The organism is Paenarthrobacter nitroguajacolicus (genome assembly GCF_031455195.1).
GTDB lineage: Bacteria > Actinomycetota > Actinomycetes > Actinomycetales > Micrococcaceae > Arthrobacter > Arthrobacter nitroguajacolicus_D.
In genome coordinates this window covers 1-57671 of record NZ_JAVDSH010000009.1, presented here as the reverse complement: position 1 = coordinate 57671, position 57671 = coordinate 1, and the positions used below count along the sequence as shown (strand labels likewise).

Annotated in this window: 41 protein-coding genes and 1 pseudogene (1 of these 42 running past the window's edge); 25 read left to right on the top strand and 17 right to left on the bottom strand. The window is 60.5% G+C overall.

What is annotated here, in order from left to right:
* Nucleotides 1-522 carry the 3' portion of a class I SAM-dependent methyltransferase gene (locus J2Y68_RS17330; RefSeq protein ID WP_309995141.1) on the top strand. The gene continues 288 nt to the left of window position 1, outside the view, so only the last 522 of its 810 coding nucleotides appear in the window; the start codon falls outside the window, past its left edge; it ends in the stop codon at nt 520-522.
* Between the two features lie 4 nt (nt 523-526).
* Here J2Y68_RS17330 and J2Y68_RS17325 read toward each other — a convergent pair whose 3' ends face one another.
* The gene (locus J2Y68_RS17325; RefSeq protein WP_309995139.1) at nt 527-2761 is read right to left on the bottom strand and encodes a S9 family peptidase; all 2235 of its coding nucleotides are present in this window, start codon (nt 2759-2761) and stop codon (nt 527-529) included.
* A gap of 283 nt (nt 2762-3044) precedes the next feature.
* On the opposite strand from J2Y68_RS17325, the gene J2Y68_RS17320 reads away from it, so the two are divergent.
* From J2Y68_RS17320 to J2Y68_RS17300, 5 genes are read left to right on the top strand one after another with little or no spacing between them, the layout of a single operon-like run.
* Complete coding sequence (locus tag J2Y68_RS17320) at nt 3045-3752, top strand: glycosyltransferase (protein ID WP_309995138.1); 708 nt, start codon at nt 3045-3047, stop codon at nt 3750-3752.
* Nucleotides 3749-5191 (top strand): glycosyltransferase family 4 protein, encoded by a 1443-nt coding sequence (locus J2Y68_RS17315; RefSeq protein WP_309995136.1) that lies wholly within the window; start codon nt 3749-3751, stop codon nt 5189-5191. Before J2Y68_RS17320 ends, J2Y68_RS17315 begins: the two co-directional genes overlap by 4 nt.
* A gap of 47 nt (nt 5192-5238) precedes the next feature.
* Nucleotides 5239-7716, top strand: a complete 2478-nt coding sequence (locus tag J2Y68_RS17310) for a lipopolysaccharide biosynthesis protein (protein WP_309995134.1) — start codon at nt 5239-5241, stop codon at nt 7714-7716.
* Between the two features lie 35 nt (nt 7717-7751).
* Entirely contained in the window at nt 7752-8861 is a 1110-nt protein-coding gene (locus J2Y68_RS17305; RefSeq protein ID WP_309995132.1) for a glycosyltransferase family 4 protein, read from the top strand.
* A complete protein-coding gene (locus J2Y68_RS17300; RefSeq protein WP_309995130.1) occupies nt 8862-9668 on the top strand; it encodes a PIG-L deacetylase family protein in 807 nt (268 codons plus the stop codon).
* Here the strand turns inward: J2Y68_RS17300 and J2Y68_RS17295 are convergent.
* The 3 genes from J2Y68_RS17295 to J2Y68_RS17285 form a co-directional block, all read right to left on the bottom strand.
* Nucleotides 9655-10581, bottom strand: coding sequence for a GGDEF domain-containing protein (locus J2Y68_RS17295; RefSeq protein ID WP_309995128.1), 927 nt, complete (start codon nt 10579-10581; stop codon nt 9655-9657). The two genes, J2Y68_RS17300 and J2Y68_RS17295, sit on opposite strands and share 14 nt — an antisense overlap.
* Nucleotides 10578-13886 carry a hybrid sensor histidine kinase/response regulator gene (locus tag J2Y68_RS17290; protein WP_309995126.1) on the bottom strand — a complete coding sequence of 1103 codons (3309 nt, stop codon included), beginning with the start codon at nt 13884-13886 and terminating at the stop codon, nt 10578-10580. The genes J2Y68_RS17295 and J2Y68_RS17290 overlap by 4 nt, the downstream gene beginning before the upstream one ends.
* A gap of 234 nt (nt 13887-14120) precedes the next feature.
* Nucleotides 14121-15776, bottom strand: a complete 1656-nt coding sequence (locus J2Y68_RS17285) for an alkaline phosphatase D family protein (RefSeq protein ID WP_309995124.1) — start codon at nt 15774-15776, stop codon at nt 14121-14123.
* Between the two features lie 135 nt (nt 15777-15911).
* On the opposite strand from J2Y68_RS17285, the gene paaA reads away from it, so the two are divergent.
* From paaA to J2Y68_RS17250, 7 genes are all read left to right on the top strand, one after another.
* Nucleotides 15912-16907 (top strand): 1,2-phenylacetyl-CoA epoxidase subunit PaaA, encoded by a 996-nt coding sequence (gene paaA, locus J2Y68_RS17280; RefSeq protein WP_211711931.1) that lies wholly within the window; start codon nt 15912-15914, stop codon nt 16905-16907.
* Nucleotides 16907-17284 carry a 1,2-phenylacetyl-CoA epoxidase subunit PaaB gene (paaB, locus tag J2Y68_RS17275; protein ID WP_144650647.1) on the top strand — a complete coding sequence of 126 codons (378 nt, stop codon included), beginning with the start codon at nt 16907-16909 and terminating at the stop codon, nt 17282-17284. Before paaA ends, paaB begins: the two co-directional genes overlap by 1 nt.
* Nucleotides 17281-18201 carry a 1,2-phenylacetyl-CoA epoxidase subunit PaaC gene (gene paaC / locus J2Y68_RS17270; RefSeq protein WP_309995120.1) on the top strand — a complete coding sequence of 307 codons (921 nt, stop codon included), beginning with the start codon at nt 17281-17283 and terminating at the stop codon, nt 18199-18201. Before paaB ends, paaC begins: the two co-directional genes overlap by 4 nt.
* Nucleotides 18202-18209: 8 nt before the next feature.
* Nucleotides 18210-18764: a 1,2-phenylacetyl-CoA epoxidase subunit PaaD gene (gene paaD / locus J2Y68_RS17265; protein WP_309995376.1), complete on the top strand. Its 555-nt coding sequence runs from the start codon at nt 18210-18212 to the stop codon at nt 18762-18764.
* A 10-nt stretch (nt 18765-18774) separates the two neighbouring features.
* Nucleotides 18775-19980 carry a 1,2-phenylacetyl-CoA epoxidase subunit PaaE gene (gene paaE / locus J2Y68_RS17260; RefSeq protein WP_309995117.1) on the top strand — a complete coding sequence of 402 codons (1206 nt, stop codon included), beginning with the start codon at nt 18775-18777 and terminating at the stop codon, nt 19978-19980.
* Nucleotides 19981-19989: 9 nt separating this feature from the next.
* Nucleotides 19990-20769: an enoyl-CoA hydratase/isomerase family protein gene (locus J2Y68_RS17255; protein ID WP_309995115.1), complete on the top strand. Its 780-nt coding sequence runs from the start codon at nt 19990-19992 to the stop codon at nt 20767-20769.
* 63 nt (nt 20770-20832) lie between these two features.
* Entirely contained in the window at nt 20833-22296 is a 1464-nt protein-coding gene (locus tag J2Y68_RS17250; protein ID WP_309995113.1) for a protein adenylyltransferase SelO, read from the top strand.
* A 393-nt stretch (nt 22297-22689) separates the two neighbouring features.
* Here the strand turns inward: J2Y68_RS17250 and J2Y68_RS17245 are convergent, their stop codons facing one another.
* From J2Y68_RS17245 to J2Y68_RS17230, 4 genes are all read right to left on the bottom strand, one after another.
* Nucleotides 22690-23106 (bottom strand): MarR family winged helix-turn-helix transcriptional regulator, encoded by a 417-nt coding sequence (locus tag J2Y68_RS17245; RefSeq protein WP_309995112.1) that lies wholly within the window; start codon nt 23104-23106, stop codon nt 22690-22692.
* An 80-nt stretch (nt 23107-23186) separates the two neighbouring features.
* On the bottom strand, nt 23187-23699 hold the full coding sequence (locus J2Y68_RS17240) for a hypothetical protein (protein WP_309995110.1): 513 nt from the start codon (nt 23697-23699) through the stop codon (nt 23187-23189).
* A 108-nt stretch (nt 23700-23807) separates the two neighbouring features.
* A complete protein-coding gene (locus J2Y68_RS17235; protein ID WP_309995108.1) occupies nt 23808-24386 on the bottom strand; it encodes a DUF1349 domain-containing protein in 579 nt (192 codons plus the stop codon).
* 81 nt (nt 24387-24467) lie between these two features.
* Nucleotides 24468-25991, bottom strand: a complete 1524-nt coding sequence (locus J2Y68_RS17230; protein ID WP_309995106.1) for an S-layer homology domain-containing protein — start codon at nt 25989-25991, stop codon at nt 24468-24470.
* Nucleotides 25992-26130: 139 nt separating this feature from the next.
* Here J2Y68_RS17230 and J2Y68_RS17225 point away from each other — a divergent pair, with 139 nt between their 5' ends.
* A complete protein-coding gene (locus J2Y68_RS17225; protein WP_309995104.1) occupies nt 26131-26931 on the top strand; it encodes an alpha/beta fold hydrolase in 801 nt (266 codons plus the stop codon).
* An 86-nt stretch (nt 26932-27017) separates the two neighbouring features.
* Here J2Y68_RS17225 and J2Y68_RS17220 read toward each other — a convergent pair whose 3' ends face one another.
* A complete protein-coding gene (locus tag J2Y68_RS17220; protein WP_309995102.1) occupies nt 27018-28094 on the bottom strand; it encodes an LCP family protein in 1077 nt (358 codons plus the stop codon).
* 96 nt (nt 28095-28190) lie between these two features.
* A complete protein-coding gene (locus J2Y68_RS17215) occupies nt 28191-29924 on the bottom strand; it encodes a hypothetical protein (protein WP_309995101.1) in 1734 nt (577 codons plus the stop codon).
* Nucleotides 29925-30802: 878 nt separating this feature from the next.
* Here J2Y68_RS17215 and J2Y68_RS17210 point away from each other — a divergent pair.
* The 6 genes from J2Y68_RS17210 to wecC all read left to right on the top strand — a co-directional run bounded on the left by J2Y68_RS17210 (nt 30803) and on the right by wecC (nt 38810).
* Entirely contained in the window at nt 30803-32083 is a 1281-nt protein-coding gene (locus J2Y68_RS17210) for a glycosyltransferase family 4 protein (RefSeq protein ID WP_309995099.1), read from the top strand.
* 110 nt (nt 32084-32193) lie between these two features.
* On the top strand, nt 32194-33831 hold the full coding sequence (locus tag J2Y68_RS17205; protein ID WP_309995097.1) for a glycosyltransferase: 1638 nt from the start codon (nt 32194-32196) through the stop codon (nt 33829-33831).
* Nucleotides 33831-34718, top strand: a complete 888-nt coding sequence (locus J2Y68_RS17200; protein ID WP_309995095.1) for an ABC transporter permease — start codon at nt 33831-33833, stop codon at nt 34716-34718. Before J2Y68_RS17205 ends, J2Y68_RS17200 begins: the two co-directional genes overlap by 1 nt.
* Nucleotides 34705-35595 carry an ABC transporter ATP-binding protein gene (locus J2Y68_RS17195; RefSeq protein WP_397335274.1) on the top strand — a complete coding sequence of 297 codons (891 nt, stop codon included), beginning with the start codon at nt 34705-34707 and terminating at the stop codon, nt 35593-35595. The genes J2Y68_RS17200 and J2Y68_RS17195 overlap by 14 nt, the downstream gene beginning before the upstream one ends.
* Nucleotides 35592-37508 carry a glycosyltransferase family protein gene (locus J2Y68_RS17190; RefSeq protein ID WP_309995092.1) on the top strand — a complete coding sequence of 639 codons (1917 nt, stop codon included), beginning with the start codon at nt 35592-35594 and terminating at the stop codon, nt 37506-37508. The genes J2Y68_RS17195 and J2Y68_RS17190 overlap by 4 nt, the downstream gene beginning before the upstream one ends.
* A 24-nt stretch (nt 37509-37532) precedes the next feature.
* Nucleotides 37533-38810, top strand: coding sequence for a UDP-N-acetyl-D-mannosamine dehydrogenase (wecC, locus tag J2Y68_RS17185; protein ID WP_397335272.1), 1278 nt, complete (start codon nt 37533-37535; stop codon nt 38808-38810).
* Between the two features lie 625 nt (nt 38811-39435).
* On the opposite strand, the gene J2Y68_RS17180 is transcribed toward wecC, so the two are convergent.
* Genes J2Y68_RS17180 through J2Y68_RS17170 form a run of 3 tightly spaced genes read right to left on the bottom strand, consistent with a single transcriptional unit; the run spans nt 39436 to nt 44232 of the window.
* A complete protein-coding gene (locus tag J2Y68_RS17180; protein ID WP_309995088.1) occupies nt 39436-40296 on the bottom strand; it encodes an acyltransferase in 861 nt (286 codons plus the stop codon).
* Entirely contained in the window at nt 40286-42214 is a 1929-nt protein-coding gene (locus J2Y68_RS17175; RefSeq protein WP_309995086.1) for a hypothetical protein, read from the bottom strand. Before J2Y68_RS17175 ends, J2Y68_RS17180 begins: the two co-directional genes overlap by 11 nt.
* Nucleotides 42214-44232 (bottom strand): CDP-glycerol glycerophosphotransferase family protein, encoded by a 2019-nt coding sequence (locus tag J2Y68_RS17170; RefSeq protein WP_309995084.1) that lies wholly within the window; start codon nt 44230-44232, stop codon nt 42214-42216. Before J2Y68_RS17170 ends, J2Y68_RS17175 begins: the two co-directional genes overlap by 1 nt.
* A gap of 1031 nt (nt 44233-45263) precedes the next feature.
* Between J2Y68_RS17170 and J2Y68_RS17165 the strand changes: the two genes are divergently transcribed.
* On the top strand, nt 45264-47123 hold the full coding sequence (locus J2Y68_RS17165; RefSeq protein WP_309995082.1) for a glycosyltransferase family protein: 1860 nt from the start codon (nt 45264-45266) through the stop codon (nt 47121-47123).
* 139 nt (nt 47124-47262) lie between these two features.
* On the opposite strand, the gene wecB is transcribed toward J2Y68_RS17165, so the two are convergent.
* From wecB to J2Y68_RS17145, 4 genes are all read right to left on the bottom strand, one after another.
* Complete coding sequence (gene wecB / locus J2Y68_RS17160) at nt 47263-48402, bottom strand: non-hydrolyzing UDP-N-acetylglucosamine 2-epimerase (RefSeq protein ID WP_309995080.1); 1140 nt, start codon at nt 48400-48402, stop codon at nt 47263-47265.
* Between the two features lie 603 nt (nt 48403-49005).
* Nucleotides 49006-50052: a hypothetical protein gene (locus tag J2Y68_RS17155; RefSeq protein WP_309995078.1), complete on the bottom strand. Its 1047-nt coding sequence runs from the start codon at nt 50050-50052 to the stop codon at nt 49006-49008.
* Between the two features lie 814 nt (nt 50053-50866).
* Nucleotides 50867-51439: a YdcF family protein gene (locus tag J2Y68_RS17150; RefSeq protein WP_309995076.1), complete on the bottom strand. Its 573-nt coding sequence runs from the start codon at nt 51437-51439 to the stop codon at nt 50867-50869.
* 59 nt (nt 51440-51498) lie between these two features.
* On the bottom strand, nt 51499-51963 hold the full coding sequence (locus J2Y68_RS17145) for an Lrp/AsnC family transcriptional regulator (RefSeq protein ID WP_309995074.1): 465 nt from the start codon (nt 51961-51963) through the stop codon (nt 51499-51501).
* 171 nt (nt 51964-52134) lie between these two features.
* Between J2Y68_RS17145 and pdhA the strand changes: the two genes are divergently transcribed.
* The 4 genes and pseudogenes from pdhA to J2Y68_RS17125 all read left to right on the top strand — a co-directional run.
* Complete coding sequence (gene pdhA / locus J2Y68_RS17140; protein ID WP_309995072.1) at nt 52135-53328, top strand: pyruvate dehydrogenase (acetyl-transferring) E1 component subunit alpha; 1194 nt, start codon at nt 52135-52137, stop codon at nt 53326-53328.
* Complete coding sequence (locus J2Y68_RS17135) at nt 53325-54413, top strand: alpha-ketoacid dehydrogenase subunit beta (protein ID WP_309995070.1); 1089 nt, start codon at nt 53325-53327, stop codon at nt 54411-54413. The genes pdhA and J2Y68_RS17135 overlap by 4 nt, the downstream gene beginning before the upstream one ends.
* A 2-nt stretch (nt 54414-54415) precedes the next feature.
* Nucleotides 54416-55873, top strand: a complete 1458-nt coding sequence (locus tag J2Y68_RS17130; protein ID WP_309995068.1) for a dihydrolipoamide acetyltransferase family protein — start codon at nt 54416-54418, stop codon at nt 55871-55873.
* Nucleotides 55874-56082: 209 nt separating this feature from the next.
* A pseudogene (locus J2Y68_RS17125) lies at nt 56083-57671 on the top strand (hypothetical protein); the annotation flags it as partial.

The window sequence follows — 57671 nt, the reverse complement described above, 5'->3', positions numbered from 1 at the left end:
TACTCGGCGAATGCAGTTGACCGGGCCCGGCAGGAATCAACGGACATCACGACGGCGTCATTCGCAGTCTGCGATATGACCGCACCGGAGGCTGCGGCTACTGTGGCGGCGGCACTGGCCGAGGCAGGCTGGACGGGCGACGCCAACGTGTTCATCCGCGGTGTCCTGCACGTACTGGACAGCGACGGCCGTGCCGCACTGGCAGCGAACCTGCTGCCCGTCGTCGGGGCCCGGGGCGGGGTTTTCCTGGCAGAGACAAATTTTCCGGGCACTCCGGTGGACTACGTGAGCCACCTCGGAGCTACGAGGAAATCCATCCCCGGACCGCTCGAGTGGGCGATTCGTGGGCTGCCGATGCCCGGCCGCTTCGGTGCCAAGCAACGCGCAAAGGCATTCCCGACGGCGGACTGGAACCTGGTGGAGGAAGGCTCAGCAAGCATCGAGACGCGCCCGCTCAGCAACCCTTCCGCCCCTGATGTGATCCCGGGGTACTTCGCACTGCTGCGGGCCCGCCAACGATGAACTCCTACTTGGGGCCAGCTCCGGGGAGAAGCTCCGTAGCACCCACGGAATCCGCGACGAACGCGTAATCCCATGCCCGCTCGCGCCATTGCACGTACCGGCCCGATGCGCCGCCGTGGCCGCCATCCATCTCGATCTTCATGACGATTGGCTGGGTCCCGGTGGAAACGGAACGCAGCGCCTGCACCCATTTTGCGGGTTCGACGTAGAGCACCCGGGTGTCGTTGAAGGACGTCACTGCAGCGATCTTAGGGTAGGCCACAGCCGCAACATTCTCGTAGGGAGTGTAGGACTTCATGTAGGCGTAGGCCTCGGGGTCCGTGATCGGGTTGCCCCATTCCTCCCACTCCAAGGCGGACAGCGGAAGCTCCGGGTCAAGGATGGTGGTCAGGGCGTCCACGAAAGGCACCTGTGCCACCACCGCGGCATACTTTTCGGGGGCCATATTCGCCACGGCGCCCATGAGAAGGCCGCCGGCCGAGCCGCCCATGGCCGCTACGCGTGACGGGTCAACCCAGCCTGATCCGGCGAGCCAGTCAGTCGCGGCGATGAAGTCGGTAAAGGTGTTCTTCTTGCTGAGCTTCTTGCCGTCCTCGTACCAGTGGCGTCCCAGCTCGCCGCCGCCCCGGATGTGGGCGATCACCATGACGATCCCGCGATCCAACAATGACAAGCGGGCCACGCCGAAGCCCGGATCCATGCTCATCTCATAGGATCCGTAGCCGTACACCAGGCCCGCCGCGGTGCCGTCCTGCTGAACCGAAGCGTGACGCAGCACCGAGAGCGGGACCCGGGTGCCGTCGTCGGCCGTTGCCCATTCGCGGGTGGCGACGTAGTCGGTGGAACTGTAGCCACCAAGGACCGGGCTTTCCTTGCGGAGCAGTAACTGGCCTGCGGGCAACTCGGCGGTGGGCAGGACGAAGTCGTATACGCGCGACGGCGTGAAGTAGGAGGTGTAGCCCATGCGAATCACGGGAGCTTCATAGTCAGAGCCGGAAACGCCCGCTGTGTACAGTTCCTCATCGAATGCTGGCTCCACCGGGGTGCCTTGCGACGCAGTACCAAGCCCGGCAAGCGGCAGCACCTGCACCCGTTCGATGGTGTCCTTGCGAATGGAGAGCACAAGGTGCGTGGACGTTACGCCCGCGCCGTTGACGCGCACCTGGTCGGAATGCCCGACGACGGTCCGCCAGTCCTGCTGTTCGAGCGGCTTGTCGAGTTCGGCGGGGTCAACCAGGCTCACCATGGAGTTGATGGCGTCCTTGTTATGGGTCAGGAGGAGGGTCTCGCGGCCATCGAGCAAGAACGGCTCGGCCTCGTAAAGAATACGTTCGTCGCGGGAAATGACGGTGCTGAGGCCGGCTTCGTAGTCATCGAAGCGGAGCAACCGCGTTTCGCTGAACTCGGAGCAGCCGATGCTGAGCACCAGGTGACGCCGGTCGGAGGCGAGGTCGAAACCTAGCCACATGGCGACGTCGTCCTCCTGGTACAGCACCTCATCCTCGGCTACCGGAGTGCCCAGGACATGGGCTTTCACTTGGTACGGACGCCAGGCGTCATCTACGACTGTGTAGAAGAGGCGGGTGCCATCAGGGGAGAAAGCCACACCGTAGAAGATGTTCTCGATGACGTCCGGGAGGAGCTCACCGGTGCGGAGATCCTTGATCCGGAGGGTAAAGCGTTCATCTCCGGCGTTGTCCACTGCATACGCATAGAGGTTTCCGTCCAGGGTGACCGCAGCACCACCAACGCTGAAGAACGGCTTTCCCTCAGCTTCGACGTTGCCATCGAGGAGGATTTCCTCGCCCGGGAGCTCGACGCCTGCCTCCACCGAAGGGGGAGTCCAGTCCGCCACTGGGTCGCCTGAATTTTCTGCCTGGATACGGCACTGGATGCTGTATTCCTTGCCCTCCACCGACCGGCTGTAGTACCACCAGCCGTCCTTCCGGTTGGGCACGGACAGGTCGGTCTCCTGCGTGCGGCCCTTGATCTCCTGGAACATGGCTTCGCGCAATGGCTCCTGGTGCGCGGTGACAGCTTCCTGGTAGGCATTCTCGGCCTTGAGGTGTTCCACCACCTCCGCGGATTCCTTATCCCTCAGCCACTCATAGTTGTCCACAAAAACATCGCCGTGGTGTTCGCGGCGCGTGGGCACCCGCTTGGCGACAGGTGGCCCAACATGTGACTCCGGGGCAGTAGTTTCCGGGGCGGCCGAAGGAACGGAAGATGAGTGGCTCATGTGGCAACTCTATAGACGGGCACAGACAACCAACCAGCAATTTCGCTCAGAGCGCCGGGAAGCGCCCACGGCCACGGCAGCAGTCCACGACTTGGACCACAAACCAGGATTGGCGTCATGAGTTGCCGGGTTCCGCCACTCCATATATTGCGGGCATGCTTTCGTTCCCGCTACCGGATATTTGGAGGCTCAGATGGTTCTGCTGCAATCCCACAGTGTGCACATCGGCAGGAGAGGAGGTCTACAAGCACGCCGACATTTAGAGACTCTGCGGCGCTCCCACGTGGATCTCGAGGTGGTTATCCCGGCCTACAACGAGGCCGCCAGGATTCCAGGTACCCTCCGGCAGACAGTCGATTTCCTGGCGACCCAGCCGTGGTCGTCACGCATCGTGGTGGTGGACAACGGCAGTGTTGATGAGACCGCTGCGGTTGTCCGCAGGATCTCCCGCGAGAAAGGGGGCGTGGTTCCCATCTCCGTCGTAGGTTGCTCGCGCCGCGGCAAGGGAGCGGCAGTCCGCCGAGGCCTCCTCAGCGGAACGTCCAGGTTCACCGGCTTCTTCGACGCCGACCTGGCCACTCCCTTGGAAACGCTCACCGAAACCATGACCCACCTGTCCAACGGTGCGGCCGCAGTCATCGCGTCCCGCCATGCCCCTGGCTCCACCTTCGTCCGTCCCCAACACATTGGGCGCCGGGTGGGCGGAACGGCGTTCAGGGTCCTGACCCGGTCCAAGGTGAAGGGCATCCAGGACACCCAGTGTGGCTTCAAGTTCTTTGAACGCGATGCCCTGACAGCTGCCATGGTGCAATGCCGCAGCACCGGGTTCGCCTTTGACGTTGAGCTGCTTCTCCGGCTCCAGGACAACAACGCCAGCATTATCGAACTGCCCGTGGCGTGGACCGACGGCGCGGAGTCGACATTCCGCCCTTTCCAGGACGGAGTTGCAAGCTTCGCCTCGGTGCTTCAACTCCAGAAAGCAACACCATGACCTTTGCTCTACCCGACCTGAACTCTCCATCCCGGCTTGCGGGGAAGCACGTGCTTGTCCTCAACTGGCGCGACATCAAGCACTCACAGGCTGGTGGCGCGGAGCAGTACATGCATGAAATCTCCAGGAGATGGGTGCAACACGGAGTCCAGGTCACCTGGTTCACGGGACGCGACGCCGGTCAGTCCGCTGAGGACCTCATCGACGGCATCCGCATAGTGCGCGGGGGCGGAGCCCTATCCATCTACGCCCATTCGGCGTTGCGGCTCCTGCGGACCAACGGTCAGTTTGATGCCGTGGTGGATTGCCAGAACGGCATTCCGTTCTTCTCTCCCTTGTTCCTGCGGCGGGACATCCCGATCATCCAATTGATCCACCATGTCCATCAGGAACAGTTCCGTACCAAGTTCTCACCTCCCATGGCGGCGGTCGGCCGGTTCCTGGAAAGTTCAGGCGCCAAATCCGTGTACGGGCAGCGCTCCATCGTGGCGGTCTCAGCATCCACCAGGTTGGAACTGCGTAAGCTCGGATTCTCGGGACCCGTCCATGTGGTTCCCAACGGAACCACGGACAGTCCGCGGCCGGTTGCCGCCCGCGCACTCAGGCCTACCCTCGCCGTCGTCAGCCGACTGGTACCCCACAAACGGCTGGACCTGCTGTTGGGACAATTCGCCGTGGCCGCACGGAGTATCCCCAAACTGCGGATGGACATCGTCGGGGACGGTCCGGAACGGGCACGCCTGCAGCAGTTGGCCATGGACCTGGGCCTGGATCATGCGGTGACGTTCCACGGGTACCAGCCCAATGAGGTCCGTGACGAATTGCTGAGCAGGGCCTGGCTGACTGCTTCCACCTCAGCCTCGGAAGGCTGGGGTTGCTCAGTCATCGAGGCCGCCGCGTGGGGCGTGCCCTGCCTTGCTTTGCGGGTACCGGGCATTCGGGACTCCGTGGTGGATGGCAGGACAGGCTGGTTGGTGGATACACCCAAGGAGTTTGGGAAAGCCATGGTCGAGGCATTGCCGGTCATGGGTGAGCCGGACGCAGCCAGGGACGTTTCAGTGGAATGCAAGGAATGGGCGAGATGCTTTACCTGGGATCGCAGCACCAGGCTCCTCACGGGCGTCCTGTTGGAAGAGGAGAAGATACGCCGCGAGGGCCGGGACCCGCGCTCCCTGCACTCCGACCTTTCCACGCTGGTGCGCTTCGAACTGCCCGAGGGAGCGGACCTCAGGGCCATCCTGCGGCCAACGGACGAAGTTGCCCTGACAGACGACGGGCATGTTTCGGTCATGATGAAAGGCCGTGACGAGTTCGAGGCTTTCGCTGCCCTGAAACAGATTGGCGTGGAGACTGCTGAACTCCGTCCGGCAGGACCCAACACTTTGCTTGCGGGTCCCGGGAGTTCGTTCGCTCCCGCAGATGCCGTCGATGGCCAGTAGCGGGCGGTCCATACGTGGAGGTGTCCCTGGAAAGACCGGTCACTGCCGTGCGCGCGAGGCCAAGGGCCGAACGCCGGGACAAAGCGCCGGCTGACGACGTAAGAATCGCCGAGAACAGCGGTTTCCTGGCTGTCTCTGCGGGGGTTGTGGGCGTGGTGAGCTATGCCTGCACCCTTCTCATGGCCAACATGCTGGGGACTGCCGACTACACCATGTTCGCCGCGGCAGCCATGATCCTGGGCGTGGTGGGAATCGTTGCCAACGCTCTGGTTCCGCTGCCCTTGTCGCACGTGGTCGCCGTCCACCCGGAAGGTTCCCGGGAACGGCAGAACGGAGTGGCGTTCTCGGTCTTCGTTTCGTTCCTGGCAGGCATGCTGGCCGCGGTCATCACAGGGGCCGTCACCCTGGCGTTGGCGACACCTGCCCTGGCAGCCGCAGTGGCCCTGGCCGCCTTGGCCATCTTCATTGTTAATGCGCCCGCCGGATGGTTGCAGGGCGAGCTTCGCTTCACCTGGTACGCAGCGTCCACCATCGGCGAGGTCGTCCTCAGATTGCTCTTCAGCTTGCTGGTGATCGTGATGGCCTGGGGTGCCGGGGGAGCGGTCCTGGGCTTCGTTGTGGCGTGCCTTGCGCCGTTGGTTGTGCCACGGTCCTTCTACCGGGACCTCCGTTGGCGGCCACGGGTCCTGCTGGACAAGTGGCGATGGGCCGAAACCAGCGATATCGCCTCCGTCCTGTGCGTCGTTTCCGTTCTGGTGGGCGTCGACGTCGTAGTGGTTGGCTTCCTGGATAACGGCTCTGCCGCGGCAGCAGGATTCCAGGCGCTGGCCACCATCGCGAAGGGGCCCGTCTATGTGGCGGCTGGAACGGCTTTGGTGGCATTTCCCCTGTTGCGCACCCCCGGCATCAAGACTGGAGAGGTATTACGCGAGTCGTTTGCCTCCTTTGGGCAGCTCGTGGTTGTCGCTTTCGCTATCATCGCCACCGCACCACCCATCATGGCGGGCGTAATAGTTCCACCGAAATATCACGGTTCCCTTCAGCTCCTGCCGTGGTTGGCAGCCTCGGGTCTTGGCTATGCAGTCCTGATGGTCCTGTCCACGATCCTCCTGGCCATGCGTGCTTACCGGCGTTGCCAGCTTGGCCTGGCATGTTCGTGCCTCCTGGTGGTGGGCGGACTGTGGGCCGGATGGCAGTGGGATGCCGTCACCGGCCTGGCGGTGGGCTCAGCGGCCGGGGCGGTCCTGTCAGGAGTGGTCCTGGTGGTCTTGGCTCGGCCCTTGTTACTGGAAGCCCGTCCAGGAAAGGGTGCCGGGCAGTTCATACTCCTGGGCTTAGGCCTGATCGTGCTTTTGGCAGCTGCTTCCTACCTGCAACCCCTGCTGTGGCTCGGCCTGGCGGGCATCAGCGGTGTCGCGGTCCTCGCCCACCAACGAAACCTGTTGCCACACAGGAACGACTTCAGGATTGCCCGACGTCGTCCAGCCGGCGACCATGCCCGGTCCGCTGGCCGCCGCTCCACAGTGAAAACGCGGTCGGCGTGGGCCGCCCGGGCGCTCGCAGGCAACTTGACCGCATTTGTCGTGGTGGTTGCCGCAGTATTCGCTGTCCGTGAGTTGGTCCTTGAGCGTGGCCTGCTCCGGAGCTGGACAGGAACGGGAACCGGGACCGGAACGGCATCTGGGGCCGCAATCCTGTTCGGCGGGGGCGTCGACGCGGCACTCCAATTGCGCTTATTCAACGCGGTATTGGGCGCTGTGGCTGTGGGCCTGTGCTTCCTGGTGGTCCGCAGACTGGCGACACGTGCTGCCGCGTGGCTGGTTGCCGTGTTGGTGGCCTTCGAGCCGCTGATCTTGCGGATCGGCCATCAAGCGTTCCTTGAGACGTCCGGGATGGTGGCGGCACTCGCGGCGCTGTTGCTCCTCACAGGTCCTGGTCCAGATACAGGTCCCGAGGCCGGTGACATCTCGGCGGGGTGGCAGTCTTTCGTGAGGCCAGCGGCAGCAGGGGTTCTGTTGGGCTACTCCATCATCTGCCAGGATTTGTCCTTCATATGGGCCGTGGCCCCCGTGGTCGTAGCGACGGTGTGGAAGAGGACGCTTCCGTGGCGCCGGGCCGTTGTGGCGGCTGGCTTTGCCTTGGCGCTGTACGCGGACTACTTCCTGGTGGTGGCAGCCCACGACTACGCCACAGGTTTGCCGGCCGAAGGAGTGCCCCGCACCACGACCACGATGATCGGATACGGCTGTACGGGCCTGGTGCTGCTGGTCCTTTGCTCCTTGGCTGGCGTGTTCTTGTGCTTCAGCCACCACTCGGGGCGACGCCTTGTCGGACTGGGAGTTCTGGCCGTAGGGGCAGCGGGCGCCTGTTTCGCAGTGCTGGGAACGTTGACTGAACAGATCGCCTATGCGGCCGCGGTGGCTGGTGCCATCTGTGGGGCCGTGATGGTGGTGGAGCTTTGTGAGAGGTTCCCCAAAGCCCGCACAGGGGTTTCTTCCGGGGATGACAGGACAGAAAGGTCATGATGAGGGTTCTGCATTTGGGTTTCGAGGATCCACGCATGCCTGGCGCGGGCGGGGGTTCTGTCCGTACCCACGAGATCAACCGCCGCCTTGCAGTGCGGGGTTTCCACGTCACAGTGTTGACCACCCGTTACCCGGGCTGGCAGGAACGGGTCGAGGACGGCGTTCACTATGTGCCAATCGGTTTCGGTGACGGGCGGAACAGGCTGGCCCGCCTGCTGACCTACGTGGCGCGCTTGCCTTTCGAGGTTCGTCGGCGTCGTGCCATGGCGGATTTGGTAGTGGAGGATTTCTTCGCCCCGTTCTCCACCATGGCGGCACCGTTGTGGACGGCTCGCCCCACGGTGGGTGTGGTGCAGTGGTTGCATGCCGAGGAGAAAGCGCGACAGTACAAGCTTCCGTTGCATTGGATTGAACGCCTGGGTGTCCGGAAACACCGACGCCTGATTTCCGTTTCGCAGGGGATCGCGGACCGCCTGACCGGCCTGAATCCGGGGCTCCATGTGGACGTGATCGGAAACGGGGTTGATCCTGCAGCGTGGATACCAGCGCCGCACCCGGGCGCGGATGTCCTTTTCATCGGGCGCCTGGAGTACGGGCATAAGGGCCTCGACCTTCTCTTGGCCGCCTGGAGCAAATGCTGCGACCGTGTCGATGGCAATTTGCTGATCGCGGGAGCGGGCCCGGATGAAGCCCGGCTTCGGGCGGCCATCCGGGACGCCGGGCTCACCAGCAGGATAAAGATGCTCGGGTGGCTTAGCGGTGAGGAGAAGTTCCAGGCGCTCAGCAATGCCCGGCTGGTGGTGGTGCCTTCGCGCCATGAGACGTTCGGCTTGGTAGCTATAGACGCGTTGGCCACGGGCACCCCTGTCATCACCTTCAATATTCCATGCCTCCGGGAGATCGTGCCGCGGGGTGCGGGGTGGCTCGTAGAAGCTTTCGATGTGGATGCCTTTGCGGAGGAAATCGCCATCAGATACGCCCAGCCAGGGCTGGAAGAGGCCGGCGCGCTCGGGCGCGAGTTCGCAGCCGGCTACAACTGGGATGCACTCGCTGAGAAGCAGGCCCAGTCCTACAACGACTCATTGGCCGCGCTCAGTGGCACCCACACGGATCAGCTCAACCCCACAACCCATGAAAGGGCTTGAATGCCGTACCGAACCAGGATCGGACGTTCGTTGGAGGGCGATGCGCCGTGGTTGTTCCTGTCACCCCACTTGGATGACGCCGTGTTGTCGTGCGGTGCGCTCATGGAGGCACAAGCCCAGGGCCGCCAGATCATCGTCGCAACGATCTTCACCGAGGCTACGGATCAACCGCACACCAGGGCGGCGCGCTCCTTCCTGCGCCAATGCACCATCGGCGACGCGGCCCAACTGTACGGGGCCAGGCAGGCTGAGGACCGGGCCGTCTTGGAACGCATGGGCATCCAGTCCATCCACTTGGGCGAAGTCGATGCGCTCTTTCGGCGCCGTCGGAAGCCTCCACGGCTGGGAAGCAGTGCGTGGGAACGGCTCCTCCCCGAGTTCACCCACCGTTACCCCACGTACCGGTTTGATATCGCCATGGGCCGGATAGCCAGGGGCGATCGGTCGCTCATCCGTGAGCTCCGCACCGACGTCGCCGCACTCCTGGCCCAAACCCAAGCCGAGCTGCTCTTTTGCCCTGCCGGAGTGGGCAAGCATGTAGATCACCTCATGACCCGCGAGCTGGGCGAAGGCCACCCGGACAATCTGGTCCTGTATTCGGATTTTCCCTACGACCTGACCCAGCAACCCGATGAACCCCATATGCAAGGCCTGGGCTACGTGCCGTGGTCCTGGGACCACGGACTGTCCGCGAAGCCGCCCCGGATCAGGGAGTACGCCACGCAAGCGGATGCACTCTTCCCCGATGGGGAGATCCCCTTGAAACCGGAAACGTACTTTGTTCCCGGTGTCATCAACGGTCAGTAATGAGGGCGCTGGCCAGCGTCACACGGTTCCGTCCGGAGGCCTTGGCCGCATACAGGGCCAGGTCGGCTTCGCGCAGGAGCTGCTCAGCGCCAGCGCGATGCCCCTGGGTGAAGGCCGAGACTCCGGCGCTGATGGTCAGGACACCGTCGGGGTCGCCCGAGTGCTCGATCCGTAAGTCATGTACGGCGGAGCGGACCCGTTCCAGGATCACAGCGGCAGTTTCCTCCGACTGTTCTCCCAGCACCAGCAGGAATTCTTCGCCGCCGAACCGGTATACGCCGTCCGACTCCCGGACTTCGCGGGCCAGGGTGGAGGCGATGGCCACCAGGGCGGAGTCGCCCGCCTGGTGCCCATAGATGTCGTTGTAGCTCTTGAAGTTGTCCACGTCCACCATGGCCAGGCAGTAGTCCCGGGGCGGGCAGTCGCCCCGGTTGTGGAGTTCGCCAAGGTCCTCCGTCAGCTTGAGCCTGTTGTGCAGTTTGGTCAACGGGTCGGTCCGGGCCTGGTTGCTGAGGGCGGTCCGATACTTGGCCAGGTCCGAGTGTAAGGACGTGATCCGTTGGGCGGCGAGGAGCCGGATGTGCAGGTTGAAGGGGTCCAGGGGTTTGGTCACGTAATCGTCCGCCCCGGCTTCCATTCCAGCCAGCACGTCCTTCCGTGATCCGTGCGAGGTCACCAGGATTACGTACGTGTAGTTGTCGTCCTCGGAGGAACGGATCGCCCTGCACAGATCGAGTCCGTTCAGTCCGGGCATCATCAGGTCCGTGACTACGGCCTCCGGCGCGTGCGCCTGGTAGAGCTCCCAGGCTGAGTCGCCGTCCACCGCCACGATGCATTCGTGGCCCGACTGCTCGACGGCGGCCTTGGTGATCATCCGGGAGATCTGGTCGTCATCGGCGATCAGTACTTTCATGGCGCTCCCAATAGTGTGCGACCGAGGGCATCATCCACCCGGGCGAGTTCCGCTCGAAGTTCGACGAGCAATCCCGGCCCGGTAACGGCGAAGTCCGGGCCCGCTTCGCGCCCGAGCCGCTCCAGGTTCCTGCAAAGGTCCGCCGCGCCGACCGCACCAATGTTGGCTGCAGCGCCGGCAAGTTTGTGGGCGGCTTCCTCCACGGCAGCGGCTTGCCCACCATCCAGTCCGGCTTGGAGCTTTTCCACGGCGCCTTGGGCGTCCTCTCGGAAAGCCCTGACCGCGTCGGGCAGCAGGCCCAGACCGTCCCCGGGTCCGAGGTCGCGGAGGATCTGCAGCCGTTGCTCATCCAGGACAACAGCGGTCGACGGCGGTGCTGCCGCCGCCTGTGGCGCGTCGTCCTCCGGCACCCAGCGTCCGAGTACTTCCCGCAACGTGGCAAGGTCTACGGGCTTGCTGACGTAGTCGTCCATTCCGGCGGCGAAGCAGCGTTCGCGGTCTTCGTTCAGGGCCCCGGCCGTCATGGCGATGATGGGGATCCGGGAAGCGTGGCCGTTGCGTGAGCGGATGGCCTTGGTTGCGTCGAAGCCGTCCATGACCGGCATGTGGCAGTCCATGAGGACGGCGGCGTAGGCACCGGTGAGCGCCGCTGCGACGGCTTGGGCCCCGTCTTCTACGATGTCCACGTCGTAGCCGAGCCGGTTGGCCATGCCGCGAGCCACGAGTTGGTTGACTTGGTTGTCTTCTGCGACCAGGAGCCTGCCGGCCCGGTGCACCGGAGATGGTGATACAGGCGCCGCTGAGGGCGCTGCCGCTGAAGGGCCGCCGATTTTCCTGGTGGACATGAGCCGTAGGATCCGGTTGTAGAACTCGGAACTGCGCACTGGTTTGGTGAGGTATTCCCGGATGCCGGCCGAGACGAGGTCCTCCCGGTCCACCATCATGGTGGAGGTCAGCAGGATGATGCCGGGGCCGCCAGAGCCGTTGCTTTCATGGTTTATTTGTCGTGCCAGTTCCAGTCCATCGGTGTCGGGCATGCACATGTCCACCACGGCAATGTCGTAGGGTTCAGCGGCTGCTATGGCCGAGCGGTATGCGAGCATGGCGCTTGCGGCGTCGGGGACGGCAACGGGCAGCATCCCCCAGCTGGCCAGCTGGGTTTCCAGCACCAGGCGGTTGGTTGCATTGTCGTCGACCACCAGCACCCGGCGTCCCGAGAGCGAGGCAGGCAGGGCAGCGGTGTCTGAGGCCGGGGGCCCGATGGGCAGGTCCAGCACGAACCAGAATTTGCTGCCATTTCCCGGCTCACTGTCCAGGCCGATTTCGCCACCCATGACCTCCGTGAGCCGGCGTGAAATGGCAAGGCCCAGGCCGGTACCACCGTAGCGTCGCGTAGTGGAGGCGTCCGCCTGCGCGAAGGATTCGAAGAGTTTGTGATGGTCCTCGGCGCTAATGCCTATTCCTGTGTCGCGGACCTCGAAGCGGAGGGAGGCTTTGTGCTTGTCCTCGTCGAGGACTGAGACCTGGATTTCAACTTCCCCGGCGGGTGTGAACTTCACGGCGTTGGAGGCGAGGTTCACCAGGATTTGCCGGATGCGTCCGGCGTCACCCATGAGCCGTTCCGGGACGGCAGGGTGGCAGTAGGAGATGAGTTCCAGGTTCTTGGCTTGGGCGGCTTCTGCGACAAGTCCGGCCACTTCGTCCACCAAAGCCCGCGGGTCGAACGCGTTCACGTCCAAGTCCACCTTCCCCGCTTCCAACTTGGAGAAGTCCAGGATGTCGTTGATGAGTGTCAGGAGGACCTCGCCTGCGCCCTTCACGCCTTGGGCGTACTGTCGCTGGCCCTCGCTGAGGGGTGTGTCCATCATCAGGGAGGTCAGCCCGATGACGGCGTTGAGGGGGGTCCGGATTTCGTGGCTCATGGTGGCCAGGAACTCTGACTTGAGTCGGCTGGCTTCGAGTGCGGATTCGCGTGCCGCGAGCAGTTCGGCTTCGGCGGCCCGGCGTTCGGTGATGTCCCGTGAGATGGTTGCCACGCCCCGGATGCCTGACTCGCTGCGGATGGGGGACAGGGTCACGGAGACGGGGATGGTGGCACCGTCTCCGCGGAGACGGAGGGATTCGTAGTTGTGCACCTCGCCGCTTTGCGCTGTGCTCTCCAAGGCCAGGCGCTCTGTTTCCATCAGGTGCTGTGGAACGAAGAAGTCGCCCTTCCGGCCGAGTGCTTCGGAGGCCGGGTAACCGAAAATACGTTCGGCGCCGGGGTTCCAGCTGGTGATCACTCCGTCGGGCGTCTCGCCAATGATGGCGTCGCCTGAGGAGTTGACGATCGCGCCGAGCCCCTCAAGTTCCGCTGTGCGCTGGGCCACCTTCGTCTCAAGGTCCCTGGTCAGGGTCACATTTTCGACGACGATCAGCACCTGCCGCACGATCACGAAAACCACCACCACCAGGCCGGTGACCAGCAGGATGCGGTCCTCGCCGATGGGGCGGCTGCGGGAGAAGAACACAGCGCTGAAAACGGGCAGGTAGGGGAGGAGTTCCAGGGCCGCAGCGTAGGCGCGCCCGTCCTTCCGCGTGCTGCCGGCTTCGGGGAGCAGAGGGCTGAGCCCTACCAGCAGGAAAGCGAGAACCCATCCCAGGGCCAGGGGCGATCCGGTGACACCTGTGATGCCTTCGAGGGTGAAGCGCATGTACGCAAGGTCGGTGATGGCGAGGATCCAGAAGCCGAGACCCATGCTCAGCCAGGGCAGCCTTCGTCCGCGGGCGGCCCGCATGGTCAGGACGATCACTACTGAGACCATGAAGACGTCTGCGATGGGATACGCCATCTGCGTCGCATGGGCGAAAGCGTCCTGGTCCTTATCGGCGGCCAAAGGCCCCAGCACCGAACTCCAAGCGATGAAGAAAGTGGAACTGGCCACGACGCCGGCGTCCAGGATGGTCCGGCGCAAGGGGAGCCGCAGCCCTTGGCCGCGGAGCAGCAGAACCAAGCCAACAGAAACCGGGAGCGCATACCAGACAAAGCCGATGTCGGCGAAGGACGGGAAGGGGTATTCGTGGTTGAGCGTAATGCCGTTGACGGTCCACACTGCTTGGCCGACTGACCAGAGCGCCAACCCGGCGACGACAAACCACCGGCCCACAGAGTTGCGGCGTTTTTTCAGTACGGCGCGGGCGTGGGTGGTCAGCGCGGTGAGTGCAGCCAGAAGGATCGCCAAATCGCCGGCGAGTTGAGCCGTCGTCGTTCCTGCCCCGCTGGCCAAACCGACAGCCAGCAATGCCAAGCACAAAGCGACGGGCACCAAAAAGAGTGGCCATCCCTGCCGCCCGACCGAGCGCTCCGGAAGAACCCCGTGCGTCACTCCTGCCACTGAACCCCTGCCTTCGAAAGTGGCCCCACCAAAAGCGAACAACGCGTCTTGCCTCTGCGCTGAGGAGAGCATACGCCGTACAGACCCAACTAAGTAGCAGGTGAGCCCGTTTTGGACACTCAGGATCCCTGTGCTGCTACGTAGTTTGGGTGGCCGGCTCCAGGGTCAGCGCTGCGGGGTGAGGGCCTTCGAATAGAGCACTGCACCCAGAGCGTTGCGGAGGCTCACAGTGAAGACGCCGTCGGAAGCGAGTTCGACGTGCCCGAAGTACTGGTTCTCGCCGTCGCGCGGTGATTCGCCGGCAAAGCGCCCGGCCTTCGAGAAAACGACTTCCGGACCAAACGTCCCGTCCATGTCATTCGGCCCGAACGAGCCCGCGTTGATGGGACCGGCCACGAACTCCCAGAACGGGTCGAAATCCGTGAAGGACGCGCGCTCGGGGGAGTAGTGGTGCGCAGCGCAGTAGTGCACGTCCGCGGCCAGCCATACAGTGTTCTTCACGCCGAATTTCTTGAAAGCCGAGAGCACTCCGGCAATCTCCAGTTCGCGGCCCAGCGGCGCCCCGTTGTCGCGGTTGGACAGGCTTTCCTGGTTGACGGGGCCGTCGGGCACGATGATCCCGAGTGGCAGGTCGGCCGCAATGACTTTCCATGTGGCCTTGGATTTGCGGACTTCCTTAATCAGCCAGTCCACCTGTTCCTGGCCCAGGATGTTGGTGGTGTATGGCTCCTTGCCGTCGGTGTTGGGGGACTTGAAGGTGCGCATGTCCAGGCAGAAGATGTCCAGCTGCGGGCCGCGCGAAATCTTCCGGTAGATATGCGCGGGCTGGTACTGGCCGGCGTCGAACTTGCCGGGACGCCAGAGCGCGGCGGCGTCGGCGATGGGCATGTTCTCTTGCCATGCCTGACGGCCCCGGGCGGCGAGGGTGTTGACGTTTCGTTCGGTGTAGCGGGCGTCGTCCAGGATCTGGCCCGGGTACCAGTTGTTGTGGGTTTCGTGGTCGTCCCATTGCGCGATCACGGGGACCTCGGCGAACATTGCGCGCATGTTGGCGTCCAGCGAGTTGTAGCGGTGACGGCCGCGGTATTCCTGTAGGGTTTCGGCCACTTTGGACACTTCCTCGGTGACGATGTTCCGCCAGACCTGGCCGTCCTTTTCGGTCACGGTGGCGGCGATGGGACCGTCGGCGTAGATGGTGTCGCCGGAGTGGATGAAGAAGTCCGGCCTGGTGGCGTGCATGGCTTTGTAGCCGCGCATGCCGCCGAGCTCTTCGTTGATGCCCCAGCCCTGGCCGGCGGTGTCGCCGGTCCACACGAACGATTGGGAGGACGACGACGGACTGCCGCCTCCGCGGGCGTCGTCAGTGCCGCCGTCGTTCTTGCCGTTGGCCGAACCGGGCGCCGTGCTGAACGTACCCCGGACCGTCTCGCTGGACCCGTTCTCGTCTTCAAAACCAAGTTCCAGGGCGAACCGGGTTCCTGCGGGGAGGCCGTTGGCTTGGATCTTGGCGGTGAAGTCGCTGGCCTCGGTGGCCAGTGGGCCTCGAATCGTGCGGCTGAAGCCGTAGCGTCCGCGGAGGATTTCGCCCGCGCTGTCCACGGCCTGGAGGGTGGCTGTCATACGGCCTGGGCCGGAGGCGCGGGACCAGAGAACGGCGGAGTCGGTGGTGACGTCGCCGGTGGCAATGCCGGTGGGGATCGTGAGCCGTTTGCGGACCAGGGGAATGGCGGCGTAAGCGGGTGCTGTCCCGCCGGCCAGGCCTGCCAGTGTGAGGCCCGCGAGGGAGGTCTTGACGAGGGTGCGGCGCGTGAAGTCAGTCATATAGTCCACTGTTGTGGCCCGTGATGAACGGAAAGTGAGGCGTGGGTGAACCTGTGCCGCCGCCCGAAAAGCTTGACTGAAAACACCCACTCCGCATATTCTGAACGAACGGTCGGTAATTTATTAGGAGCAACCATGGCATCGCAGAATCTGCAGTCAGTGCCCGCTGAGCTGTCCCCGGAAGAGCAGGAGCGGGAGGCAGCCGGACAGGCGTATTTTGATCGCATCATTTCGGAGGACTCGCGCATCGAACCGCGCGACTGGATGCCGGCGGCTTACCGCAAGACTTTGCTGCGCCAGATCTCGCAGCACGCACACTCGGAAATCATTGGCATGCAGCCGGAAGCCAACTGGATCACCAGGGCACCGAGCCTGAAGCGCAAGTCCATCCTCATGGCCAAGGTCCAGGACGAAGCCGGCCACGGCCTGTACCTGTACTCGGCCGCCGAGACCCTGGGCCAGTCCCGGGACCAGATGATGGAAGACCTCATCGCCGGGAAGGCCCGGTACTCGTCCATCTTCAACTACCCCACGATTTCCTGGGCTGACATGGGGGCCATCGGATGGCTTGTTGATGGTGCTGCCATCTGCAACCAAGTGCCCCTGTGCCGTGCCTCGTATGGTCCGTATGGTCGCGCAATGGTGCGCATCTGCAAGGAAGAATCATTCCACCAGCGCCAGGGTTTCGAGATCCTGCTGGAACTCTCCAATGGCACTCCTGCGCAGAAGCAGATGGCCCAGGACGCAGTGAACCGCTGGTACGCGCCGTCGCTGATGATGTTCGGCCCGCCGGATGAGGATTCACCCAACTCCAAGCAATCCATGGCCTGGAACATCAAGCGCTTCAGCAATGACGAGCTGCGCAGCCGGTTCGTCGGCATGATGGTGGAGCAGGTCCGGGTCCTCGGCCTGACGCTGCCTGATAAGGACATCCGTTTCAACGAAGAAACCAAGAAGTGGGAGCACGGACCCCTGGACTGGAACGAGTTCAAGGAAGTCCTGGCCGGCCGCGGCCCCTGCAACTCGCAGCGCGTAGAGCGCCGCCGCGAGGCACACGAAAACGGTGCCTGGGTTCGCGAAGCCGCTGTGGCTTACGCCCGCAAGCAAGCACAGAAAGAGAACGCAGCATAATGGCTCCCCACGGAAATCCCGAAGCACCTGGCAGCGCCGCCAGTGAAATCAACCGCGAGGCCCCCAAAGTAGCGGCCACCACGGAGGAGCACCAGGAATCACCTTGGTCGCTCTGGGAGGTCTTTGTGCGCTCAAGCCGAGGCCTGTCCCACGTCCACGCTGGCTCTTTGCATGCCCCTGACGCGGCCATGGCCCTCCGGAACGCACGTGATCTCTACACGCGCCGCAACGAGGGCGTCTCTATCTGGGTTGTCCCGGCCGAGGCGATTTCCTCCAGTGATCCCGACTCCAAGGGTTCCTTCTTCGAGTCCCCGCAGGGCAAGGACTACCGTCATGCGACGTACTACACCAAGAGCGAAGGCGTGAAGCACCTGTGAGCAATCCAGAGACCACTGACTTCGTCATCGAGGGCCACGGCGACATTTCCGTTGGTGTCCACGGAGCCGGCGCATCAGGCGACGGTTCGGCCAGTGCCACCCGCATTACGCCGGGCAACGCACTGCGCCCCGAGGACATCGCCCTGGAGATCAGCCGCGGGAAGGTCAAGCCCAGCGAGGACGTCGCCGAGTACGCCCTGCGCATCGGCGACGACGGCCTGATCCTCGCCCAGCGTTTGGGGCACTGGATTTCCCGAGCCCCTGAGCTGGAGGAAGACATCGCACTGGGCAACATCGCCCTGGACCAGTTGGGGCACGCGCGTTCGTTCCTGACCTACGCTGGTGCTGCCTGGGGCAAATCCGAGGACGATCTCGCCTATTTCCGCCGCGAGCACGAGTTCCGCTCGGCGCACCTTTTCGAGCAGCCCAACGGTGACTTCGCGGTGACCATCGCCCGGCAGTTCATCGTGAGCTACTACCAGTTTGAGCTCTACACGGCGCTCTCCGCCTCAACCGACCCCACCCTCGCAGCCATCTCTGCGAAGGCCGTCAAGGAAGTGGATTACCACCGCGACCACAGCGCCCAGTGGGTGCTGCGCCTGGCCGGCGGCACGGATGAGTCCAGGAAACGGATCATCCAGGGTTTCAAGCTTGTATGGCCGTACGTCGACGAGATATTCGAGGACGACGAGCTCACCGCGCGTCTCGCCGAGGCTGGCGTCGCTGTTCAGCCGTCCAGCCTTCGCGCAGAGTTCGACCGGCTGACCGGCGAAATCATGGCCGAAGCTGAGCTTGAGATCCCCGGCGTTCCGCAGTCCCTGGGCGGCGGCCGACGCGGCAAGCACTCCGAGTTCCTGGGCTACATCCTTGCCGAGATGCAGGTCCTCGCCCGCGAACACCCCGGCGCGAGCTGGTGACCAGCGTGATGATTCCGTCGCGAACTCAGGCACAGACCGAAGAGCAGAGGGCCTGGGACATCGCGTCCACAGTCTGCGATCCGGAGATCCCGGTCCTCACCATCGAGGACCTGGGCATCCTCCGCGGCGTGCGCGTCACCTCGACTGAAGCGACGGGAACCCACGACGGCGGCCCGGCCAGTACCGCCGTCGAGGTCACCATCACGCCGACGTACTCGGGCTGCCCCGCGATGGATGCCATCGGTGACGACCTGCGGAAGGCCTTCGAACGGGAGGGCTACGCCCGTGTCCACGTCAACCTGGTGTTGTCCCCGGCATGGACCACGGACTGGATGACCGAATCCGGCAAGGCCAAGCTGGAGGAATACGGGATCGCCCCGCCCAGCGGCATGGCCGCCGCCGGCGGGCACTCCGGTCCTGTCCGCCTGAGCCTCGCCGTGAAATGCCCGCAGTGTTCCTCACTCAACACCAAGGAACTCACCCGTTTTGGTTCCACGTCCTGCAAGGCGCTGTTCGTCTGCCAGGACTGCAAGGAACCGTTCGACTACTTCAAAGTCCTCTAAGGAAGCAGCCATGACCACCGAAACACAGACGGCCAGCCGCCGTCGTGCGTCTTTCCATAACCTGACCGTGGCGGAAGTCCGGCGTCTCACGGACGATGCCATCGAGGTCACGTTCGGTGTTCCTGCCGAGCTGGCGGGCCAGTATGACTACCTTCCCGGACAGTACGTTGCCTTGCGAACCACGCTGCCGGACGAGACCGGTGAGCCGCACGAGGTCCGCCGCAGCTACTCGATTTGCGCAGAGCCGCGCAGTTTCGAGGACGGCAGCAGCGAGATCCGGGTGGCCATCAAGAAGGACCTTGGCGGCATCTTCTCCACCTGGGCCAATGCCGAGCTCAAGGCTGGCGACGTCCTGGACGTCATGAGCCCGCAGGGTGCGTTTATTTCGCGTCATGGCAAGGACGGTTCCGCCGTCCAGCACAACGTCATGAACTCCATGAACCACCCGGAGGAGCTGGCGGGGGAGCCGGGCAGCTTTGTGGCCATTGCCGCGGGGTCTGGCATCACTCCGGTGATCGCGATTGCACGGACCTTGCTGGCTGCCAACCCGGAAACCAGGTTTGACCTGGTGTACGCCAACAAAGCTGCCATGGACGTGATGTTCCTGGAGGAGTTGGCGGACCTGAAGGACAAGTACCCGTCCCGCCTGGCGCTGCACCATGTGCTGTCCCGTGAGCAGCGCATCGCCCCGCTGATGACCGGCCGTATCGACTCGGAGAAGTTGCAGGCGCTCCTGAGCAGTGCCATTCATGCCGAGGATGTTGACGAGTGGTTCCTGTGCGGGCCGTTTGAGTTGGTCCAGTTGTGCCGTGACACCCTTGCCGCCCGCGGCGTTGAGCCGGAGCATGTCCGCTTTGAGCTGTTCACCACCGGCCGTCCGGACCGCCCCGAGGGCAACGCCGGCCGACCCGTCGTAGCCGACGAATCGCAGGACACGTTCAAGATCACCTTCAAGCTCGATGGCCTGACCGGCGATGTCGCCAGCCCCACGCATGCCCGTGAGTCAATCCTCAACGCGGCCCTACGCGTCCGCCCGGACGTTCCGTTCGCCTGTGCAGGCGGGGTTTGTGGCACGTGCCGCGCCAAGTTGATCACCGGTACCGTGAGCATGGATGAGAACTACGCCCTAGAGCAGGACGAGCTGGATAAGGGCTATGTCCTGACCTGCCAGTCCCACCCCACCAGCGAAGAAGTTACCGTCGACTTTGACGTCTAAGGAGTCCCCATGATCGAGCTCTCCATTTCCAACGGCATTGCCGAAATTGTCCTCAACATCCCGGAAAAGCTGAACTCGCTCAACGAGGACGCACTTGCCGAACTGGATAAGGCGTACGACGACGCTGCTGCCGCCGCTGCCCGCGGTGAGGTGCGGGCGTTGCTGCTTCGCGGCGAGGGCAGGGCCTTCTGCGCCGGCCGGGACATCGGCGCAGTGACACCTGAAACCGACGATGCCCAGGCGTACCTTGGTGGGTTGGTGGAGCCGCTGCTGAAGAAGATGGCTGCGTTCCCTGCGCCCACTTTCGCTGCGGCACACGGCGCGTGTTTGGGCGTTGGGCTGGGTCTGTTGTTGGCCACTGACGTTGTGTATGTGGCGGAGAACGCCAAGTTCGGCTCACCCTTTGCAAAGCTTGGTGCCACCCTGGACTCAGGTGGGCACTGGTACTTCACCGAGCGTCTGGGCATGCACCGAACCCTGGACCTGATCTACACAGCGGATCTCATTTCCGGGGCGGAAGCCGTTGCCCAGGGAATGTTCAGCCGGGCGATGCCTGCCGATGTACTGCTTGAGGAGACCCGGGCCATCGTTGAGCGGGTGGCTGTGGGGGCGACAGGCGCCTTCAACGCGTCGAAGGAACTCGTGGCCCACATCCGCGACCAGCGCCTGGGCCTCTGGGCGTCCATGGCTGAGGAAAACACCGAGCAGGCCCGGCTGTGCAAGACCGAGGATTACGCTGAGGGCTTCCGGGCGTTCCAGGAGAAGCGTGCGCCTGTTTTCAAGGGGTAGTTCCGTTGCGATCGAAGCTGTCGCAGGGCCACTCGCTTGTAACGCTGCCGATATCCTTGGTTGATGAGTGACATCGCGCATTCCACCATTGCCTTCGAGAGCCATTTCGCCCGGGACTTCCCGGAGCTGGCTGTTCCATGGCGGGCGGAGGAAGCTCCAGATCCGCAGCTGCTGGCACTCAACGGGCCACTCGCCGTCGAGCTTGGTTTTGATCCGGACTTCCTGCGGAGCCCGGAGGGCGTACGGCTGCTGCTCGGCAACGAGGTTCCGGAGGACGCGACACCGGTGGCCCAGGGCTACTCGGGGCACCAGTTCGGCTTTTACTCGCCGCGTTTGGGGGATGGGCGTGCCCTGCTGCTGGGCGAGGTGGTGGGAACCGACGGTAAGCTCCGCGACATCCACCTCAAAGGTTCGGGCCGGACGCCCTTCGCCCGTAATGGCGACGGCCGGGCGGTCATCGGTCCCATGCTTCGCGAGTTCATCGTCAGTGAGTCGATGCATGCGCTGGGGATCCCGACCACCCGTTCCCTCGCCGTCGTCGCTACCGGGCGCCCGGTTCAGCGTGAGAGTGTCTTGCCGGGTGCGGTCCTGACGCGGGTGGCCAGCAGCCATCTGCGGGTGGGCAGTTTCCAATATGCCAGGGCCTCGGATGACCTGGATCTGCTGCGTCGGCTCGCTGACCATGCGATCGAACGTCACCACCCGTCCTCGGCTGGTGACGCCGACCGCTACCTTGGCCTGCTGAAAGACGTCGTGTCGGTCCAGGCGAACCTGGTGGCCCAGTGGATGCTCGTGGGGTTCGTGCATGGGGTCATGAACACTGACAACATGACCATCTCGGGCGAAACCATTGATTACGGTCCGTGCGCCTTCATGGAGGGCTTCGACCCGGGTGCCGTGTACAGCTCAATCGATGAGATGGGCCGCTACGCGTACCGGAATCAGCCGCTGGTTGCCGAGTGGAACCTCGCGCGTTTCGCCGAGTCCATTGCACCCCTGATCCACGAGGACCAGGAGAAGGCGGTAGCGATGGCCGTTGAGGCCCTCAATGGCTTCCGCACGCAGTACAGTGCCGCGTGGTTCAGTGGCATGAAGGCCAAGCTTGGGCTTCCAGAAGACATTGACGACGGCGTCGCCTCGCCTTTGGTGGACGACTTACTTGAGTTGGTCCAGGCGGCGCGCGCGGATTACACCTCGTTCTTCCGTAGCTTGGGCAGAGCGGCCCGTGGGGAGGCGGAGCCGGCCAGGGGCGTGATCCTGGACCTGCCCGCGTTCGATGCGTGGCTGGTGCGTTGGCGGGAATTGGCACCTGACGCGGATGCCATGGATGCGGTTAACCCGGTCTACATTCCGCGCAACCACTTGGTGGAGGAAGCGCTTGCCGCAGCAACAGAGGGGGACATCGGACGCACGGAGGGATTGCTGGAAGCTTTGGCGTCCCCGTTTGAGGAACATCCCGGCCTGGAGAAGTACGCTGCCCCGGCGCCGGAAAGTTTCGGTCCTTACCGGACTTTCTGCGGTACTTAACGGGGAAAGCTAACGGCAAGCAACCCTGGCCGGGTCACTTGCCGTTAGCTGTTTGTCTTCGTTCGTTAGGCCCAGACGGCCTTGACTACCATGTCTGCACCAGCGGCCAAGTGGCTGCCGGTGTGTCCATCATCCAGGATGCACATGTCTTCTGATCCTGGCGGACCGGTCGAAACCAGACACTCCGTTGCCCTGAAACTCAGGAGTTCTACTGGCAGGTTATCGCCAATGCGAAGTTCGTTCATGATGCCCTTTTGCTCGTCCGGGCACGGCGCTTAAGGTGTACCTGCCCGGGGTGTCGGAAACTTGTCCCCTTGGACGCCGGGCTTCATCAGCAGATAACACCATCATGCCGTGGTGAACGGTTTCAGTCCACGCGGCAGTGTCGAACCTTTAGTTAATTTTGGTGTCCCGAACGATAGCAATGAGTTCTTCCCGAAGACTTTCGGAATCCAGGTCGATGCCTTCGAGTACCGTGTTCTCTTGACCGTGGGATTGGTTCAGCAACTCCAGGCCCAACTCGGTAATCGACACGAGCTGGCTGCGCCGGTCAAAACGGTTGACCTCGCGGCGGATGAAGCCCCGGGATTCCAGCCGGGTCAGAAGCGGGCCCATGGTTTGGGCTTGCACCCGGATGCTCTCGGCAAGCTTGCCTGGCGAGATGGGGCCGGCATCCGCCACGGCGTCGAGGGTTAGCACCGTTGGATACGTCAGTCCCAGAGGGCGGAGCCGCTCATTCCACCCAAGTTCCACGAGCCGCGCTGCGGTGGAAAGCAACCGGCTTGTTGGCCAATAGTCCATGTCAGGCATTCGGGCCCCCAGCCTCGTAAGAATAGTCAGCTTACTTACTAAGACTACATCTCACGGGCCGAAGGTATGGAGCTATGAGGTTAAGAGAGCTCGAATCCGGGGTGCCCAGTGGTCCGCTCCGCGCTGTGCACGTGCAGGGCGTGGCGCATCGCCTGGCGGTTTTCTTCAGCCGGTTCAGGCTGGCCGGCGACGCGGTACAGGTCGGCGGCCCACTGAAATTCGTCGGCAGCGGCGCGGAACCGGGCTTCGTCAAAGAGCCGCCGGCCGATGTGGTGGCGGACGTAGGCTTCCTCTTCCGGTGTTCGGACTGTTCGGAGTGCCTTTTCATGGAGCACGGCGGCGTCATGCCAGCGGTACTGGCGCTGCTTCACCTGGGCAAGGATCAGGAGCAGCTCCCGGCGGTCGGTTGAATCGGGGAGCAGCTTGAAGCCCTCGTCCAAAGCCTCCGTGTCCCGTCCGAGCAACGCCAAGTATCTGATGCGTTCCACCGGTGGACACTCACCTGCCAGGGCAGCCTTCAATGCGTCGCGGTTGATCACCACGTCGCGGAACGTCGCAGGGTCAGTACGCCAAAGACTTGCAGTATCTTCCACCGTGATGCCCCCCATAGGACTGTTACGGAGCCGCTGAGTTGCAGCCTCGATCATCGGGCTGCAGAAGACTCCATAATCTCACGAACGGTCAGGCTGGCAAGTTCCGCGTCAGTGAAGGTGGCTGTCCGGGGGAGTGGTCCGCCAGGTGTGGAACGGGACAGTCAGTCCGGCCCGCGTTGGCGCGCAGGTGAACGGCCCGGCGACGGCGATCAGCTCGGGATCCAGCGGCACAACCCGCACCAGTTGGAGTTCCCCGCCGTTTGCCGCGGCCCGGATGGTGAGGGCGTCGCCCACGCGGCTGATGCGTATACGGACACGGCCGCCATTCCAGTCCGGAACAGGCGCCAAGGACCAGTCCGAGAAGCGGTCGGTGACAACCGCACCCAACTGGGCGGCGCCGTCGGCGAATTCCACGCCGGCCTTGATCCAGTGCTCCGGGCCGACCCGCACGAAGATGCCCGCCTGGTCGAATTGTTGGGACAAGGCGGCGGTGAATTCGACCTCCATGGCGCTGTCCTGCGGGAAGGGTGCCAAGAGGGCGTGTTCGGTGTCGTGAATGAACCCGTAGGACGTGATGCGCCAGGCGTCGCTGCTCTCGGCTGCGGTCACCAGCAGGTCACCTTCCTGCTCGACGACGGCGGCCGGCTGGTTGGTCCACTCGCCGCGGCTCCATGGAATGTCAGTCATCGTCGGTCTCCTTGTTCCTGTTGTCGCGCAGCAACCGGCGGGCCCTGGCACTCAAGCCACGGCCCGCCGTCGTGCGTTTATTTACGGGTGGCCGGGCAGTGTTTCGCAGGCGATCCGATCCTTATCGCGATCAAGATCTGCAACATCGCCGTACCACGGATAGTACTTGTCGAACCAGTCCTGGGCCTGGCGCCAGGTGCTGAAGCTAGTGCAGTTAACGCTGTCGCCAGGGTTCGCCGGCGGCTGCGGCGTGACCGGCGGCGGGGGCGTCACCGGAGGCTTCGGTGCGGGCGGCGGCGTCACGACGGGCGGCGGGGGAGGCGAGCAGGTGTTGCCCGTGATCCCGCCGGTGCCACCGTTGACGAACCGGTACATGAACGCGGCCATCGCATCACGCGCAACTGGCTGGACGGGGTTGTAGGCGCGGCAGCCGTAGCCAATATCCCAACCAGTGGAGATGCCCTGGGCTGCCAGCCACGTGATCTGCTTGTAGAACTGGCTGCTGACGGGGACGTCCTGGAATGGCGACGTGCCAGGTGCCGTGAAGGCTGGGTTGCCTCCATAGCGGTAGAGGAATGCGGCCATGGCGTCGCGGTTGATCGGGCTGAGCGGACGGAAGGTCTTGGTGCCGTTGGCTTCGGTCCAACCCGTCGAGATGCCGCTGGCGGCCAGCCAGGTGATTTCCTTGTAGAACTGGCTCGACGGCGTGATGTCGCTGAACGGCGACGTCGCCGGGGGAGTGAAGGCGGGCTTCTTGGCCAGGCGGTAGAGGAAGGCGGCCATGGCGTCACGGTTAACGGCGTTCAGTGGCCGGTAGGTCCGGGTGCCGTTGGCTTCAACCCAGCCGGTTGAGATGCCCTGTGTCGCAAGCCAGGAGATTTCCACGTTGAACTGTGTGGAGGAGTTGACGTCACTGAACGTGATCGGTTGCGTGGGGGCGGTCTCAATGGCGATCGCCGGGACGGCGACCTGAGTTGTGCCGCACGAGCCCTGAAGTGCGTTTGAGACAGCAGCCGATTCAGCTGAGTCCATGGTCAGTTGCCACCGGTACTTCACCAGCACCCAGTCCGTGGCGTACCTGCAGGCGGTTCCGGCCAGCGGCGGCATCCATTCTGCAGGGTCGCGGTCGCTCTTGGACTGGTTCACGTTGTCGGTCACGGCTTCGAGGCCGACGTCAAGGGTGAGGTCGTTGGCGTAGTCACGTCGCTGCGCGGCCGTCCACGCGCTCGCGCCGGAACCCCACGCTTCGGCGAGCGGTACCAAGTGGTCAATATCGACGTCGGACGCGTTGGTCCACGTCGCGCCGTCGTACCAGGAGTTCCATTGGCCAGTGGCCACGGTGCAGTTACCGGGATTGAACGTCACCGGCGTCAGCGACTCCTGCTGGAGCACCTCTGACCGGGTGTCGCAGCCGTCGTTGTCAGCGTCCACCCAATGCTGGAAAAGGTCGCGGTTGTACCCGGTGTTTGTTTCCTGGGTGACGGTCAATGAAGAGAAAAGAGTTGCGACGCTTGCCGTGTCTGAGGCGGTCGCGGTTTGCGGCAAAAAGACAGCCGCCGACGCGGTCAGCGATAGGATCGCCAACCACGAAAGAGCCTTAGGCATCTGGGTTCCCCATATTCGATTAGTGCGCTCTGAGCAGCGCATACATCATGGGATCGTACCGGCGCGGGCCAGCTAATCAGGAACCTTGCAGTGGTGTGACGCCCGTGTTTCCTTCCGGCGCCGGGCGTACGCTGGGCACATGGAGTCCGGGGTGAGGACGCTGGCTTTGGACACGGGGATCAGCGTGCCGTGTTACGTGCAAGGTAGCTTCGAGGAAACGCACGACGACGGCGGCGCACCGTTGCTTCTATTGCACGCCTGGGGCGAATCCTGGCGGAGTTTTGAACGGCTGATTGCCTCGCTTCCTGATTTACTGCTGGTAGCCCCCGACTTGCGGGGGCACGGAGGTGCTGACAAGCCTTTGGGCGGTTATTCGTTGGACGAGGTGGCACGTGATGCTGTGGCGGTCCTCGATGCGCTGGGCGTCCGCCGGGCGCACCTAGTGGGGTCCTCCAGTGGGGGATACGTGGCGCAGCAACTGGCCGTGATGTACCCGGATCGGGTTTCGTCGCTGGTGTTGGTTGGAGCGCCCTTGAGCCTGCACAGTAGGCCCGCCTTCGCTGATGAGGTGGAGGCTTTGGCTGATCCTGTGCCGGAATCCTGGGTTCGGGAATCGCTGTCCTGGTACCGGCTGCTGCACACAGTGCCCGCCGCTTACATCGAAGACCGTGTCCAGGATGGCCTGGCCATGCCGGCGTCCGTGTGGAAGGCGTCGCTGCGGGGGTTTTGCGAGGCGGTGCCACCCACGGAATCCGGTCAGATCTCGGCGCGCACCCTCATCCTGTGGGGCGCCCACGATCATCTGGTTCCGCGTCACCATCAGGAGACCCTTGCCGCGCGTATCCCTGGCTCCCGGCTGAAGATCTACCAGGAGACCGGGCATCTGGTGTTGTGGGAATGTCCGGAGCGGGTGGCGGGGGATGTGGTGGGGTTTCTGTAAGTTCTTGGATTCCGGCTGCAGTGAAAAAGCAAAACCCCACGAACGGAGGACCGTTCGTGGGGTTTGGATGGTTTCAAGGCTGCTGGTTAGTTGCCCTTTTCGAGGGCGTGCGCAGTGACATAAGCCCCCAACTGGTCCTTGGAGAGCGCTCCCGCAATATCCGTAATAGCAGTGGTATCCGCTACGACAATCGACTGCCCATCAGCGGAAGTGCCTGTACCGAGAGTGGGTAGCGTGAACATCACGGTGTCATTCGCCCGCAGGTCCTTCATTCCCAGTGCAAGGCTGCCAATCGCCGCGGCGTCGAAGCCCTTATCGACGCTGATAAATGGGGACACTGCACTCACCATGCTGTTCACCGTCACTGGGTTGGTGAGCGTTTCACGGGCGATGGTCTTGCTGATGATCGCTTTCATGTATGCCTGCTGGTTGCGCACACGCTGGTAGTCGCCATCACTGAAGGACTTTCGTTCCCGGACGAAGGCGAGTGCTTCGTCGCCGTTCAGCGTCTGCTTACCGGCTTCGTAGAAGTGGCCTTTCATTGGTCCGGATGCCGGCGCGAAGGGGATCTTAACGTCGACTTCCACGCCACCAACAGCATCGGTCAGACCCTTGAATCCTTCGAAGTCCACCATTGCTACGTGGTCGATCCGCTGCTGGAACAAAGATTCAACAGTCTGAACCATAAGCGGTACGCCGCCCAGGGCGAGGGCGGCATTGATTTTCGATTCGCCGTGACCCGGAATATCGACCCAGAGGTCACGCATGAGGGAGACCGCGTAGACGTTCTTACGGTCGGCAGGGATGTGGACCAGCATGAGCGTATCGGCCCGCTGATCGGTCGCCGCCTGCGTATCAACATCCAGATCGGCCGTGCCTCGGGTGTCGCTACCCATGACCAGCACGTTCATCGCCGCAGTGCCGTTGACGGGCTCTGCCTTCTGGGGACGCGTTGACTCTTCGGGGAAAGCTGCGTCGATCTTTGTGGTTCCGGAGTTGAACGTCTGTGCCAGATTGAAGATGTAGGCGCCGCCGATCAGTCCCGCCACCAGGACTGCGGCAGCGAAGCCAAGGAGCACGTTCCGGGCGGTTTTCTTACCGCTCTTCTGACGTCTGGGACGGGACTCTGCAGAGGGAGTTTCAGTATCTGTCGGGAGCGTCATGTGTTCCTTGGTGTCGGTATCAGCAGAGTCGATTCTATCAAGGGTGCGATTGGGGTTGCCTCAGGAACCTCTCGAGCGAAGCCGCTTGCCTTGTGCTTAGGAGAGCAGTGAATTGAATTCCGTAGCTTTCGCACCCCAGCTATTCGTGACGTTTACGGAGAATACCTTGCTTTTTCCTACGCTTGTGGGGCCGACGTTGACGGAGATCATTTCGAGCTGGGGGTTCATTCCGTGCTTGACCCCGTATGAAGGGTCGAAGCCGTCCGCTTTGGCCGACTTCCGGCTCTCTTCTCCGACTTTATTCGTCCAGGCCAGAGTGGCCGTACTTCCCTCCAGATTGAACCCGACAATTTCAAGGGTGCCCGCGCCGGGCTGAAACGTCACGTCAGTGATTATGGGTGTGGTTAGGCCTGCTTCGACCTGCTTCTTGAGGGTGGTTCCGGTTCCTTTGCAGGTGTAATACGAGTCCCACATGAATGAAATGACCTTACGGGCGGCGGCGACTTGTTGAAGCTGCCGGTCGACCCTCGCCTTCGTTGTCTGTCCCCGGAGGCTGTCACCACAGGGATTCTGCTTGGTTACGGGCGCCATCCCCTCCAAATTTGCCCAAAGGACGGCGCCGGTACCCTTTATCCCTGCTGCGGCGGCTGTGAAGTAGTCCTTGTTGGGCGCGAGATATTTGCTGTTCCAAGCCCCTTGGCCAACGATGGTGGCTGCGTAAGGATCAACCGCGGAAGCTGCGTCACTGGGGGAAAACGCGCCACCCTTGCCCGTGCCCATTCCATCCTGAATGGCGATGTTGAGCTGAACGCCGGCCGCTGTTTGGGCCATCCGGCGAATTCCCCTCCGCGCATCATCGACGCTGATGCCTGATTTATCGACACGCGCATCGATGTAAGGACTGATAATCGCCTGCCGGGTTGGAAGGATGCGGTGAATTGCATCGTTTTGGCTTGCGTAAAGAGCAAACACGGAGTCGAACGTTGCGCTGTCGGTGAGGGGCATCTCGGTGTGATGGTAGAACCCGGCCAGGCCTGGCAAGTCATTTGCGTCAGCTTGGTACTTCAAGAACCGGTCTGTGAAGAGGTCAAAAATCGCCTTATAGGAGAAATCGGGCAGATAAGGTAGATCAGATCGTTTTGCTGGTGCCGGCAGGCCGGCAAAGTACTTCAGGCCGAGCTTTGTCGCTGCCGTTGCAAGGGAGTTGGAAGGGTCTGTAGAGGACGCAGGAGTTCCGCCAGCTATCACGATGTTGTATTTGTCATCGCTTGATGTGCACGTTTTTCCCGCGTTCGGGAGGACGAGGACCGTGTACGACTGTCCGTTGTTGGTGACTTGTCTGTCACCAGGACACTGCAGCGCTTCAGGACCCCACTTGCTTGCGTCGAGGAATGTGAAATAGCGCTCAACGGTTCTGGGCCCAGCGGCGACTCGGGCGCAACTCTTGCCGTCAACGAGGCAATCAGCAGGAAGGTCCTCGGCTGTCGCCGGCTGCAGAGTGGATCCAAAAGTTATGACGGTGTCGCCGCCGAAAGCCTTGATGTCCTGCAGCTTCCCAAAGTTTGTCGCGTCACGGGAACTGGCCGATATGAAGTAGCCGCTTATGGGGAAGTTTGGCTCCACTGCGACCGGAGTTGGGACGTCGGCGGTATCCGGAGGGGCACTGCTGGACTGATCTGTAGTAATAACGCTCGCCACCCCTGCGCCCACGAGCAAAACCGCGAGTGCAAGGAGTCCGGATATCAGGCGGACATATTTGCGACGTACTCGACGGCTCTCGATCAACTTCGGAGGTGGCATCTTGTCCTTGGGGTCGGCTTGCGCAGACACGACTCTAGCAAGGACAGCGGAGGTCGGGTCGCAGAGGAGCACCTCCCGTGTCGACGACTTGTCAGAGTAGTGTCGCGAGCGGAGCTAATCCATACGATAAACTAAGTCGGGCCGCCCTCCGATGGTGGACGTCCGCGCGCCGTCGTGACAGAGATGGCGGAGCATGTCCCGAGTGCGGAAGCACCGGACCAAGATACAACGGGGGAAAGATGGGAAAGGCAGTCAGACGCTTTCAAGCGGCAAGTGCCGTCCTAATGCTGGCCATTTTCGGGTTTTTTGGGGCCCAGCCTGCCGTGGCTACGGAAACGAACCCAGGTCCGGGTAGCGAACAGTCAGGGGAATCTCCGAGTCCCGAACCTAATCCGATTGATCCGCTACCAGTCGATCCCATCCCCGGGAACCCTGTTCCTGTAGACCCACCCATAGTCCCAACGGACCCAAGTCCTGCCCCGACCGATCCGACGCCGGCCCCAGTGCCGCCGCCTGTCGTCCAGCCAGTCGCTCCAGTTGCCCCGCCGGCTGTGGTTCCGGCTGTACCTCCTGTGGTTCCTTCTGCATCCCCGGAACCTACGACAACAGCTCCCTCGCCAGAGGAGAGTCCGGCAATCGGTGAACCAGTATTTCCCATCGAGCCGGAGACGTCAGTGTCACCGGAGCCAACGCCGACGCCTACCCCTATAGCGACCAAGACGGCTGCCCCGCCCGTGGTGAGCGCCGACCTTGCCGGTCCTTTGAAAGTAGCGCTGGCTCCAGTAGCTGAGAACAACCCTATTGTTCAGGGAGCCACCGTCTTGGTGCTTCTTCTGTTGGGCGCCGCATACTTCCGTGCTTTGCGATCCAAGGGTGTTCGTAGGCCCCGCCTCAGTGGCAAATAGACCATGAGCAACTCCCTCCCAGGGGATAGCGCTGAGCAAGACCCGGTTGAAGCGCCCTTGCGCCTCATGCTTCTCACCCACTCCTATTGGCCAGAACACAGTCCGCCCCAGCGTCGATGGGGTGCATTGACCCGCGAATTCCGTCGTGCAGGTTGGCGCATCGACGTCGTCGCGCCGGTAGCGCACTACCCCAATGGCCGCCGGAATTTGCCCCGGCGGCAAGCGGGTTTGGCTTTCAGTATCCAAAGGGGACCGCACGGTGAGAACATTCGTCGTGTTCCCTACCTCCGCCACATTGGGACCTCTTCAATGGCACGGCTCATTGATCAGGTTTTTTCCGCCGTGCTGTCGGTTCCTGTGGGGCTCTCGGGCAAGAAACCCCATGCTGTCCTCGCGACGGCCCCCAGCCTCCCAACGCTCGCTGCTGGCTTGGTTCTGTCCAAGCTGCGCCGGGTTCCTTTCATTGTGGAGATGCGTGATGCTTGGCCGGATCTGGCACGTGACGCCCGCATCGTCCAAGGCAGTGTGAAGAGCATCGTTGAGCATGTTGTGGAGTTCGTCCAACGTAGGGCCGACCTAGTGGTTACGGTCACCGAAGGCTTCGCGGACACGCTCCGAGCCAGGGGAATCCGCAACGTCATCACTGTGAGCAACGGACTGGACCTGAGCACCATGCCCTTCCTCGAGCCCCCGCCGCTGGAACGCGAAGGCTTTCATGCGCTCTATTTGGGTAATCACGGTAAGAGCCAACGACTGGATATTTTGATCAGGGCAGCTGCTTTGCTGGGCGAGGGCTTCCATCTGACGTTGGTCGGACACGGAACCAGCCGGCCGCAACTGGTTAAATTGGCACGGGAACTGGATGCTCCGGTGACGTTTTACCCGTCGCTCCAAGGACCGGCGGTCATGGATAGATACCGTGAAGCCGACACCTGCATAGTGTCCTTGCGGGATGACTGGAAGTCATTCGAAACCACGGTGCCGTCAAAGACGTACGAAGTGCTGGCGATCGGCCGCCACGTCACAGCCATTGTCCGGGGCGAAGCTGAGCGCATCATTTTGGATGCGAAAGGCGGTGACGTTGTTGCAGCCACCGTCGAGGCGGTGGCTGACCTGTGGCGGGAACTTTCAAAGGACCGCGGCAGACTAACGGCGGGCAAGAGCGGACGGGAATGGGTGGAAAACCATGCTGAATACTCCAAGCTCGCGCTGACCTATATGAATCACATTGCACAGCTTGTTGGTCAGGAAACCAGCGCACGCTGTCAGGACGGTGAGGCGTGAGACCTTTCCTTAGAAATATGGCCCTGGCTTTCAGTACGGTCTCAGAGCACCGTCGTGAAGCGCCATTTGTGCTCGCCCTTCAGGTCCTTAGGCGTCTTCCGTCAAGAATCGTGCGACCGTTGGCGCGCACACTCTCAGGGGCAATTCCTGATTCCACGAGCCCGTTCCTGATGATGGCCAGCCATGCTGCAGGTGACGGCGAGGCATTGAAGCGGCGGTTCCAGAACGCCCATGCCAACGTGAAGTCTTCAGAGCACGCCCGGAAAGCCGCAGAGGTGGCATTGGCGGCAGAGCAGGCCGACTGGGCGGACACCTTCCTCCACGCCGCCGCTTCCAGCCCGCACGCAGCGGCAACCACGGCGCGTCGACGCTGGTACGCCGGCGATATGAACGGGGCCGTCCAAGCCCTCGAAGGCCGGCCTGGAAATATGGCCAAGCAGCAGCGCCGTTTGTCTTCCGAGCTCAGCGTCTTTGAGGGTTGGCGCCCGTCCTTGAAGACGGCCGTTTCCAGTTCGCGCAATAACCGGGTCCTTCATCTCCTGACGAACTCCTTGCCTCACACCGGAAGTGGGTATGCAAGACGAACGCATTCGATTTTGACGGCGCAGCAGGCCGTGGGGTGGGAAACTCTGGCCGTGACCCGTATCGGGTACCCCGTGCAAATTGGTGTGCTCACTGCCAAGGACACGGACGTCGTGGATGGCGTGACCTATCAAAGGTTGTTGCCTGGCAAGATGGCCAAGACCATGGACGGTCGGTTGCAGCAGCAAACGGAAGGACTCTTGGCCGTTGCCCGGGACTTCAAGCCGAGTGTTATTCACACCACTACACACTTCGTAAATGGCCTCGTTGCTGGTGAGGTTGCTCATGCAATTGGTGTGCCCTGGGTTTACGAAGTCCGTGGCCAGCTCGCTGATACCTGGGCTTCCACCCGGGGAGCGGAATCGCGGAACAGCGAACGTTACCAACTGTTCATGGAGCGCGAGGCCGAAACCATGCGGCGTGCTGACCTGGTGGTGACACTGGGGGAAGCCATGAAGCACAACATCGTGGCTGCTGGAATCCCCGAAGAGAAGGTGCTGATCAGTCCTAATGCGGTTGGTGGAGACTACTTCAGCGTGCCGATGTCGCAGCAGGACGCCCGGGGTGTCCTCGGTCTGGACGCCGGGCTGCTGTATGTAGGCACTGTGAGCAGCTTGGTTGATTACGAGGGCATCGATGACCTCGTCACAGCATTTGCGTTGCTCGCCCCGAGGCTGCCAAGGTTAAGGCTGCTTCTGGTGGGTGACGGGACCTCTGCCCCTGCTCTTCGGACCCAGGTGCAGCGGTTGGGGCTCGCAGGGAAAGTCGTGTTCACCGGGCGTGTTCCTGCTGAGCAAGCCAAGCTCTACCACCAGGCCTTGGATGTATTTGTGGTGCCCCGCAAGGATCTATCTGTTACCCGTTCCGTAACTCCGTTGAAGCCAGTGGAGGCCCTGGCTTGCGCGCGACCTGTGGTGGCCAGCCGCCTCGAGGCCCTTTGCGAGATAGTGCACGATGGCGTCACCGGCCGGCTTGCCGAGCCGTCAGACCCAGTGGGGCTTAGTGAGGTGTTGCTGGAATTGCTGGAGGATGAAGGTTTGCGCAAGCGTTTAGGAGCTGCTGGAAGGCAGGACGTGTTGGCTACGAGAACATGGAGCGCCAACGCACACGCATATGCACAGGCGTACAGTGCTGCGATTTCCAACCACAATAGAAAGGCCAGCTAATGTCGGCTAAGAAGGCACTTTTGCCAGAGCCCGCGGTGGTGCAGCCGAGGGCTGTGGACATGCGGCGGCTGACGCGCGTGGGTGCCCGCCCCGGTTTCCTGGACTATCTTGTTCAACTGTGGGACTTCAGGGCGTTTATCTTCTACGATGCCAGGGCCCGCGTTCAGAGCGGAACGCGCCGCGACCGCCTGGGCAGTGCGTGGTTGTTGCTGAATCCGGTCTTCAACGGGCTGACGTACTACGTGATTTTCGGCATGCTGCTCCAGACAGGTCACGGTATCGACAACTACGTTGGCTACCTCGTGATCGGTATCTTCATCTTTCAGGGAACTTCCGGTGCCATTACGAGTGGTGCCAGATCGATCCACAGCAACAAGTCAGTCGTTCAAGCCTTTAATTTCCCTCGTGCAACCCTGCCCATAGGGGTCAACATTCGGGAAATGATGGCGAACTTCCCGCTGATTCTGGCGATGCTTTTAATCATCACTGTTGTACCGCCGGTTGAAAAAATCTCATGGCTTTGGCTCTTGATAGTTCCTGCGTTGGCTCTCCAAGGAATCTTCAATTTGGGCGTCGGGCTCATACTTGCGCGCATTATCTCCCGTGTGCACGATGCAACTCACTTACTGCCGTTCTTCATGCGCGCCTGGATGTATGGATCCGCAATCTTTTACTCCTACGACCGCTTCGTTACGCATCCGGACATTTTGGCGCTACTCAAGATGAACCCGTTGTTCAACGTCATCGACATAATTAGAAACTGCGTACTTTATGCGCAAGCGCCTACGTGGCAGTCTTGGGCGACGCTTGCCGTTTGGGCTCTTGGAGCCCTTCTTCTCGGCATGGTCTTCTTTTGGCAGGGGGAGGAATCTTATGGTCGTGGCTGAGGAGGTACTGGATGTTGAGGGTCACCCTTGCGTGGTGGTGGACCGTGCAGCCATGGAGTATCGCGTCGTTACTACAGACTCTGAGGCTGTTGCGAAGGAACGGCGTGAGACGAGCTTGCTGGGACGTTTGTCAAGGCGCCCGAACACTATAACCGTGCGGGCGTTGCACGAGTTGTCTCTTGTGGTGGAGCGTGGTGAGTCGGTGGGCATCATTGGGCGAAACGGTTCGGGCAAGAGCACGCTTATGAAGCTCATTTGCGGGCAGGTAAGGCCTTCTTCCGGTGCGGTTTTTGCCTCCAGCACGCCAATCATGCTTGGAGTGAATGCGGCCCTCGTCGGCGATCTTTCCGGTCACCAGAACGTAGTTCTAGGCTGTCTTGCCATGGGTATGAGCCGTCGGGAGGTGTCCGCTAAGTTCGCCTCGATTGTGGAGCTTTCGGGACTTAAGGACTCCATCTATCTGCCTATGAAATCGTATTCGTCGGGTATGGCATCCAGGCTTCGCTTCGCCATTGCTGCGAGTATTGATCCCGAAATTCTGCTGGTCGACGAGGCTCTGAATACCGGAGATGCCCAGTTCGGTGATAGAAGCAAGCGCCGCATGGACCAACTGCGCGAACAGGCAGGGTGCGTTTTCATTGTGAGCCACTCATTGGACACCATCACCAGCATGTGCAGCCGTGTTGTGTGGCTGGACATGGGCCACATGATCATGGATGGAGATCCGGCCAAAACGGTCAAGGCGTACCAGGATTTCACCGGCAACCTGGCAAAAGGAAACGGTATAACTGCTGCAAGAATCCGTGATGACGCACGGGCTAGTTTGCAAATGACAGAAGTGTTGGCCAGAAGTAAGATGCGTAGGAGCCGGGCATGATCTACACAGTAGGTGATTTGCGGAAAGCCGCTTGGCACTTTCGGGCTGGAGGGTTCCAGCAGATGCAGACGTGGCTCAAACGTCAGCGCGCACTCAACGTTAATAAGACTGCTGCTAAAAATATCGAGGCTCGCGCGGCGGTCTCTATAACCAGCGGTGAAAAACAGCGACGCCTGACCTTCCCGGCCTTTGACTACCCGCCGGCGCGCGCGCGACGGGACGATCTGACAGTGGCTGTGATTCTCGACGACTTCTCAGCCAAAGCCTTTACCTATGAATGGAACCTCGTCCTCCTGTCGAAGGATCGATGGTTACAGCAGCTCCAGGAGCAGCGCATCGATTTCCTGTTCGTCGAGTCGGCATGGGAGGGCAACGGCGGTTCCTGGAAGTATCAGCTGACTGGGACCAGCGGGCCAAAGCAGGAATTCCTGAACCTGATGCAATGGTGCCGCGATAACAGTATTCCGACAGTCTTTTGGAACAAAGAAGATCCACCTCACTTCCATGACTTCTTGCCGGCGGCCCGTGAGTTTGACGTCGTCTTTACTTCCGACGAGAACAAGCTTCCGGACTACAGGCAGGCGCTTGGACACAACCGCGTGGATGTACTCCCCTTTGCGGCGCAGCCGGCAATCCACAATCCCGTCCGACCAAGGGAAGGGCGTCACTCCCGCGATGTGGCATTTGCCGGAATGTATTTTGCCCATAAGTACCCTGAGCGTCGCGAACAAATGCACGTCCTGCTTGCCGGGGCCATGGAGGGATCCGACAGGGTTAAACACGGACTGGAGATCTTCTCCCGGCAATTGGGCGGGAATCCTGACTATCAGTTCCCCGCACCTTATGACTCGCGCGTGGTCGGATCGCTGACGTACGACCAAATGTTGACGGCCTACAAGGCCTACAAAGTCTTCTTGAATGTCAACTCAGTTGTTGATTCTCCGTCCATGTGTGCACGTCGAATCTTTGAGATAACAGCGTCCGGCACGCCCGTTGTGACGACGCCCAGCCCGGCTTTGCCGCGATTCTTTCCCGATGGCGAGATCCACAGTGTCTCGACTAAGGACGAGGCTGCAAGCCTAATGAGGGCCTTGATGAGGAGTCCGGAGCTCAACGATCGTTCCGTGCACCTTGCCCAGCGAAGAATCTGGAATGAGCATACCTACGCTCACAGGGCTGAGAGGGTGGTAGCGCTGGCTTTGCCCAGCCAATCACTACCAGTGCAGGCGGAATCCGTTAGTGCGTTGGTATCCACCATTCGTCCCCACCAACTGGAGCATGTTTTCCGGACTATTGGCTCACAGCAGGGTGTCAACGTGGAATTGGTTCTGTTGACGCATGGTTTCAAACCCAGCTGGTGGAAAATCTGGCGTTTGCGCCGTAAATACGGCGTGCGGCAAGTAACGCTTCTCCACGAGCCCAGGTCTGTCACTCTTGGCACCTGCCTCAATCTCTGCGTGGCAGCGTCAAGCGGCTCCATTCTCACAAAGATGGACGATGATGACTACTACGGGCCCAACTACCTGCAGGACCAAGTCAACGCGTTGATGTTTTCTGACGCGGATGTCGTAGGAAAACTGGCTCATTACATGTACATCGAAGGTCGGAACGCCACACTGCTGCGGTTCAAGAACATGGAGCACAGGTTCGGCCATATGGTTATCGGAGCAACCATTATGGCCCGACGTTCTGTTTTCGAGCGCCACCCGTTCAAGGAGCTTGGGCGCGGCGAAGACACCGCATTCATGCGGGCGGTCAGCGATGATGGCGGCAAGATCTACGCCTCCGACCGGTACAACTACTACGTACAGAGGTCGGCTTCCGGCCACACCTGGACTGCATCGGATGACGAGCTTCTTGCCTCCGGCGATGTTCAGTTTTGGGGCAAGCCGACGGAACACATCACTCTTTAGCACTCAAACAAAATGGGGAGCATTTTGAACACCATCAATCGCGTCGCAGTTATTGGCCTGGGCTACATCGGGCTTCCGACTGCAGCCATTTTGGCCACCAATGGCATGGAGGTCATTGGCGTGGACGTAAGCCCAAGTACTGTCGATGCCGTGAACGCAGGTCAGGTGCCGTTCGTGGAGCCGGACCTGGCCGTGCACGTTTCCGGGGCCGTAAGTCAGGGTCGCCTCAAAGCGACGACATTGACCCCACCAGCCGAGGCCTACATCGTGGCGGTACCAACTCCGTTCAGGGACGACCACTCTGCTGACCTTAGCTACATAGAGGCCGCCGCTCGCGGGATCGCCCCGCAATTGCAGGGTGGTGAGCTACTTATTCTCGAGTCGACCTCGCCTCCGGGTGCCACTGAACACATGACCAACTACATTCTGGGTCTACGCCCCGATCTGAGCATTGATGGTTCTGACTCCCGGCCCGCGATCCTCGTAGCTCATTGTCCTGAACGCGTTCTTCCAGGTCGAGTAATGATCGAGCTCGTGACCAATGACAGGATCGTAGGCGGCATGACTCCTGAAGCTGCGGAGGCGGCCAAAAAACTCTACGCAGTATTTTGCCAAGGCGAGATCCTCACTACGGATGCCGTTACCGCTGAAATGGCGAAGCTCGTGGAGAACTCATATCGTGATGTCAATATCGCGTTCGCCAACGAGCTGTCTGTGATTAGCGACAAATTGGGAATCGACGTCTGGGAGCTGATTCGCTTGGCTAATCACCACCCACGCGTAAACATCCTCCAGCCGGGACCAGGTGTTGGCGGACACTGCATTGCTGTTGATCCATGGTTCATCGTTGCTGCAGCTCCCAAGGAGTCACAGCTGATCCGCACTGCTCGCGAGGTGAATGATGGGAAACCTGAATGGGTCGTTGAGAAAGCAATACAGGCTCTCGATGCCTTTGGCCCGGCGTCTGAGATCGCGGCCCTTGGTCTGGCTTTCAAAGCAAACATTGATGATCTTCGAGAATCGCCTGCCGTACTGATTACCAGCGTTCTTGCCGAGCAGCTACCCGGCCGGCGTATTAATGTGGTCGAACCGCACGTGGAAGCTTTGCCGCGGGCCCTTGCGACCCGCGAGAATGTGGAACTGGTTGCAGTTGAGACCGCCATCGAGCGTTCAGATGTAGTTATTCTTCTTGTTGACCACGAACAATTCCGAGGACTCGATTTGGAGATCCTTAAGGGGAAGAGCGTCGTTGACACCAGAGGGGCCTGGGACCACACCAAACTTGAATCGCAACGTATTTGACACTTGACGGGCCCACCGGATTCTAGGGCTGGCTGATTGGCCAAGTGTTGTGGCGGGAGGCTGAAACGGAGGACGGGAAGCACCTGGATCGTTTCGAGCCGGTCATCCAGCCCACTGCTCGGCGGCCGGCGGGCAGGGATTTGAGCAGTTGTGAACGGTCCTCGATCACGAACCGCAACAGTGCCGTCCATGGCCCTGCCAGCCCGGGGGCCGCTGATCGTGGTGAGGCGTGGACATGCCGGCGTACCTCCTGACGAGATATCGATGCCTATGGGCGCCAAAGCGAACTACTCAGCGTCCATATGCATTTGCTGGCCGCGCCATAAAATACGCTGGGATTGGTTTCACCAGGAGGGCGAGGCTGGGTGCTGAGGAGGATGCCTTCAAGGCCCCGCCGCAGCCGACGCAAGTCCCACGCACCCAAGAACCCGAACCCGTCCACCAGCTTCGTTATGTCCTCAGCTGGGCGTCGTGAACTGGCTAATCAGAAGGCGATGTGACTGCCCTCCGTCACCGGCGCGGCCACCGAAGTAGTGCTGCATGGAATGAGCCAGGAAACCCATGTAGGACGAAACGGACGATATGCCCACCACGGTGACGAGGTGGGCATATTCACATTATTGAGTCAGGCAATGAAGAATCGATTTTTCGCTGTGAGTTCATCCAACCTATGGCACCATGCCGCGCGTCCGGGCCCATCGCTAGCCTGTTCCAGCTCCGCTTCCAGCTTATCGATCTCCAAAACAAATCCATCGCGGGAGTAGATGAAATCATCCTTGGCCTCGAACCCGCTGCGATCAGTCTGCGCTTGGGTGTACGCGTGGACTGATGGTCGAGTCCAGAACACGCCCGTACCGACAATACGGCCAGGCACGCCTGCTGCTGTTGAGTTGGATGGAATCGGCTTCGTAATTAGTGCACGAGCCGCCAGTATGCTCCCAGAACCGACTCGAGCCCCCTTAAGCAGTAACGTGTCTTCGCCAAGCCAAACGTGGTCGCCTACCCAGATCGATGCACTTGGGTTAACGCGCCGGTGGCTTCCGACTGCGTATATGAGATGGGGATCTGCGGTCCTGAAGGTCACCCTGGACGAGAACATTGCATCGGCGCCGATGATTACATGTTTGCGTTCCGTGGGGAGGAACCGGGCCTCCGAAGTGAAGGACGCTCCGGGTCCCAAATACAGGACTGAGTCTTCGAATACTGACGCTACTAAGCGTATAAAGCGGGGCGATTTACGGATATGGATAACCGCATTATTTCCTAAAAACCTAAGTCGAGTGTTCCTGAGTTTTGCCCCGTCTTCAATAAATAGAACGTTGCCGGTTCCGGCAAATTCCACAGACGAATTGAGGAACTCTGCTCCGTCAGTTTCATTGAGCTGGATCGTGTTGTCTTTGACGGTGGCGACATCCGCATAGGTCCTGATGATCTGCAGCGGGGTGGAACTTTCTACCACTGCAGCAGCAACGTTGTTATCTTGCATCGCTAAGGAGGGCTTCCTTCTCTCGGGCTGCAGCGCCTGCCGCAACACGGGACTCAAGTTGTTTTGGGGACACAGTGACTAAGTGCTTGTCCTTCCAGTCGACCTTGGACAACAGCTTTAAAGCCTCTTGTCGGAAGTTTACGTCATGGACAACAATTCGTAGGCGCGTCGCCTTCGAAGCTATGACGAAGCGAAGCGCGACCAGTTCGACCAATGCCCACCCATTCAGAGCTTCGACAATTGCAACATGGGAGGTCTGATGCCCTTCAGTCTTCTCCAGCATGTAGTCGACGTCGTCCGCAATGTCTTTAACGAAGTGGACCTCCATTGTGTCGCCTGCTGTGTCCAGTTCAAGGCTCCGGTAACGGTAGCGTCCGAAGGTGTCACCATCTAGGGCCACGTAGTTCCGAGGCTGGCGGCTGTTGACGTTTAGGGCATGAAAATCAAAGTTTCCACGAGGACTCTGCCTGGCGCCCCGAACTAACGGTTCGGGCAATGTGCTTGACCACCGGGTTCCGTTCGTTTCCCAAGCTGTGATACCTGCTATATCTTCGATTGGGTCATACGCTGCGGCGAGCACCTGGTTATCTGAAGTGAACTTAACGAAACGATATGAGTGCTCGGTCATCAGATGCAGAAACTTTGTTCTCCCAAGCGTGCCCTCCAGGTACCAGTTAGCACCGACAATTCTCGAAGCTGCTGAGTCAACTCGGGCCTGTGCCAAAACTGAGTCGCCACGCGCATAGGATCGGACGTTCTCGCATTTGAACTCCTTCGCCTTTTCCCCAGCGAGGAATGTTCTGATTAGGCCCATCATCGAAGGAAGAGCAGCACGCGCTACAGCAGAGTGGCCTCCATCAACCCTGTATTTGGTCAAGTTTGGAACATCATGAGCGAGTTCAATCAGCGAATGGTTGCTGAGCTCATCTGAATTGGTATAGAAGTAATGAATTTTCCGCCCTTCGCTGAAGTACTGGCGAAGTAAAGCCTCTGGTTGTTCGGCACTACAAATGGAGGCATTGCGGAAGAGGTTATCCCTAAAGAATGGCTTATTGAAGTAATAAGGGAGATTCATTTGTGGAACGGCCAATAGCAAGGTGGCCTGTGGGAAGTCCTTGGCATAATTAATAGCAATGCTACCGCCCTTCGATGCACCAAAGAACAGCATCTGGGATTCGTCCACGTCGTACTGGCTTCGTAAGCCTTCCAGGACTGCCCAAACGCGTTCGTAAAGAGAGCGACCGGCGCTGTCAACCATCATGTATGAACCTGCAGCCAGATAGCGGTCCTGAAAACACACCATCAATGTATCTTTTAGGTCAGCCTTTGTGACCTCCTTCAAATAGCTGACTGCATAGCTGATGCGAGAAGTCGAGGGACCGAATCCAGGAAAAGTAATTAGTAGCTTTTTGGGGTTCGTCGAGTTGCCCCGCAGAGAGTAAAAGACGTCTCCGTGCTGTTCGACTCCATACTGATGATCATATTTGAGCTGCTGAGGCGTTGTGAACGCACCGCGTCCAATCTTGAGCTCATAAGGAGCATCAATATCCAAACTGAATCTTGAAACATCATTGGATGTAACAACTATGTTTCGGTATTCCAAAGGGAAGCCGCGTGCAGGCGGTTCTATTTCGTTACCGTAAGCAACTTCGGAGTCCTGCAGCAAGCGAAACTGCTTGCCCCGGTGCTTTTCCCAGTTGCTTATAGTTAGCTTCGCGAAGAACAACCCAGGGGGAAGGCTCTCCGAAGCAATTCTCCGCAGACTTCCGTCTAGGCCCTTGGTTTGCACAAATTTGCTGACCCTATGCTCAGAAGGCAGGGACATGATTCGGCGGGCCAAGCTGGTTCCCAGCTCAGAGTAGGCTGCGGCCTTGCCGAGTTCTGATACTTGGCGCCGTGCGCCTCGAACTATCTTCATCAGAGACTCAACATCCTCTCTACAATCTTGGAATTAATCCGCTCTGGGTCGACTCCCTCAAAGAAACGCTCATGTCGGTGAGTGTACTGTTCATCAGAGTGGAGGTAGCCCTCATGGACAATGTGGTTGATGAGTTCGGAGTGTTCCTCGAAAACGGGACCCAATCCGTCCTGCCTGAAGTTCAGGCGACCTTCATAGGGTTGATCGTTGAAGAAATCGACGGCATCCCACTGGTAGTAGGCAATAGGCGTTCCGATAAATGCGGCATCAATTACTGCAGAGCTGTAATCCGTGAAGACCATCTCGGCGGAAGATATGGCCTCTCGATAGCTCAAGTCGGATTTGATCACTCGATCAGAGAATCGGAAGTGGCTCGCCCGCTTTTCTACATTGGGATGAAGCTTCACGTGCAAAGTTCGCCCAGTCCGTTCCAGGAAGTTGAGGAGCGACTTGTCAGACAGAATCGCATCGATGGCACGGAAGTAGCTTGACTGCGTAAAATGCTCCGTTGAAGATTGGTGCAAGTTGAATCGCCATGTGGGCAGGAATAGTAGATGCTTATCTGCGTTGTCAGCCCGTACCAGTGATTCGAAGCGCGGAAGTCCTGAGTTAAGGGTCTCTACCGGCGCTAGCGCCTTTAAGTAATCTGCTTCTATCTGCCCTGTAGCGACAAAAATATCAAAGTACTTGGACAATACCCAGTCGGTCATGTCATTGAGTTGCACGCCGTGCTGAAGGTAGACGAAGCGTGAGTTTGCAAATGACTTGCCTTTATACCTGATGTTATAGATCTGCGAAGAGATAACGAGATCTGAAATCAGGAACTTTTCGTAGAACTCCTGAGTAAAAATTGGAATTAGTTTGAAGCCTTTGGCCAAGAGCCTATCCCAGTCTTCTGACTTGGGATTGAGTGCGAAGTATGTTTCTTTGTATTCCGGGTGGTTCTTAATGAAATACTCGTACAAGTGCTCGGCGTTATCGTCCGCCTGAAGCGGGCGGTCAAAGAACAGGATTGTCGAGTAGTGGTCTATCGGGCGACTATAGAAGTCGTAACTCGCAGGGCGGAAGTACCCGGGCCGGCGTACGCAGGGAACGTACGATTTCTCGATGGTGAGGATGTCGCTTCCAAGCTGGAGACGGTATAGCTGCAGGGCTGATTCGTCGGCCTCGCCTTCGTGGAAGACCAGATATGAATCTCCCTCGCTGAGTTGCTTGTATAGGTAGCGGGGTTCGGGTTCATTGAGCCATCTCAGCCAGGAACCCTCAAAGGGTTGAAGCGGGTCGAGCAAGTTCGCGAAATCGGCAAGGTCAAATGTGTGAATGACATCGCGAAGATGCGCCAAGCTTACGCGGGAGACTTTTTGAGCGCGAAGTCCGCGCAGGAATGCCGCGAGATAACGAACCAGGTGAAGCCTCACCTCGGTGGACGTGGTCGAAATGAGCGGCACGAGCCTAGTCACGTCATCGTGAAGCTGGAGCCCAATTGCTGCTTTTGTTTCCGACGCTACGGAGAAGCCTGTAGGAAGGGGAGTAATGATGCCCAACGACCAATACAGACGGTAGCTGATGTAGAGCCCGGCACGGTCTATGTCGCCCAAGGCTTCCAGTGCATCAGCCAAGCGCCGAGTGTTGAAGGCCGTACCAAAAACGTCGGTATCCCGGGAATAGTGATAATTCTGGTCAATTTTTGTATTTGCAATGTTGTTTGGGATCGGCCCCGTGTATACAACCGGCTCGGTGAGGTACACCGTGCGTGTGCGCAGGTAGTCGAGCATGGTCGTCACATAGTTAGTGGAAAGCTGGTGGGACGTCCGCATGAAGACGACGTACTTACTGTCGATCTCGTTGCAAAGCCTGGCGATAGTTGCCGTGGTGAGGGGTTCTGAGATGTGAAGAATCCTAAACTCGGATTCCAAGCGCAGGCGTGCAGCCACAAGGCGCCGGTACATGACGGATTCTCTGTCAAGAGTCCCTGACTCTTCGAGGACGATCGTAAGCAAGGGTGATGAGTCGGCCATCTATGTCCTAGGTGAGGTCGAGTGTGCGGGACGGGCGCAGGCATGAATGATGTGTCTGGCGCCCGTAAAGGAATACACAAGGGAACTCGCCAGGTCCCCCAAAGGCTGCGCAGTCAGCCTTGAGTATACGTGATGTTCACCTTCTGGCCTCTTTGCGGACGTCCAACAGAGAAGAGATGTGACGGAGTGAACATATTGCAGTGGGCAGATGCGCCACCCGACGAACGAGTGGAGACCCCTCGGCCCGTTCACCGCAACTTCATTTGGTGTTATCTCCTGCTACACAAAGTCCTGCCACGCTTCAATCACCACCAACGAGCAGAAGGGCTGTGCATGCGAGTATTCCAAGCTGGCGATCCGTTTCCCGTCGACCTGTTGAGCGTAATGGATGAGTGTCCGGGCTCTGCGCCGGGAGTCAGGCCTCAGACCTTTTGCTCTCTTGCGACCGGCCATAGCGGTCACCACGTGGCTGCAGGCGCTGAACATGTTCCAGAACTCGTGACGACCGGGACCCTAGGGGAACTCGTTGACTTCGGTGACCAAGTGGGGGTGGCCAGTCTTACGATTCTGCGCGTTTGGGCCTGAGTCAAACTGCACCTGAAGGTTCTTGTATCGAAGCTGGAGTAACGCGTTCCACATCATCTTTGCTCTCGCCAATGCGGATACGTCAAGATTCGATCCGCAAGGTTAGCCGACCGGTCTCCGACCTCAGGGGCAAAGGATGACCTCCCGTGCAATGGCGCAGATGCACCCAGGCATTGGACTCAAGAGGATTATTGGGCACGAGGAAGTCAGCGGCTTTAACACCGCGCAGTCGGCAGCTCCTGATCCCGCAGGGGATTCCAGCCCTGCCCAGATGCCTGTGACCTTTGGGGGACCTTTCCCAATCATTGGTAGTGTATTGGAGGCGTGCAACTGCCTCCCTGAGCAGTAGGGCGCCCGAATGGGTTGAGCTTGGCTTTCGGCAGCATGGTTCCATACCCGTTAGGAACTGTTCGCCTTGGAAGGAAGCCCCCATCAATATACTGCGCATGGCCCTCGAAAAGCTCGGAAATAGTGGCCCTAAGCAGTTGCTGGGCGCTGAACGGGATGATACGTCGCCAAATACTCCCTGCAACGAGGTGGACGAGCAGCCCCAAACTGGTGACGCCTCGAAGTCGAATATCGACTTCCCGGTTTCTGTTGCTCTACCCCACACATCAGGCTCCAACAAGCTGCGAGTCGGGACCGTCCTAAGCGCATCCTCCGAGGAGGCCTGGGGCTATGAGTGGGAGTGCATCAACCTCCAGCCGACGACGTGGCGTAAAACGTTGCAGAAGGCACATGTGTCGTTACTGTTTGTGGACTCGTCCTGGGCGGACAGCCACGAGGGCTGGGCGGATTTCCCGGGGAGTCCAACGGCCCGCCGTCAAGTGCTGAGTGACATCGTGGAGTGGTGCCGTTCCGAGGAAATCCCCGCAGTGTATTGGTCGCGGGAAGCGGAACCAAGCCACGTTGACCTTCGCTTTGCATTAAGCACGTTCGATAAGGTCTTTGTTTCGGACGCGGCTGTGTTGAAGCAATGTGAGGAGAAATTTGGTCCGGATCGGATTGAGGCATTAGGGCATGCTGCCCAACCGAAGCTGCACAACCCTGTCCGTCTAAGAAGCCACCATCAAACCCGGGATATGGGTGTTATCGATGGGGCTGTTTTTTCCAGCAATTCTGCTGCCCAGGCACGGCAGATGGAGTATCTGATTGACGGAGGACTCGACACGTCAAACAAGATGGGTTCCGCGTTGGAGGTGCTCAGTCCACTGGGTTCCGCCAGTAGTTCAACCGGGGACCTGGCCCTTCATAATGCAGGAACCCTGCCTAGCGAGAAGATGCTGAGCGCTTATAAGGCATTTAAGTGTTTTCTCACGTCGAGTTCTCAGGAAATCATCGAAATCACGGCTTCGGGTACCCCCGTGGTGATGCCAGCGGACGTGCAACTCGTGGTTCCTGTTGATGATCCCATCGGTACAAAGGCGACGAGCCGCGAAGATGCAGCAAACGCGACTCGTGCTCTGATCCGCAGTACGGAACTGCGTGATCGAACTGTGCACTTGGGGCAAAGGAGTATATGGGAGCGCCATACTTATGCACACCGTGCAGCAAGTATTCTCCGGAGCGTAGGCGTAGATGCTGGACCTATCGATGCCCTGAGCATGACGGAGATCCCAACTGTTTCCGTTATTGCGTCGACCATTAGGCCCGAACGCATCAGTGACATCTTGACGACGCTTGCTCGACAAGAGGGCGTGAAAGTTGAGTTGGTGTTATTGGCTCACGGGTTTGAGCCGGAGGAAAATCGACTCCTAGCCGAGGCTGCAAGTATGGGTCTAGACCATGTGGTGGTCCTCACAGAACCTCGCACAACGCCTCTGGGAGAGTGTCTGAACTTGGCGGTTGCTGCTGCCTCGGGAGTGTACTTGGCCAAGATGGATGACGACGACCTCTATGGCGCGAACTATTTGCGCGACCAAGCAGCAGCGCTCCGCTATTCAGGTGCCGTGGTCGCCGGCAAGCATTCCCACTACATGCACCTATCGGAAAGCAACGTCACGTTACTTCGTTTCGAGGATTTCGAACATCGGTTCACCGACTTCGTGATGGGGCCCACTATCTTCACGACGCGTGAAACACTGCGAGCCATCCCTTTCGAAGGACTTGCCCGCGGAGAAGATTCTGAGTTTTTGAGGAGTGTCCGGCGTTCTGGCGGCACCATTTACTCGGGGGACCGGTTCAACTTCGTTCAGGTGCGCTCGGGCGTCGGCGCGGAACACACGTGGTCTGCGAGTGAGAGGGCTTTGATGGCTACAGGAGTAGTGTCGTCCTTTGGACTCAACACACAACACATCATGTTTTAGAGCGCCCTTGGCCCTGCTTGGGCTCGACACCGTCGCGTGAGGGCGAGCCGCCCCTTGTATCTCGACGACTGGATGTGTGCGAACTGACGCTCGCCATGAAGTTGGGGATAACTACCGCCCCATGACGAGACTGGGAGTCCTAGGCGAAGTTGTCGATTCTTCTTCCGATCCCCAACAGCTCGGCGACCGCAGCAACAGTTCGCGCGGCGGCCTTGCCATCGCCGTAGGGATTCACGGCATTGGCCATGGCGTCAAATGCTTCTGGCTGATTCAGGAGCCTATCGACTTCCTTGACGATCGTTTCTTCGTCTGTGCCGATCAACGAGACCGTACCGGCGTCAACAGCCTCGGGACGTTCGGTGTTGTCGCGCATCACCAGAACGGGCTTGCCCAAACTGGGAGCTTCTTCCTGCACTCCGCCCGAGTCGGTCAGGACAATGTGAGCGAGCGACAGCATGCGGGTGAATTCACCGTATGCGAGGGGCTCCGTGACAACCACGTTTTCCTTGCCTTCAAGCGCAGGTAGTACGGCTTCGCGCACGACAGGGTTTTTGTGGGCGGGCAATACGATCACGAGATCCGGTTCCGCGTCCGCAATGCGTGCCAGTGCACGCCCCACACCGCGCATGGCGTCACCCTGATTCTCACGTCGGTGCGTTGTCACCAAAAGGATTCGACGTCGGCTGGCTGCCAGTTCTTCCAGCTGGGGGTCGCTGAACGGAAGTTGCTTGTCGACCGTCGTAAGTAGAGCATCGATCACGGAGTTGCCGGTGACTACGATGGCGTCCTCGGCGATGCCCTCTGCCAGCAGATTCGCTTTGCTGGTGTTGGTGGGCGCCAGGTGCAAGCTGGCGATCTGGCTTGTAATCTTGCGGTTCGCTTCCTCCGGGAACGGCGAGAAGAGGTCGCCACTCCGCAGACCAGCCTCCACGTGTACCACAGGGATCCGGTGGTAGAACGCGGCGATGGCTCCCGCTGTGGATGTGGTCGTGTCGCCCTGAACGATAACGGCATCAGGCCTGTTCGCAGAGAACAGCTTGTCCAGTCCATCAATGGTTCTGGTCATGATCGCCGAGAGAGATTGGCGTTGCTGAAGGATGTTCAGGTCGTGATCTGGTTCAATGCCGAAGAGTTCATTGACCTGGTCGAGCATCTCTCGGTGCTGACCTGTTACGGTCACGATGCAGTCGAAGTCAGCGGACTTTTGGAAGGCGCTGACAATGGGAGCCATCTTGATGGCTTCTGGACGAGTGCCAAAAATCGGCATGACGCTGGGCATGGAATTCCCCCGGGGAGTGGCATTGAGTGACTAGGCGATGCTATCCCACCCAAGGAGCTCACTCTCAATCATGTGCCACGAGGGGTATACCTTATCGGATAAAGATCAACGTCAGGGCCAGAATGGGGATACTGACAGAGACAAGGATCACGAGAACCAGCGCAACTCGTCGCTTTTGACGGAGATTGGTTTCAGCGGGCGCCCCTGCGTCGGGATCACTGTTTGTGGTCACACCAGCCGGAGCGTGTGCGCTAGGCGTTGCCTCCATGCGGGTAGCAGGTTTTAAGCCACCGTCGGTCTGAAAGCCGCCCATAAGGCTCGGCGGAACTTCGGCCCTGAACGCCCGTCTACGAAGGTGGCGAGGGGCGGGCGTAAATGCCGCCGGCCGGCGGACCGGGTCCGTCACTTTTTACTCCTCAGCTGCGTCCGGGGGGAAACTATGGCACGTTCAATTCTTGCATTTCGGGGGCGGCCCGCAACATTTGGGGTCGTCCAGAACACGCTTGCCCGTGCCGGACCGAACCGAAGAAGACGCTGGGTTAGCGCTTTGCGACGCCCGGGAGGACGGTCCCAATCGTTGGGACCGTCCTCTCGATAACTCAGCTAGCCGCGGTCTGAGTAGAGCGCGTCGTTCTTTTGTCCGTAGCCGTTCTTGACATCTATGAAGTAGTTCTTGCCGGACTTCAAGGACGTACTGCCGAGCTTCGCGGTGACGGACTCCAGCAGCGGATTGATGCCCAACTCCTCGCCATAGGTTGGGTTGTAGTTGGATGCCGTCACTGTCTTGTCAAGAGCCCTCCCTGAGTCGTCGACCCACTTGACCTGGACAGTCCCTCCGCTCAGGTTTTGGCCGGTGACCAGCACGTCACCGTTGCCATTGAAAATCGAATCCGTGATGATCGGTGTTGTGCTTCCTGCCTTAAGCCGGTCGATCATGGCTGTACCAGTCCCCGCGCAGGTGAAGTACGGATCCCACATGAAGGAGATGACTTTCACGGGCGTGTTACCGAATTGCTGAATCTGCTTGTCGACGCGTGCCTTGGTTGACTGGCCTCTAAGGCTGTTGTCGCAAGGGTTTTGTGATGTGGCCGGTGCCATGCCCTCCAGGTTGGCCCAGAGGTCTGCCCCCGTTCCTTCGATGCCTTCCGCCATCGCCCAGAAGTAGTCGCGGGTTGGTGCCAGGTACTTGCTTCCCCAGGACCCACTTCCGACTATCGATGCGGCGTACTGGTCAACATCGTTTCCGCTTTCGCTCCCAAAGAAGGAGCCTCCCTTGCCTGTGCCCATGCCGTCCTGAACAGCGATGGAAAGATGGACGTCGCCCGCCGTATCCGCGATGTTAGCGATAGCGTTCCGTGCTTGATCCACTGTTACGCGCCCACCGAAGTTGGAGCGAGAATCGATGTAGGGACTGACAACGGCCGAACGACTCGGCTGATACTGAGCGATTCTGGCGTTTTGCATGCGGTATACCGTGAGGACAGAGTCCCACACGGCCCCATCGCTGAGAGGCATTTCGGTGTGGTGATAGAAGCCGGCAAGGCCGGGAACATTATTGACTTTGCCTTGGTATATCAAGAAGCGGGCGGTGAAAACCGACAGGGTGGCTTGATAGGAAAGGTCAGGGAGATACGTCGTGGTGGTACTCATGACGGGAGCCGGGAGGCCGGCGTAGTACTTCATTCCCAAGCTAGTGGCGGCCTTTCCCAATGACACGGACATTGAGGAAGAGGTTCCGCCATTAATCACTACTACGTCGTAGCTTCCACTCGGAGAGTTACAGCCGCTTCCTTCAGAAGGCAGGACCATGACTGTGTAGATCGTGGTACCACTTGTGACCGTTCTGTCGCGGGCACATAGGATTGCAGGGGACCCCCATGAGTTTCCATCGGAGTACGTGAAGTACCGCTTCACCTTGACTCCGGATGCGGCAGCTGTCGCGCAATTGACCCCCGAGATGGTGCATCCAGCGGGGATAGTGGAAAGCGTGGCGGGTTTCAGCCTGGAGCCGAAGGTGATGACAGTGTCCCCGCCAACGGATTTGATGTCACTCAGCTTCTTAGTGTTCGCTGCGTCGCTTGTGCTTCCATAGATGAAATATCCGCTGATTGGATAAACGGGAGCGGGTGCCGCGTTGGCTGCGGGTGCATGAATAAACCCGACGACCAAAAAGAGTGCGGCCAGTAGGCCGACGCCAGAACGCCGAGCATTTGAGATGAAGGTGGAGCGCGGAAGTCTGATTTTTTCCACGATGGATCCTTGGGCTCGTAGGGTGAGACCTTGGACCTATGCCAAAAGGATGAACCGACGAGTCAGCAGAACTCAAGTGATTGACGAAAACCTTCAAGTGCCTAATTAGATGTCAAGAAACGGGAGACATTGTTGACCTGGGCTGTCGGGAATTTGTGGTCGCTTAACAGCTCTTGTCATGACCTTTGGTTGCCGGTTCGGCATAGCAGCAACTCTAGTGAGAAGTGCACTCCGGCTGCATCCACACGTCGATCAGACCACCCGTTTCCACCACGAACCGGTCCAGCCAAGCGCCCGCAGAGAGGTCGGGGCGGGACCCGACCATCTGTACCTCCGCAGGCGTGCATTGCTCGATCAACGTACCCGCGCGCATTAGGTGATATTCGGATGTCACCACCGTCACTGACTTCCAGCCGTGTTCCGAAATCAACGAGCGAAGGGCTTCCGCTTCGCCCCTCGTATTGAGCGGCGAGGGGCGGAAGCACACCAAATCAGGGTCGTCAGGGTACTCGTCGCACAACGAATCACCCTCCACATTGCCCGCAAGACCAGTGGTGGAGACCACGAGGACCGGTATATCCAAGTCCTTCTGCAGCTTTTCGGCCACCGGCAGCCTCTCCTTGCTCATACCACCCAGGACTACAATCGCGTCCGTGCGATGGGGCTTAGCGTGGGGCGGATCGTAGAAGAACTGGAATGCGGCAATCAGCCAGAGGAGTGCCGCCAAGAAGCAGGCCGCCACGAAAACGCCAAGGACACGCGTGGCGGGGGCAGTTTTGAGGGGCACGGGGACAGTCTAAGGTCCGGAAATGAGCGCTTCCTCCCAAAAACTGCCATGTACGACGCCTACCTCGTATCAACATCCTCAAAAACAAGGAAAGTCTGCGTATCCAGCACGCCGTCCATGGACTGCAACTGGTCGAAGATCACACGTCGGAGGTGGATGTTGTCGGTCGCTCGGACCAGGAGGATAACGTCAAAGTCCCCACCCACTAAGGCGATGTGGTGAACTTCGGGGATGGCGCGCAGCTCCTCTTTCAGTTCGCGCCACGAGTGTTGCTGAACCTTGAGCGTCACGTACGCGGAGGAGCGCAGTCCAGCCTTGATGGGATCCACCAGGGCCGTGAACTTCGTGAGGACTCCTTCGCCGGTAAGCCGTGCGATGCGCGAGTAGGCATGGGCCCGGCTGATGTGCACGTTCTCTGCTACTTGTGTGATGGACATACGGCCGTCCGTGGTGAGCTCGCGGATGATGTCCCGGTCCACGGCATCCAAAGGAACGGCAGTCTGCTCTGCCTCGGCCTCACTCATGTGTACTCCAAATCGTCCACAGCATAGGCGAGTTACCCAGCTCACAATTACAAACTGTCTTTCAGATTACTGAGTTTTCACAAGGTCTTCCATGATCTCGCCGAAAGCTGGATACGAAACAGCGCCGGGGAACATACTGGAAGCACATAGTGGCTAGAGAAGGACGGACCAATGACGATCCATGCAGACCACTCTGCGCCGGAAACGGCTGTAGAGGACCCGGCTGCTGACGTTCGGGCAAAATTCGGCATCAGCGTCGAGGACTACATGCTCCCCGCACGGCACCAGATTCAAATGGTGAACCCGGACGGGACCCTTCGCTCCCGCGACGAGCAGGGCACCGAACCCGGCCATGAATACCCCACGCCCGGCGATGCTGAACTGATGGCCGCTTACGAGCAGCTCGTCGTCGGACGTCGCGTTAACGATCAGAACTCTGCGCTGGTCCGTCAGGGCCGCATGGCCGTCTACCCGTCCAGCCACGGACAGGAAGCCTGCCAGGTTGCAGCTGCCATGTGCCTTAGCGAAGGTGACTGGCTGTTCCCCACCTACCGTGACGCCGTCGCCGTCATGACCCGAGGCGTTGACCCGGTAGAGGTCATGACCATCTTCCGGGGTGACTGGCACGGCGGATATGACCCCAAGAAGCACAAGGTCGGCATCCAGTGCACGCCGCTGACTACGCAACTGTTGCACGCCGTCGGCGTCGCGCATGCTGCCAAGCTGCGCGGTGAGGACACAGTGGTGATGGCCATGTGCGGCGATGGTGCTACCAGTGAAGGCGACTTCCACGAGGCCCTCAACTTTGCCGCCGTCTTCCACCTGCCCGTCATCTTCTTTGTGCAGAACAACAAGTACGCCATCTCGGTACCCCTCAGCCACCAGTCCGTCGCTCCGTCCCTGGCGCACAAGGCCGTGGGTTACGGCATGGCCGGTGAGCGCGTGGACGGCAACGACCTCGTCGCGCTGCTCGCCGTAATGGACCGGGCGGTGAAGCTGGCTCGCGAAGGTTCGGGACCGCTGCTGATCGAAGCCCACACCTATCGCATGCAGGCCCACACCAACGCCGACGACGCCACCCGCTACCGTCCGGACAGCGAAGTCACCGAGTGGCAGGCCAAGGACCCGCTGGCGCGCATGAAGTCGTACCTTACGGACAAGGGTCTCCTGAATGACGAGGCCAGCAACAGGATCACCGAGCACGCAGAAGCCGTAGCCACGCAGCTCCGCGAAGGCCTCGGCGAGGACGTCCCTGTCCAACCGCTGGACCTCTTCAAGTACGTCTTCTCCAAGCCCACCCCGCAGCTGAAAGAACAGTCCGAACTGCTCGCCGGCGAACTCGCCCGTGAGGAGAGCGCAAAATGACCGTCACCACAACCGTCAACGGCAACGTGAGCGCAGCGACCGCCAGCGCCGCCGCTTCCGCTGCGGCTACCGCCGACGCCACCGGCCCGCAGAGCCTCACCATGGCCAAGGCTCTGAATACCGCTATGGCCGACGCCATGCGCGCCGACTCCTCCGTCCTGGTCTTCGGCGAGGACGTGGGAATGCTGGGCGGCGTCTTCCGCATCACCGACGGACTCATGGCGGAGTTCGGTGAACAGCGCTGCTTCGACACGCCCCTGGCGGAGTCCGGCATCGTCGGTATGGCAGTGGGCATGGCAATCAACGGCATGCGTCCCGTCATCGAGATGCAGTTCGATGCCTTTGCCTACCCGGCCTTTGAGCAGATCGTCAGCCACGTTGCCAAAATGCACAACCGCACCAAGGGCAAGCTCAAGATGCCCATGGTCATCCGCGTTCCCTACGCCGGTGGAATCGGGGGAGTGGAGCACCACTGCGACTCCTCGGAGTCCTACTATGCCCACACCGCTGGCCTGAAGGTCTACACCCCGGCCACCGTGGCCGACGGTTACCGCATGCTCCGCGAAGCCATCGACTCCGATGACCCTGTCATGTTCATGGAACCCAAGAAGCTCTACTGGTCCAAGGACCAGGTGGACTTGGGCGCCCTGCGCGCGGAGCACGACGCCGGCACCTCCACCGAGGGCCGAGCGGCTGTCGCCCGTCCCGGCACGGACGCGACACTGATTGCCTACGGCCCGTCCGTCCCCACAGCGCTGGCCGCTGCAGCCGCCGCCGCTGAAGAGGGCCGGTCCTTGGAAGTCATCGACGTGCGCACCCTCGTCCCCTTCGATGATGAAACTGTCTGCGCGTCCGTACGGAAGACGGGACGCGCCGTCGTGATCGCCGAAGCCCATGGCTTCGCATCCGTGTCCTCCGAGATCGTTGCCCGCGTCCAGGAACGTGCGTTCCATTACCTGGCCGCACCGATCCTCCGCGTGACAGGTTTCGATGTCCCGTTCCCGTCTCCCAAGCTGGAGCACTACTACCTGCCAAGCGTCGACCGCATCCTCGACGCCGTCGACGACCTTCAATGGGAGGACTAACCATGAGTTCAGATATGCAGGTATTCCGTTTGCCGGACTTGGGGGAGGGCCTTACGGAGGCTGAACTCGTGAACTGGCTCGTCGCCGTCGGAGATGAAATCAAGGTGGATCAGCCCATCGCCGAGGTCGAGACTGCCAAGTCCATGGTGGAGGTGCCCTCGCCTTATGCGGGCACCGTCGCCGAACTCCACGGCCAGGCCGGTGAGACGCTCGACGTCGGCAAGCCCCTGATCTCGATCGCTCGCGCCGGTGCCGCCACAGTTGCGCCGGAAGCTCCATCAGCTACTGACGATGCCGTCTCGACTGGTGTTACGACATCCCCCGAGGTTGAGGCGGCCGCTGAGACCTACCGGACCGAGGAGAAGGCTGGCTCCGGCAATGTTTTGATCGGGTACGGCACGCCTGGCGGGGCTACCGGAGGGCGCACCCGTCCACGCAAGGCGAGCGTCGCCGTCGTCGATAGCGTTGCTGAGACCGTTGTCCTGCCAACGTTGGAACCGTCCATTTCCGGAACGCGCATCCCTGGCAAACTCAGCGCTGTCATCTCGCCCCTGGTGCGAAAGATGGCGCGGGACCATGGCGTCTCGCTCGATGCCATTGAGGGCTCAGGTGCGAGTGGCCTGATCATGCGCAGGGACGTAGAAGCAGCCATATCCGCGCCGGAACCTTCGGCCGCGCCTGCTGCTTCGCCCGCTCCGCCTGTTTCTGTGGGCGCGGGAACTGCCGAGGGCTCTGTTGATGGTCGGACTGGCCTCGGTGTTTCGGCCAGGACTCCCGTTCGCGGTGTTCGGAAGGCCGTTGCTGCGAACATGACCCGAAGCCGTTCGGAGATCCCCGAGGCTACCGTCTGGGTGGACGTCGACGCCACTGCTTTGCTGGACATGCGGGCCGAGCTCAAGAAGCGTGCGCCGCACGACACTCCTGGCCTGCTGGCTTTCATAGCCCGTTTTGTCACAGCTGGGTTAAAAAAGTACCCAGCCCTTAACACCCGCTTTGAGACGGCTGCTGACGGTTCCCAGGAGATCGTCGGTTTTGACGGAATCAATCTTGGTTTCGCAGCGCAAACGGACCGCGGGCTCGTGGTCCCCTCGGTACGCAAGGCTCATGAGTTGAGTGCCCGTGAACTGGACGCGGAGATACGCCGGCTGACCGCCGTCGCGCGTGAAGGAAAGGCGACGCCAACCGAACTCGGCTCCGGCACGTTCACGCTCAATAACTACGGCGTGTTCGGGGTGGACGGCTCGGCTGCGATTATCAATTACCCCGAAGTCGCAATGCTCGGCGTGGGCCGCATCATCGACAAGCCGTGGGTGGTCAACGGCGAGCTGGCAGTCCGCAAGGTGACTGAACTGACCCTCGCCTTCGACCACCGGGTATGCGACGGCGAAACCGCTGCCGGCTTCCTCCGGTACGTCGCTGACGCGATCGAGAACCCGGGTGGAGCGCTCGCGGATATGTAGCTGCGTGCAGCCTCGATACGACAACGACCTGATCCACGGATCAGGTCGTTGTCGCTTAAATCAATCAAATGACTTGTCATAAACGTGAAATTGCAAAGCGCAAGTCAAGTGTCTGCTTAGAATCTCCGAGGGGGTCAGCTGGTGATCTCCAGCTGTCTGCGATCGGTCGGCTCAGGGCCGCTCGCAATACCCTTAGGACTCCCAGAAAAATGCATAAGAATTACCGCGCCCAAACGCTGACCGCGTTGGGCGCAGCTTTGACTACGCTCGTTATCAGCGGAGGAGTCGTTGCACTTCCTGCTTCGGCCAGTGTTCGCGAAGTTCCAGCTATTGCCTCGCTGCTTGAACGCCCTACCGTTGCGGAGCCTGCACAGTTTCTTTTGACCACCAAAGACGGTGTCGAGGAACCTGCGATCAAGGCTGGAGCAGCTGCTCAGGAGGCCGCCGCGCATCTTGGTGTGGAAGTAAAGGCGCTCACTCAGAAGAATCCGGACGTCTTTCAGGTCGAACTTGAAAAGGCTCTCACAGCTGATGATGCCGCCCTTTTCCTGACATCGCTCCAAGCGGACGCTTCCGTGAAGGTCGCCGTCTCCGAGGATGATGCTGAGAAGCAGACAGCTTTTGCTGTCAGCCCTGGCTCTCCTGATATGGCAGCACCGGTGTTGGTGAGTTCTTCGGTGAGTAAGACGTCGTTTAACTTGGCGGATGGTCCGGCTGTGGTTACGGCTACGGTCCGTTTGACGGATGCCACTGGTGTAAAGGCTCCGACCGTCATTTTGAGCCATTCGGCCACGGGGCAGCAACAAGGCTTTGGCTCTATGTCCTTGGTGTCGGGAACGCCCCAGGATGGCGTTTGGGAGCGGACTATGACGATTCCGCTGGGCTCTGCCACGGGGCAATGGGATGTGACGCTTTATCCCGTAGGGGATGTGTTGGGCAACTCCGGCGGTGGGTTCAGAACATTGGCGACTTTGAACGTCTCGGGTGCGGTGGCGGATGTTTCAGCACCGGTGTTGGTGAGTTCTTCGGTGAACAAGACATCATTCAATCTTTTCGACGGTCCTGCTGTTGTGAAGGCTTCGGTCCGTCTGAAAGATCAGACGGGTGCCACGGCCCCGACTGTCATCCTGAGTCATTCGGAGACTTGGCAGCAACAGGGGTTCGGTTCCATGTCGCTGGTCTCCGGAACGCCGCAGGACGGAGTTTGGGAGCGGACTATGACGCTTCCGGAGTGGGCGGCTACAGGGAAGTGGGACGTTACCTTGTACCCCCTCAGGGATGCCATTGGGAACTCCGGCGGTGGATTTAGGACCCTCGCAACTATTGATGTTCAGAATCAGGCACCCCGCACGCCTGTGACCCCGGCTGCCGTTACCTTCACGGATAAGGACGGTACGAAGGACGACGTTTATGTTGTCCCGGCCACGACCGGTGTTGAGTACCTCGTGGGCGGCAGGGTCGTTGCCGCCGGGACGTACCCGGGTTCGGAGACGGTGACGGTGACTGCCCGTGCGGTGACGGATTATGTTCTGGCCTCGGGTGCAACAGCGTCGTGGACGGGAACGTTCAAGTCGACCCCGTTTGTGGTGACCCCTGCGGCTGTGCTGTTTACGGATAAGGACGGCACGAAGGACGACGTCTATGTTGTTCCGGCCACGGCCGGTGTTGAGTACCTGGTTGGTGGGAAGGTCGTTGCTGCTGGGACGTACCCGGGTTCGGGGACGGTGACGGTGACTGCACGTGCGGTGACGGATTATGTTCTGGCTGCCGGCGCAACCGCGTCGTGGACGGGAACGTT

Excerpts from the sequence above, each read along its gene's own strand:
- J2Y68_RS17325 (WP_309995139.1), bottom strand. The coding sequence starts at position 2,761 with ATGAGCCACTCATCTTCCGTTCCTTCGGCCGCCCCGGAAACTACTGCC.
- J2Y68_RS17315 (WP_309995136.1), top strand. The coding sequence starts at position 3,749 with ATGACCTTTGCTCTACCCGACCTGAACTCTCCATCCCGGCTTGCGGGG.
- J2Y68_RS17305 (WP_309995132.1), top strand. The coding sequence starts at position 7,752 with ATGCCTGGCGCGGGCGGGGGTTCTGTCCGTACCCACGAGATCAACCGC.
- J2Y68_RS17300 (WP_309995130.1), top strand. The coding sequence starts at position 8,862 with ATGCCGTACCGAACCAGGATCGGACGTTCGTTGGAGGGCGATGCGCCG.
- J2Y68_RS17295 (WP_309995128.1), bottom strand. The coding sequence starts at position 10,581 with ATGAAAGTACTGATCGCCGATGACGACCAGATCTCCCGGATGATCACC.
- J2Y68_RS17285 (WP_309995124.1), bottom strand. The coding sequence starts at position 15,776 with ATGACTGACTTCACGCGCCGCACCCTCGTCAAGACCTCCCTCGCGGGC.
- paaA (WP_211711931.1), top strand. The coding sequence starts at position 15,912 with ATGGCATCGCAGAATCTGCAGTCAGTGCCCGCTGAGCTGTCCCCGGAA.
- paaB (WP_144650647.1), top strand. The coding sequence starts at position 16,907 with ATGGCTCCCCACGGAAATCCCGAAGCACCTGGCAGCGCCGCCAGTGAA.
- paaD (WP_309995376.1), top strand. The coding sequence starts at position 18,210 with ATGATTCCGTCGCGAACTCAGGCACAGACCGAAGAGCAGAGGGCCTGG.
- paaE (WP_309995117.1), top strand. The coding sequence starts at position 18,775 with ATGACCACCGAAACACAGACGGCCAGCCGCCGTCGTGCGTCTTTCCAT.
- J2Y68_RS17255 (WP_309995115.1), top strand. The coding sequence starts at position 19,990 with ATGATCGAGCTCTCCATTTCCAACGGCATTGCCGAAATTGTCCTCAAC.
- J2Y68_RS17250 (WP_309995113.1), top strand. The coding sequence starts at position 20,833 with ATGAGTGACATCGCGCATTCCACCATTGCCTTCGAGAGCCATTTCGCC.
- J2Y68_RS17245 (WP_309995112.1), bottom strand. The coding sequence starts at position 23,106 with ATGCCTGACATGGACTATTGGCCAACAAGCCGGTTGCTTTCCACCGCA.
- J2Y68_RS17235 (WP_309995108.1), bottom strand. The coding sequence starts at position 24,386 with ATGACTGACATTCCATGGAGCCGCGGCGAGTGGACCAACCAGCCGGCC.
- J2Y68_RS17230 (WP_309995106.1), bottom strand. The coding sequence starts at position 25,991 with ATGCCTAAGGCTCTTTCGTGGTTGGCGATCCTATCGCTGACCGCGTCG.
- J2Y68_RS17225 (WP_309995104.1), top strand. The coding sequence starts at position 26,131 with ATGGAGTCCGGGGTGAGGACGCTGGCTTTGGACACGGGGATCAGCGTG.
- J2Y68_RS17220 (WP_309995102.1), bottom strand. The coding sequence starts at position 28,094 with ATGACGCTCCCGACAGATACTGAAACTCCCTCTGCAGAGTCCCGTCCC.
- J2Y68_RS17210 (WP_309995099.1), top strand. The coding sequence starts at position 30,803 with ATGAGCAACTCCCTCCCAGGGGATAGCGCTGAGCAAGACCCGGTTGAA.
- J2Y68_RS17200 (WP_309995095.1), top strand. The coding sequence starts at position 33,831 with ATGTCGGCTAAGAAGGCACTTTTGCCAGAGCCCGCGGTGGTGCAGCCG.
- J2Y68_RS17195 (WP_397335274.1), top strand. The coding sequence starts at position 34,705 with ATGGTCGTGGCTGAGGAGGTACTGGATGTTGAGGGTCACCCTTGCGTG.
- J2Y68_RS17190 (WP_309995092.1), top strand. The coding sequence starts at position 35,592 with ATGATCTACACAGTAGGTGATTTGCGGAAAGCCGCTTGGCACTTTCGG.
- J2Y68_RS17180 (WP_309995088.1), bottom strand. The coding sequence starts at position 40,296 with ATGCAAGATAACAACGTTGCTGCTGCAGTGGTAGAAAGTTCCACCCCG.
- J2Y68_RS17175 (WP_309995086.1), bottom strand. The coding sequence starts at position 42,214 with ATGAAGATAGTTCGAGGCGCACGGCGCCAAGTATCAGAACTCGGCAAG.
- J2Y68_RS17170 (WP_309995084.1), bottom strand. The coding sequence starts at position 44,232 with ATGGCCGACTCATCACCCTTGCTTACGATCGTCCTCGAAGAGTCAGGG.
- J2Y68_RS17165 (WP_309995082.1), top strand. The coding sequence starts at position 45,264 with ATGGCCCTCGAAAAGCTCGGAAATAGTGGCCCTAAGCAGTTGCTGGGC.
- wecB (WP_309995080.1), bottom strand. The coding sequence starts at position 48,402 with ATGCCCAGCGTCATGCCGATTTTTGGCACTCGTCCAGAAGCCATCAAG.
- J2Y68_RS17155 (WP_309995078.1), bottom strand. The coding sequence starts at position 50,052 with ATGAGTACCACCACGACGTATCTCCCTGACCTTTCCTATCAAGCCACC.
- J2Y68_RS17145 (WP_309995074.1), bottom strand. The coding sequence starts at position 51,963 with ATGAGTGAGGCCGAGGCAGAGCAGACTGCCGTTCCTTTGGATGCCGTG.
- pdhA (WP_309995072.1), top strand. The coding sequence starts at position 52,135 with ATGACGATCCATGCAGACCACTCTGCGCCGGAAACGGCTGTAGAGGAC.
- J2Y68_RS17135 (WP_309995070.1), top strand. The coding sequence starts at position 53,325 with ATGACCGTCACCACAACCGTCAACGGCAACGTGAGCGCAGCGACCGCC.
- J2Y68_RS17130 (WP_309995068.1), top strand. The coding sequence starts at position 54,416 with ATGAGTTCAGATATGCAGGTATTCCGTTTGCCGGACTTGGGGGAGGGC.